At 64.0% G+C, this 53,416-nt stretch carries 68 protein-coding genes and 1 pseudogene (1 of these 69 cut by a window edge); 10 read left to right on the top strand and 59 right to left on the bottom strand.

The genetic code is table 11. The features are described from left to right. From FK527_RS00345 to FK527_RS00205, 29 genes are all read right to left on the bottom strand, one after another. On the bottom strand, positions 1 to 363 hold the 5' portion of the coding sequence (locus FK527_RS00345; RefSeq protein WP_144728568.1) for a DUF6088 family protein. The gene continues 63 nt to the left of window position 1, outside the view; only the first 363 of its 426 coding nucleotides appear in the window; the start codon lies at positions 361 to 363; the stop codon falls past the left edge of the window. Between the two features lie 193 nt (positions 364 to 556). Continuing rightward, complete coding sequence (locus tag FK527_RS00340; RefSeq protein WP_144728566.1) at positions 557 to 985, bottom strand: holin family protein; 429 nt, start codon at positions 983 to 985, stop codon at positions 557 to 559. After that, positions 982 to 1,500, bottom strand: coding sequence for a glycoside hydrolase family 108 protein (locus tag FK527_RS00335; protein WP_144728564.1), 519 nt, complete (start codon positions 1,498 to 1,500; stop codon positions 982 to 984). Before FK527_RS00335 ends, FK527_RS00340 begins: the two co-directional genes overlap by 4 nt. After that, entirely contained in the window at positions 1,497 to 1,826 is a 330-nt protein-coding gene (locus tag FK527_RS00330; RefSeq protein ID WP_020685874.1) for a phage holin family protein, read from the bottom strand. The genes FK527_RS00335 and FK527_RS00330 overlap by 4 nt, the downstream gene beginning before the upstream one ends. 10 nt (positions 1,827 to 1,836) lie before the next feature. Further along, positions 1,837 to 2,910, bottom strand: coding sequence for a phage late control D family protein (locus FK527_RS00325; protein ID WP_144728562.1), 1,074 nt, complete (start codon positions 2,908 to 2,910; stop codon positions 1,837 to 1,839). A gap of 10 nt (positions 2,911 to 2,920) precedes the next feature. Next, the gene (locus tag FK527_RS00320) at positions 2,921 to 3,139 is read right to left on the bottom strand and encodes a tail protein X (protein WP_144728560.1); all 219 of its coding nucleotides are present in this window, start codon (positions 3,137 to 3,139) and stop codon (positions 2,921 to 2,923) included. Further along, a complete protein-coding gene (locus FK527_RS00315) occupies positions 3,136 to 3,534 on the bottom strand; it encodes a phage tail protein (RefSeq protein WP_144728558.1) in 399 nt (132 codons plus the stop codon). Before FK527_RS00315 ends, FK527_RS00320 begins: the two co-directional genes overlap by 4 nt. Before the next feature lie 22 nt (positions 3,535 to 3,556). After that, a complete protein-coding gene (locus FK527_RS00310) occupies positions 3,557 to 6,361 on the bottom strand; it encodes a phage tail tape measure protein (RefSeq protein WP_144728556.1) in 2,805 nt (934 codons plus the stop codon). Positions 6,362 to 6,513: 152 nt separating this feature from the next. Further along, positions 6,514 to 6,762 (bottom strand): phage tail assembly protein, encoded by a 249-nt coding sequence (locus tag FK527_RS00305; RefSeq protein WP_144728554.1) that lies wholly within the window; start codon positions 6,760 to 6,762, stop codon positions 6,514 to 6,516. A gap of 24 nt (positions 6,763 to 6,786) precedes the next feature. Continuing rightward, positions 6,787 to 7,299 carry a phage major tail tube protein gene (locus FK527_RS00300; protein ID WP_144728552.1) on the bottom strand — a complete coding sequence of 171 codons (513 nt, stop codon included), beginning with the start codon at positions 7,297 to 7,299 and terminating at the stop codon, positions 6,787 to 6,789. Further along, a complete protein-coding gene (locus FK527_RS00295; protein ID WP_144728550.1) occupies positions 7,299 to 8,489 on the bottom strand; it encodes a phage tail sheath protein in 1,191 nt (396 codons plus the stop codon). The genes FK527_RS00300 and FK527_RS00295 overlap by 1 nt, the downstream gene beginning before the upstream one ends. A gap of 70 nt (positions 8,490 to 8,559) precedes the next feature. Beyond that, on the bottom strand, positions 8,560 to 8,880 hold the full coding sequence (locus FK527_RS00290; RefSeq protein WP_246072608.1) for a hypothetical protein: 321 nt from the start codon (positions 8,878 to 8,880) through the stop codon (positions 8,560 to 8,562). After that, positions 8,877 to 9,488, bottom strand: a complete 612-nt coding sequence (locus tag FK527_RS00285; RefSeq protein ID WP_144728548.1) for a DUF4376 domain-containing protein — start codon at positions 9,486 to 9,488, stop codon at positions 8,877 to 8,879. The genes FK527_RS00290 and FK527_RS00285 overlap by 4 nt, the downstream gene beginning before the upstream one ends. Positions 9,489 to 9,499: 11 nt before the next feature. After that, entirely contained in the window at positions 9,500 to 11,533 is a 2,034-nt protein-coding gene (locus tag FK527_RS00280) for a beta propeller repeat protein (protein WP_144728546.1), read from the bottom strand. A gap of 11 nt (positions 11,534 to 11,544) precedes the next feature. Then, positions 11,545 to 11,832, bottom strand: coding sequence for a hypothetical protein (locus FK527_RS00275; RefSeq protein WP_144728544.1), 288 nt, complete (start codon positions 11,830 to 11,832; stop codon positions 11,545 to 11,547). A gap of 12 nt (positions 11,833 to 11,844) precedes the next feature. Further along, positions 11,845 to 15,006: a DUF4815 domain-containing protein gene (locus FK527_RS00270; RefSeq protein ID WP_144728542.1), complete on the bottom strand. Its 3,162-nt coding sequence runs from the start codon at positions 15,004 to 15,006 to the stop codon at positions 11,845 to 11,847. A gap of 15 nt (positions 15,007 to 15,021) precedes the next feature. After that, positions 15,022 to 15,714 (bottom strand): hypothetical protein, encoded by a 693-nt coding sequence (locus FK527_RS00265; protein WP_144728540.1) that lies wholly within the window; start codon positions 15,712 to 15,714, stop codon positions 15,022 to 15,024. A gap of 33 nt (positions 15,715 to 15,747) precedes the next feature. Continuing rightward, positions 15,748 to 17,322: a phage tail protein gene (locus FK527_RS00260; RefSeq protein WP_144728539.1), complete on the bottom strand. Its 1,575-nt coding sequence runs from the start codon at positions 17,320 to 17,322 to the stop codon at positions 15,748 to 15,750. A 42-nt stretch (positions 17,323 to 17,364) separates the two neighbouring features. Next, positions 17,365 to 18,207 (bottom strand): baseplate assembly protein, encoded by an 843-nt coding sequence (locus FK527_RS00255; protein WP_144728537.1) that lies wholly within the window; start codon positions 18,205 to 18,207, stop codon positions 17,365 to 17,367. Then, positions 18,208 to 18,543: a GPW/gp25 family protein gene (locus tag FK527_RS00250; RefSeq protein WP_144728535.1), complete on the bottom strand. Its 336-nt coding sequence runs from the start codon at positions 18,541 to 18,543 to the stop codon at positions 18,208 to 18,210. Between the two features lie 55 nt (positions 18,544 to 18,598). Then, entirely contained in the window at positions 18,599 to 19,261 is a 663-nt protein-coding gene (locus tag FK527_RS00245) for a phage baseplate assembly protein V (protein ID WP_144728533.1), read from the bottom strand. Beyond that, positions 19,258 to 19,812: a hypothetical protein gene (locus FK527_RS00240; RefSeq protein ID WP_144728531.1), complete on the bottom strand. Its 555-nt coding sequence runs from the start codon at positions 19,810 to 19,812 to the stop codon at positions 19,258 to 19,260. Before FK527_RS00240 ends, FK527_RS00245 begins: the two co-directional genes overlap by 4 nt. Beyond that, positions 19,784 to 20,137 (bottom strand): head-tail joining protein, encoded by a 354-nt coding sequence (locus tag FK527_RS00235; protein ID WP_144728529.1) that lies wholly within the window; start codon positions 20,135 to 20,137, stop codon positions 19,784 to 19,786. Before FK527_RS00235 ends, FK527_RS00240 begins: the two co-directional genes overlap by 29 nt. Before the next feature lie 16 nt (positions 20,138 to 20,153). Beyond that, positions 20,154 to 21,182, bottom strand: coding sequence for a major capsid protein (locus FK527_RS00230; protein ID WP_144728527.1), 1,029 nt, complete (start codon positions 21,180 to 21,182; stop codon positions 20,154 to 20,156). Positions 21,183 to 21,205: 23 nt separating this feature from the next. Continuing rightward, positions 21,206 to 21,610 (bottom strand): head decoration protein, encoded by a 405-nt coding sequence (locus tag FK527_RS00225; RefSeq protein WP_144728525.1) that lies wholly within the window; start codon positions 21,608 to 21,610, stop codon positions 21,206 to 21,208. Continuing rightward, entirely contained in the window at positions 21,607 to 22,923 is a 1,317-nt protein-coding gene (locus tag FK527_RS00220) for a S49 family peptidase (RefSeq protein WP_144728523.1), read from the bottom strand. Before FK527_RS00220 ends, FK527_RS00225 begins: the two co-directional genes overlap by 4 nt. A gap of 9 nt (positions 22,924 to 22,932) precedes the next feature. After that, a complete protein-coding gene (locus FK527_RS00215; RefSeq protein WP_222116111.1) occupies positions 22,933 to 24,375 on the bottom strand; it encodes a phage portal protein in 1,443 nt (480 codons plus the stop codon). Continuing rightward, positions 24,375 to 24,587 (bottom strand): phage head-tail joining protein, encoded by a 213-nt coding sequence (locus FK527_RS00210; RefSeq protein WP_144728519.1) that lies wholly within the window; start codon positions 24,585 to 24,587, stop codon positions 24,375 to 24,377. Before FK527_RS00210 ends, FK527_RS00215 begins: the two co-directional genes overlap by 1 nt. A 35-nt stretch (positions 24,588 to 24,622) precedes the next feature. Further along, a complete protein-coding gene (locus FK527_RS00205) occupies positions 24,623 to 26,485 on the bottom strand; it encodes a phage terminase large subunit family protein (RefSeq protein ID WP_222116110.1) in 1,863 nt (620 codons plus the stop codon). Positions 26,486 to 26,586: 101 nt separating this feature from the next. On the opposite strand from FK527_RS00205, the gene FK527_RS00200 reads away from it, so the two are divergent. The 7 genes from FK527_RS00200 to FK527_RS00170 all read left to right on the top strand — a co-directional run bounded on the left by FK527_RS00200 (position 26,587) and on the right by FK527_RS00170 (position 29,291). After that, on the top strand, positions 26,587 to 26,826 hold the full coding sequence (locus FK527_RS00200) for a DUF6900 domain-containing protein (protein ID WP_144728517.1): 240 nt from the start codon (positions 26,587 to 26,589) through the stop codon (positions 26,824 to 26,826). Between the two features lie 29 nt (positions 26,827 to 26,855). Beyond that, positions 26,856 to 27,455: a DUF3489 domain-containing protein gene (locus FK527_RS00195; protein WP_144728515.1), complete on the top strand. Its 600-nt coding sequence runs from the start codon at positions 26,856 to 26,858 to the stop codon at positions 27,453 to 27,455. After that, positions 27,452 to 27,649, top strand: coding sequence for a hypothetical protein (locus tag FK527_RS00190; RefSeq protein ID WP_144728513.1), 198 nt, complete (start codon positions 27,452 to 27,454; stop codon positions 27,647 to 27,649). Before FK527_RS00195 ends, FK527_RS00190 begins: the two co-directional genes overlap by 4 nt. A 67-nt stretch (positions 27,650 to 27,716) precedes the next feature. Beyond that, positions 27,717 to 28,202 carry a hypothetical protein gene (locus FK527_RS00185; protein ID WP_144728511.1) on the top strand — a complete coding sequence of 162 codons (486 nt, stop codon included), beginning with the start codon at positions 27,717 to 27,719 and terminating at the stop codon, positions 28,200 to 28,202. Between the two features lie 90 nt (positions 28,203 to 28,292). Continuing rightward, on the top strand, positions 28,293 to 28,562 hold the full coding sequence (locus tag FK527_RS00180) for a hypothetical protein (RefSeq protein WP_144728509.1): 270 nt from the start codon (positions 28,293 to 28,295) through the stop codon (positions 28,560 to 28,562). A 104-nt stretch (positions 28,563 to 28,666) separates the two neighbouring features. Beyond that, the gene (locus FK527_RS00175) at positions 28,667 to 29,035 is read left to right on the top strand and encodes a hypothetical protein (protein ID WP_144728507.1); all 369 of its coding nucleotides are present in this window, start codon (positions 28,667 to 28,669) and stop codon (positions 29,033 to 29,035) included. A gap of 10 nt (positions 29,036 to 29,045) precedes the next feature. Continuing rightward, positions 29,046 to 29,291: a hypothetical protein gene (locus FK527_RS00170; protein ID WP_144728505.1), complete on the top strand. Its 246-nt coding sequence runs from the start codon at positions 29,046 to 29,048 to the stop codon at positions 29,289 to 29,291. Here FK527_RS00170 and FK527_RS00165 read toward each other — a convergent pair. Continuing rightward, positions 29,228 to 29,485: a DUF7220 family protein gene (locus tag FK527_RS00165; protein WP_222116109.1), complete on the bottom strand. Its 258-nt coding sequence runs from the start codon at positions 29,483 to 29,485 to the stop codon at positions 29,228 to 29,230. The genes FK527_RS00170 and FK527_RS00165 overlap by 64 nt on opposite strands. Positions 29,486 to 29,540: 55 nt before the next feature. Here FK527_RS00165 and FK527_RS00160 point away from each other — a divergent pair, with 55 nt between their 5' ends. After that, a complete protein-coding gene (locus FK527_RS00160) occupies positions 29,541 to 30,236 on the top strand; it encodes a nuclease-related domain-containing protein (RefSeq protein ID WP_144728503.1) in 696 nt (231 codons plus the stop codon). Here the strand turns inward: FK527_RS00160 and FK527_RS00155 are convergent. The 25 genes from FK527_RS00155 to FK527_RS00035 form a co-directional block, all read right to left on the bottom strand. Then, on the bottom strand, positions 30,153 to 31,496 hold the full coding sequence (locus tag FK527_RS00155; protein WP_144728501.1) for a site-specific DNA-methyltransferase: 1,344 nt from the start codon (positions 31,494 to 31,496) through the stop codon (positions 30,153 to 30,155). The genes FK527_RS00160 and FK527_RS00155 overlap by 84 nt on opposite strands. Further along, the gene (locus FK527_RS00150; RefSeq protein ID WP_144728499.1) at positions 31,477 to 32,901 is read right to left on the bottom strand and encodes a site-specific DNA-methyltransferase; all 1,425 of its coding nucleotides are present in this window, start codon (positions 32,899 to 32,901) and stop codon (positions 31,477 to 31,479) included. The genes FK527_RS00155 and FK527_RS00150 overlap by 20 nt, the downstream gene beginning before the upstream one ends. Next, positions 32,898 to 33,461, bottom strand: a complete 564-nt coding sequence (locus FK527_RS17400; protein ID WP_144728497.1) for a hypothetical protein — start codon at positions 33,459 to 33,461, stop codon at positions 32,898 to 32,900. The genes FK527_RS00150 and FK527_RS17400 overlap by 4 nt, the downstream gene beginning before the upstream one ends. Before the next feature lie 187 nt (positions 33,462 to 33,648). Then, positions 33,649 to 34,227, bottom strand: coding sequence for a hypothetical protein (locus tag FK527_RS00140; protein WP_144728495.1), 579 nt, complete (start codon positions 34,225 to 34,227; stop codon positions 33,649 to 33,651). Continuing rightward, complete coding sequence (locus FK527_RS00135; protein WP_144728493.1) at positions 34,214 to 34,417, bottom strand: hypothetical protein; 204 nt, start codon at positions 34,415 to 34,417, stop codon at positions 34,214 to 34,216. Before FK527_RS00135 ends, FK527_RS00140 begins: the two co-directional genes overlap by 14 nt. Positions 34,418 to 34,587: 170 nt before the next feature. Continuing rightward, a complete protein-coding gene (locus tag FK527_RS00130) occupies positions 34,588 to 35,160 on the bottom strand; it encodes a PIN domain-containing protein (RefSeq protein WP_144728491.1) in 573 nt (190 codons plus the stop codon). Continuing rightward, the gene (locus FK527_RS00125; RefSeq protein WP_144729360.1) at positions 35,157 to 35,621 is read right to left on the bottom strand and encodes a helix-turn-helix domain-containing protein; all 465 of its coding nucleotides are present in this window, start codon (positions 35,619 to 35,621) and stop codon (positions 35,157 to 35,159) included. The genes FK527_RS00130 and FK527_RS00125 overlap by 4 nt, the downstream gene beginning before the upstream one ends. Positions 35,622 to 35,731: 110 nt before the next feature. Then, positions 35,732 to 36,322: a hypothetical protein gene (locus FK527_RS00120; protein WP_144728489.1), complete on the bottom strand. Its 591-nt coding sequence runs from the start codon at positions 36,320 to 36,322 to the stop codon at positions 35,732 to 35,734. Continuing rightward, positions 36,319 to 36,687, bottom strand: a complete 369-nt coding sequence (locus FK527_RS00115) for a hypothetical protein (RefSeq protein WP_144728487.1) — start codon at positions 36,685 to 36,687, stop codon at positions 36,319 to 36,321. The genes FK527_RS00120 and FK527_RS00115 overlap by 4 nt, the downstream gene beginning before the upstream one ends. Continuing rightward, positions 36,684 to 37,151, bottom strand: a complete 468-nt coding sequence (locus FK527_RS00110) for a crossover junction endodeoxyribonuclease RuvC (protein WP_144728485.1) — start codon at positions 37,149 to 37,151, stop codon at positions 36,684 to 36,686. Before FK527_RS00110 ends, FK527_RS00115 begins: the two co-directional genes overlap by 4 nt. Continuing rightward, on the bottom strand, positions 37,148 to 37,723 hold the full coding sequence (locus tag FK527_RS00105) for a hypothetical protein (protein WP_144728483.1): 576 nt from the start codon (positions 37,721 to 37,723) through the stop codon (positions 37,148 to 37,150). The genes FK527_RS00110 and FK527_RS00105 overlap by 4 nt, the downstream gene beginning before the upstream one ends. Further along, positions 37,720 to 39,882, bottom strand: coding sequence for an AAA family ATPase (locus FK527_RS00100; RefSeq protein WP_144728481.1), 2,163 nt, complete (start codon positions 39,880 to 39,882; stop codon positions 37,720 to 37,722). Before FK527_RS00100 ends, FK527_RS00105 begins: the two co-directional genes overlap by 4 nt. Beyond that, the gene (locus FK527_RS00095; protein ID WP_144728479.1) at positions 39,875 to 40,387 is read right to left on the bottom strand and encodes a hypothetical protein; all 513 of its coding nucleotides are present in this window, start codon (positions 40,385 to 40,387) and stop codon (positions 39,875 to 39,877) included. Before FK527_RS00095 ends, FK527_RS00100 begins: the two co-directional genes overlap by 8 nt. Next, entirely contained in the window at positions 40,384 to 41,121 is a 738-nt protein-coding gene (locus tag FK527_RS00090; protein ID WP_144728477.1) for a hypothetical protein, read from the bottom strand. The genes FK527_RS00095 and FK527_RS00090 overlap by 4 nt, the downstream gene beginning before the upstream one ends. After that, a complete protein-coding gene (locus FK527_RS00085; RefSeq protein WP_144728475.1) occupies positions 41,121 to 41,561 on the bottom strand; it encodes a DUF6511 domain-containing protein in 441 nt (146 codons plus the stop codon). Before FK527_RS00085 ends, FK527_RS00090 begins: the two co-directional genes overlap by 1 nt. After that, positions 41,558 to 43,267, bottom strand: coding sequence for a DEAD/DEAH box helicase (locus FK527_RS00080; protein ID WP_144728473.1), 1,710 nt, complete (start codon positions 43,265 to 43,267; stop codon positions 41,558 to 41,560). The genes FK527_RS00085 and FK527_RS00080 overlap by 4 nt, the downstream gene beginning before the upstream one ends. Before the next feature lie 15 nt (positions 43,268 to 43,282). Further along, a complete protein-coding gene (locus tag FK527_RS00075; RefSeq protein ID WP_144728471.1) occupies positions 43,283 to 43,921 on the bottom strand; it encodes a hypothetical protein in 639 nt (212 codons plus the stop codon). 6 nt (positions 43,922 to 43,927) lie between these two features. Next, complete coding sequence (locus FK527_RS00070) at positions 43,928 to 44,800, bottom strand: ATP-binding protein (protein WP_144728469.1); 873 nt, start codon at positions 44,798 to 44,800, stop codon at positions 43,928 to 43,930. Next, positions 44,800 to 45,333: a hypothetical protein gene (locus FK527_RS00065; RefSeq protein WP_144728467.1), complete on the bottom strand. Its 534-nt coding sequence runs from the start codon at positions 45,331 to 45,333 to the stop codon at positions 44,800 to 44,802. Before FK527_RS00065 ends, FK527_RS00070 begins: the two co-directional genes overlap by 1 nt. Continuing rightward, positions 45,326 to 46,324 carry a ParB/RepB/Spo0J family partition protein gene (locus tag FK527_RS00060; protein WP_144728465.1) on the bottom strand — a complete coding sequence of 333 codons (999 nt, stop codon included), beginning with the start codon at positions 46,322 to 46,324 and terminating at the stop codon, positions 45,326 to 45,328. Before FK527_RS00060 ends, FK527_RS00065 begins: the two co-directional genes overlap by 8 nt. Continuing rightward, positions 46,324 to 46,902, bottom strand: coding sequence for a fumarate hydratase (locus tag FK527_RS00055; RefSeq protein WP_144728463.1), 579 nt, complete (start codon positions 46,900 to 46,902; stop codon positions 46,324 to 46,326). The genes FK527_RS00060 and FK527_RS00055 overlap by 1 nt, the downstream gene beginning before the upstream one ends. After that, positions 46,899 to 47,111 (bottom strand): helix-turn-helix transcriptional regulator, encoded by a 213-nt coding sequence (locus tag FK527_RS00050; RefSeq protein WP_144728461.1) that lies wholly within the window; start codon positions 47,109 to 47,111, stop codon positions 46,899 to 46,901. Before FK527_RS00050 ends, FK527_RS00055 begins: the two co-directional genes overlap by 4 nt. 342 nt (positions 47,112 to 47,453) lie before the next feature. Beyond that, positions 47,454 to 47,747 carry a DUF2188 domain-containing protein gene (locus FK527_RS00045; RefSeq protein ID WP_425460387.1) on the bottom strand — a complete coding sequence of 98 codons (294 nt, stop codon included), beginning with the start codon at positions 47,745 to 47,747 and terminating at the stop codon, positions 47,454 to 47,456. Continuing rightward, positions 47,744 to 48,703: a hypothetical protein gene (locus FK527_RS00040; protein WP_144728459.1), complete on the bottom strand. Its 960-nt coding sequence runs from the start codon at positions 48,701 to 48,703 to the stop codon at positions 47,744 to 47,746. Before FK527_RS00040 ends, FK527_RS00045 begins: the two co-directional genes overlap by 4 nt. After that, positions 48,700 to 49,947 carry a hypothetical protein gene (locus FK527_RS00035; protein ID WP_144728457.1) on the bottom strand — a complete coding sequence of 416 codons (1,248 nt, stop codon included), beginning with the start codon at positions 49,945 to 49,947 and terminating at the stop codon, positions 48,700 to 48,702. The genes FK527_RS00040 and FK527_RS00035 overlap by 4 nt, the downstream gene beginning before the upstream one ends. Positions 49,948 to 50,196: 249 nt before the next feature. Here FK527_RS00035 and FK527_RS00030 point away from each other — a divergent pair, with 249 nt between their 5' ends. Continuing rightward, positions 50,197 to 50,520 carry a helix-turn-helix domain-containing protein gene (locus tag FK527_RS00030; RefSeq protein WP_144728455.1) on the top strand — a complete coding sequence of 108 codons (324 nt, stop codon included), beginning with the start codon at positions 50,197 to 50,199 and terminating at the stop codon, positions 50,518 to 50,520. Next, positions 50,517 to 51,434, top strand: coding sequence for an ImmA/IrrE family metallo-endopeptidase (locus FK527_RS00025; RefSeq protein ID WP_144728453.1), 918 nt, complete (start codon positions 50,517 to 50,519; stop codon positions 51,432 to 51,434). Before FK527_RS00030 ends, FK527_RS00025 begins: the two co-directional genes overlap by 4 nt. A 1-nt stretch (position 51,435) precedes the next feature. Here the strand turns inward: FK527_RS00025 and FK527_RS00020 are convergent, their stop codons facing one another. The 4 genes and pseudogenes from FK527_RS00020 to FK527_RS00005 all read right to left on the bottom strand — a co-directional run. Beyond that, positions 51,436 to 51,930: a hypothetical protein gene (locus tag FK527_RS00020; RefSeq protein ID WP_144728451.1), complete on the bottom strand. Its 495-nt coding sequence runs from the start codon at positions 51,928 to 51,930 to the stop codon at positions 51,436 to 51,438. A gap of 17 nt (positions 51,931 to 51,947) precedes the next feature. Then, complete coding sequence (locus FK527_RS00015) at positions 51,948 to 52,148, bottom strand: hypothetical protein (RefSeq protein WP_144728449.1); 201 nt, start codon at positions 52,146 to 52,148, stop codon at positions 51,948 to 51,950. Positions 52,149 to 52,193: 45 nt separating this feature from the next. Beyond that, positions 52,194 to 53,003, bottom strand: coding sequence for a class I SAM-dependent methyltransferase (locus FK527_RS00010; protein ID WP_144728447.1), 810 nt, complete (start codon positions 53,001 to 53,003; stop codon positions 52,194 to 52,196). Positions 53,004 to 53,022: 19 nt separating this feature from the next. Beyond that, positions 53,023 to 53,416 (bottom strand): annotated as a pseudogene (locus FK527_RS00005) (FkbM family methyltransferase); the annotation flags it as partial.

Below are 53,416 nucleotides of genomic sequence, written 5' to 3'. Positions count from 1 at the left end.
GGAAATACGACGCTGGCCGGTGTTGAACGTCGTGCGCACCGGAATCTGTGTGGTCTTGCCCTCGACGTAGTCGGCTTGGGCGCGGCCCAGTTGCACAGGCACTCCCAGCTTCTCTAGCGCTTCTTGCGCCAGCTCTTCCAGGGACACACGCGGCACCGGTTTGCCGGACAAGGTGCTCGGACGTGCTTTGGCGTAGACGCCATAACCGAGGCGAACGATCTTGCCCGCCTCGATCAGCTCCTTGATCGCCCGGCTGATCTGGCTGGGGCTACCCATGGTCTCGAAATCCGCGCGTAGGACAACCTCGCCCTTGCGCAGGGCGATGGAACGAACCATCCTGTCTTTGACGCTGAGTCGGCTCATGGCGACCTCCGATGTGATGCAAACATTGCTCATACACTGTACTCGATCTTGACTTTTATTTCTAGTCAATCCCTGTGTTTTTTGATGCAATGATTGCTCATTGTAAAAACGAAAAATCCCCCGACCCCACCACCTGTGAAGGCAGTGAGATCGGGGGATCGTCGTTTCAGATTGTCGTGCTCGGCAACACCGGTCAGCGTGCCGGCCCACGCCACTTGTCGAAGCTGCGCGCCCCGGTGTAGCCCAGGTAGCCGGCACCGAAGAGCCACCACAGACTCTCGGGTACCGCGCCCAGCAGCTTGTTCAGGTTCTCCGCTGCCTGGAATACGTGCATCGGCCACCAGATGCCGATGATGGCGCCCATCACGCACAGCAGGATCACCCCGTAGATCACGTACAGGAAGGTCGGACGTGCCCGGCTGGTCCAGGGATCGGCCGAGTTGGCTTCGGCCAGGATCGCCGACAGGCTGGTCTGCATCTCCTGCAGCGCCAGTTGCCCTTCCGCCTGCAGCAGTGCGAGCTTGGCCTTTTCGCGCTCGGCAGGATCGGGCACCAAGCGGTCGATCAGCCGACTGCCGGCTTCGAGCAGTCCCGGCGCCAAGGTGGGCAGTATCGGAATCATACGAGGCCCTCCACAAATTCAGCCATCCGGTTCATCCAGCCAGCGGCGAAGGCCGACTGCCTGGGATCGTTGGTAATCAGCCGTCCAAGATGACGCAGGCGCTGACCCAGCACCTTGCCGTAGAGCGCACCTTGGTCGGCTTTTGCGATGGCTGCCTGGGTCTTGGGACCGATCACACCATCTGCGGTAACGCCCAGCGCTGCCTGCAGCCATTGCACGGCTCGCTTGGGTCCGGAATGCACACCGGCATCGACCAGCAGATGCAGCAGCGCCGGATGATTGATGGTCTCGAATCTGGGGCCGGTGATGTACTGCTGGCGGTAGATGGCACGGGCTTGAGTTTCCGTCAGCGCCTGGACTTCAGCAGCCGTGGCCGGTCGACCGAGCTTGCGCCATGCCCCAAGCGTCTGCGCAGTGATGCCGAAGTTCGTTGGCCCGCCCCGGTCAGCCGGATGATTCACGTAGCCGCCCTCACGGCGGATGATCTCGTCGAGGATGGTGTCGATGGCGTTCATGGCCGCTCCTTGTTGGCGGAATTGCCCAGACGCGTCTGCGCCCAGCGCTCCAGTTGGTAGATAGCCTGGCTGCCCATGTGGCCGGAAATACCGACCAAGGCTGCGGTCACCAGGGGATTGAACTGCGCGGCCTCGCACAGCCAGAAGGTGATGAGACCGGCAAACGCCGAGGTGGCGATCTCACCGATGAGCTCGACCACGTTGAAGGCACGGGTCTCACCGGATTTGACCTTGCGGTAGAAATTGACCAGGCCACCCCAGGCGGCCAGGCCCGTCACCCACAGGTAGGTGATCAGGCCGTAGGTCGAAGGATCTTTTTCGGGCACGGTGTCCTCCTTATGCGTTGTGTTCAGCGGGGTTATCGGTCACTGGCACGGCCGAAGCGGTGAAGCGCTCGCACTCGACCTGCGCCGTGTAGCCCTGGCTGCCCAGGCGGTGCTCGACGCGCTTGATGCGCCAGTCGGTCGGGATGCCGGGGCGCAGAGAAAGCGACAGCCGTCCCTCGGCAGCGAGTCGTGGATCACCCGGCAGGCTGAAACTCAACTCACCTTGCCTCCGTTCACCGGTGTTCTTGCGGGTGGCAGCCGCCGCCTTGGCTTCCGCCTCAGTGGCGTGGACATAGCGGATTTCCTCAAACGGTGGTGAGCCGGTGGTCACTTCCCGGCGCTCGCCTTTCTCGAAATCCCACCAGTAGGCTTTGGTGCCACCGGTTGCTGTCGTCGGTGGCTTTTGCGTATCGTGGTTGCTGGTGGTGCCGCTGCCCCCGGGTTTGCGGGCCGAGTGTCGGTAGCGCCATTCGGCGAGATCACTGGATCTGAGGGTGATCGTCGGCATCACCTGTCCGGTAATGGTCTTGATCGACCCCTGCTTAGCCAGTACCAGGAAGCCAGCGACGGGCTTGGCCACAGCATCGTGCTTGGCCGCGAGACGCGTCAGCAGCGCCATGTCCGATTCGGCGGTCTGATCCAGATGCGGGATCGCAATGGCGCCCAGCTCCGGATCGATCTTGGCCTGATAGCGGTGCTCGGCAGCGATGGTCTCGGCCAGTTGGCCAAGCGTCGTCGCATCCCAGGAGCGGGTCTTGGGACTGCGAAACGGCCCCACCATATCGGCCGCCTTGGCCGAGACCGTCAGCGTAGCCGGTGGCGAGCGGATCTCGACCTCATCGACGATGAAGCGCCCCAAGGACACCAGCCGGGTTTCGGCATAGCCCAGCGACACGGTGAGCACCGTACCGATGCGCGGCAGCTCAGCAATCGCGCCGTCCTCACGGCGACGATCATCGAGGGTCAGCTTCAGCTCATCGGACTGGATGCCGGCTTCGTCGGTCACGACCAGTTCGAGCAGCCGGTCGCGGATCGCGCCGGTAATCTCTACAAGGTCAGCGTAGATGCGGAAGATCGGTTGCATCTTCCCCTCCTCACGACCACAGCCGGATCACCGGCGCTTCAGTCGGCAGCGGCAGATCGGGCAACTCGACCACCAGGCCAGCCACAAGGACCGGGGACAACTGGGCCAACTGCGGATTGGCTTCGAGCACGGCGGTCAATACATCGCTGCGCCCGTAATGCCGCCAGACCAGATCGTCGAGCACATCGCCATCACGGGTGATCACCCGTTTGAAGATCGGCCGGGTCATGGCTGATCCTCCCCATAGGCCTTGAGCTTGATGCGGAACTCGATCCGGCGCGCTTGACCGTCATCGGCAAACACCGTGCGGGTATCGCCAATCTCAGTGATCACCCAGGCACCCCAGATGCGGCCCAGGCCATCGACCAGTTGCAGCGGCTTGCCGGCGTCCGCCAGCGCACGCATCGCATCGACTTGGCCGAGGCCACCCTTGAAGCTCGGGTAGATCACGCCGTCGAGTTCGATCTCGCCGACGTTCCGGCCGACAAACTGCAGAGCCGGATCGCGGTGGATACGCGCCTGCTCCAGCCAGCGCCAGGACTGGTTCAGCGAGAACTTCTGGTAGGCGAGCGTACTGACCTCAAAACGAAACTCGCCCAGGCCCAACATCACTCGTTCGGCCATGGCACACCTCCCAACAGAAAAATCAGTCGTACATCGCCGCAGCCGGACTGCGGGTGGTCTCGCGCACCAGCGCACGCAGGCGCGACTCGATGAGTGCGGCGATCTCGCGCGCATCCATCCCGGGCGGAGCATTGACCGTGATCGGAGCGGACAGCGAGACACTGGTGTTGCCACGCACAGCCAGTGGTTGAGCCGGCATCGTCACCGGTCTGGCACCCGCCACTGACGGACTGCCCGCTGACATCGGCGCGATGCCGACGGGTGCGGTGCCGACGGAGGGGCGTGGCGCGACCAGCGCAGCAGTGCCACCGACCGCTGCCGGACGCGCAGTAGCCGGAGCCGTGGCAGTGGGCGACGCCGGCTTATCGCTACCGAAGAGCGAACCGAACCAGTCGCCGACCTGCTTGCCGGCATTCATCACCCAGCCGATCTTGCCGGCGATCCAGTCGATGGCGGTCGCGACCGTGCCCATGATGTCGGACCATAGCTGCGTGAAATAACCCGCCACGGGTTGCCAGGCGGCGCTGAACGATGCCATGGGTGAGAACGACAATAAGGCGTTGAAGGTGTCGATCACCCAGCCAGCAAGGGCTCCCACGGCTTGAATCGGTGAGGTCAGCACCGTAAATGCTGTGCTCAACCCGCTGCCGATCACCGTCCCGAGCGATTGGCCCGAGGCTGAGAGCGCAGCGAACTCGTCCTGGGTGAGCGTCACCGGCGCGAGCAGCTTCCCAATCCAACCTACAACCTGGCTCACGCCGTCAGCCAAGAAGCCAAACACGAAGGCGACCGCCTGGCCAATCGGCGCGAGCGGTGCCAGTGCCGTGGAAAGATTACTGATCGCTGGCTGCAAGGCCGATTGGATGCCTTCGAACACGCCGCCGACATACGCAGCAATGGGGTCCCAGTATTTGCGGATCACCAGCGCCAGGCCTGCAACCGCAGCACCAATCCCGGCCACGATCCAGGTGATCGGGTTGGCCAAGAGCGCTACTGTGGTCGCACCAATCGCAGGTAGCATTGCCCAGAAGGCCAGCGCCGCCGACTTGATGGGCGCGATCAGCCCGAGGGCTCCGGTCTGAATCCGACCCCAGGCCAGCGACAAAATGCTGGCACTGGTTCCAGTGGCCGCCGCCTGCACTTGCAACAGCGCCAATCCCGCACGGGCTGATTGGAATGCGGTGTTGGCGGCCAGGATCGGCCCCTTCACGAAAGTCCAGGCGTAACCCAGTGCGATGGTGGCCACCTTCAAGCCCAGCACGGCACCGACGGTGCCCACCACCACTTGCGTGACGATAGGAAAGCGTTCGGCCAGGTTGGCCAGACTGTCGATGGGCCCCATCAGCGCGCCCACCAGGCTGTTCAAGGTCGGCAGCAGTGCATTGCCTACCGTGATGCCCAGCCGGCTCATCTGGTTCTTCAGGAGCTGCAGGTTGTTCGCGGTGGTGGCCGAGCGTGCTTCGTACTCCTTCTGCATCGAGCCCGCATAGGCGGTCTGATCGGCCACCAGGCCCACCGCCTTCTCGTAGGTCTCCATCGACCCCACCAGCTTGGCGATGTCGTCGGCGTACTCCATGCCGAACAGATCAGACAGGGTGCCCATCAGATCGGGGGCGTTCTTCACCTGCCGCAGGAAGGTCGTCAGCGCCCCTTGGGCATCGCGCTGGATCATCTTCTTCATGACCTCAGCAGACAGCCCGATGTCCTGCAAGCCTTGCTGGAACTTCTCGTTCTGCTTGTCGGCGGTCGCCAACTTCATCAAGAGCGCATTGATGCCGGTCGCGGCGACTTCGGGTGGTGTCTTAAGCGCCAGGAAGGTCGCCCCCAGGGCGTTCAACTGCGCGCCGGACAGGCCGAAGAGCTTCGCCGTCGAGCCCGCCCGGTTGGCGATGTTCAGGAGATCGGATGCCTTGGCGTCCATATTGTTGGACAGGTGGTTGATCGCGTCGCCGAGTTTGACCACCTCGTCCTGGGTCAATCCGAAGATCGAGCGCAGGCCCGTCATGGCCGCGCCGGCCTGCTGGCCCGACAGGTCAAAGGCCACGCCCATTTTGGCGGCGTCCTCGGCAAAGCGCAGCAACTCCTCGCGGGCGATGCCGGCCTGGCCGGCCGCCGCGACGATGGCGCCGATGCCGTCAGCAGCCATCGGAATGCGGGTCGACATCAAGAGCACATCTTTGGACATCTGCCCGAATTGATCCGGCGTGTCGAAATTGACCACCTTCTTGACGTCGGCCATCACCGACTCAAACTGGACAGCCGGTTGCACCAAACCGTAGAGCGCACCGCCCAGGGCCACCGCATCCATCATCTGGGCACGGTAGGCGCTGCGGTTCTCGAGATTACGGGCCTGTGCCTGTTGGGCGCGGGTCAGGGCTTCGGTGCGGGTACGCAGGGTTTCGAGCTGACTGCCGAGGCGCGCAGACTCACTGCCCATGGCGCGGGTGTTCACCCCAGCCCGGGTCAAAGAGGTGCTCAGTTCATCGACGGCCGAGCGCTGGCGACGGTAGGCCTCTTCAGCACGGGTGGCAGCGGCACGAGCACGTTCCAGTTCACGGGTCTGCTTGGCCGTGGCGCCGCCATCCTGGCCGGCAATGTTCGCTTCCAGCCCGGAAACCTTCTGCTGCGCCGCGCGCATGGCGAGCGCTGCATCCCGAGCTTGGGTGCGCAGGGTTTCCAGCTGACGGATACCGGACTGTTTGTTGCCCAGCTCGGCCATCGTGGAGCCCAGCTGGTTCAACTGCGCCTGGGCACCGCGAACCGCCGAGCCGAGCGAGGCCGCCAGCGTGGCACCGATGCTGATCTGAACAGGATGCGCTGTGGCCATGGGCAAACCTCAGGAAGACGGCGTGGCAGACAAGCGCCGCGCCAATGACAAGGCCTCGACCAACTCACTCACCTCCAGGGCGAGCAACTCGGATCGAGGCCAGTGGGTGTAGAGGGCGAGCTCCACCACGAGGGCGGACAGCTCACCCGGATTCACTGCAAAAAACCGCCCAGCACCTTCTGCAGTTGGGCGTAGTCCTTCATATCCAGCTGGTGAATCGCCGCCGGCGGCAACTCAGCCAGGTTGGCGATCAGCCGGATCTCGCGCTCGGCGTCCGTCCCGGCCGACTTCTGCGCCGCCAGGTGGTCGCCCACCGTGGGACGGCGCAGCGCGATGTCGGCAATCGGCACGCCGTCGTGCTCGATGGGAAAATTCAGTTTGATGCGTTCAGCCATGCTCATGGGGGGCTCCTTATCCTTCATTCATCACAAACCAATCGCCGCACGAATGGCTTCCATCTGATCGGTACCGCCCACCTTTCTGACCAGGTTGATGGCGTCGATCTCGATCAGCTCCTCGTCATCGATGGTGAGCTTGTAGTAGCTGGCGGCCACCGAGACCTTGAGGGTGCTTTTGTCGCCGGGCTTCCAGGTGCCGGCATCGAGCTCCTTCCAGCCACCGCGCAGATTGACGATGACGGGTTTGGCTTCCGACCCCTGTGCCTGAATGGCGCCCCGGATGGTGATCTGGGTGGCGGCGTTGTCCAGCAGGCCGAAGAGCTTGAAGACTTCCGGATCGTGGTCGGCGATGGTCAGCTCGGCTTCGAGCTTTTCCATACCGAGATCGATCTCGACTGGCAGATCCATCCCCCCCGCACGGTGCTCCTCGGTCTTCAAGGTGAGCTTGGGCAGTTGAATCTCGTCGATGCGCCCGGCGTAACCCCGGCCGTCGACGAAGAGGTTCATGTTCTTCAGAACACGCGGCAGTTCGATGGCCATTACAGAATCTCCTCGAGATAGTCATCGACCAGGTGCGAGCGGAAGATGATGTGCTCGGCCGGGTACGGCGGGGTGAAGTCGAAGTTGAAATAAATCTTGCCGTCGGCAATGGACTGCGGTGAGTTCAGATCCGGATCGGCCCAGCACTTGCCGCCGAGGATCGCGCCCTGCGCCTTCAACTGCCGCAGATAGGCGTTCACCCCCTCCGTGACTTCTCCCACGTAGGTCTTGGTGATGTTGCGATCCACCGCCCAGAGGTGGGCTCGGAGCAGCGACTCGTTGATCATGTCGGCGGTGCGCCGCACACTGAGGAAGGCCCACTTCGGGTCTGAAGAACAGGTGCGGTTGCCCCACAGGCGGTAGCCATCCTCCTGAATGATGGTGGCCACCTCGTTCTCGTTGAGCAGGTTGGCCCGAGCATTCGGATCGCCCAGCGCAAAATCCACCGGGCGGTGGCTGCCAAGGATGCCGTTGATGACATTGTTCGAGGGCGACCACCAGAACCCCCGGTCGTTGTCGATCTTGGCAATCAGGCCTGCGACGCGTGCTGAAACGGGCTCGGTCACCACCGTCCCGTTCTTCATCACCTTGACGTGCGGATCGACCACGTAGATGCGCGGCGAACCCCAGTCCTCGCGGTAGTCGATGGCGGCGGCGTCCGTGGTGTTGGGGCCGTCGGCGATGATCACCGCGCGCAGGCGCTCGGCAATGCCGAGCAGTTCGGCCACAACGGGGTTTGCCAACTGACGGGTGTCATCATCAGGGTCTATGGGGCGCTGATGCGTGAAACCCGGGGCGATCAAAATGCGCGGCGTGACCTTGGCGACCGACTGTGCCGCCAGCAGCGCCTGCAGGCCGAGGTACTGACCGGTCTCATCAACGCCACCGAGCACGTGGGTCTGTGTCTCGGCTTCGGTCGCCCCTTCTGCTACCCGGATCACGACCACCAGGGCACCGGCCTGATCGAAGATGCCGTCGATGGCCATGGGCAAGGTGCCGGTGGCACCCAGCTTGGCTGCCTCCAGGCGAGAGCCGGCAATGAGCACTGGCGTGTTCAAGGGAAATCGCTGTTCATCCGCATCCGGTGCGGTGCCGACAAGCCCGATCACGGAGGATCGGACGGTGCGAATGGGACGCGGGCCGTTGTCGATTTCAACGACCTCGACCCCGTGAAGAAAGTGATCTGCCATGGGTGGGCTCCAGAAACAAAAAATCCGCCAGCGGCGGATCGGGTGAATGGGGGATTGCAGTGCGACAGGCTCAAGCGATGGGTTTGCCCTCGTCCGGCTCAATGGCCTTTTCGCAGTGGTTCGGATCGAGTCGGTCGAGCAACCGACACAGCACACAGGCCCAGCGCTTGCCTTCGCGCGCGGCCTTGCCAGCACGGCTACTGAGCGTCTCATCCTCGTGTCCGCCGAAGGCCGCGTTGGCCAGCTGATCGTGGGCGACCGCCAGGGTCCAGGCTCGTCGGCTCCCAGCCAGGGCGGCAATCAGCATCCACAGGGAAGCGATCACAGCGGCGATCTGGCACAACAGCCAGATGGTCAGCAGCGCGAGGCGTTGTCGGATTGAAGTGGTCACGGCGCCCCCTCCGGCCAGCCTTGGCTGAGGTCGTAGTCGGCGATATCCTCGCCCGCCGTTTGCATCGCCTTGATCGCGTCCTTGTGCGCCCAGGCAGCGGCGTAATGCGCCGACACCCACTGCATCACCGCGAGACCAAACTGCACGGCCTCGACGCCGGTGAGCGTGTGGGTCACATCCTCGGCATCCCGAAATGACACAGTGTCGGTGCTGCCCGCCGCCACCAATGCCGTGCCCGCCGTGGCCACAGCATTGATGTTCACTCTGTCGCGCTCGTGGCGCAGTTGCACGGTACCGGTCGTGCCATCGGCAAAGGTGTGCGGCTTGCCTCGAGCGATCCGGGCATCGCGCTCGGCATCGATGGCAGCGAGCCGCTCGCGCAGCTGGTCGGCCTGCTGGAGCGTTTCGCGGGCAGACTGCGCGGCCTTCTCCTCGCTACTTGGCACCAGCGTCCAGCCGCTGCCATGCTCTCCATCCCACTTGGCGGCCTTGCCGCGTGGAATCTTGGGCGGTGCGGTAAAGGTCCAACCCGCCGGTGCCGGCTGACCCGGCGCGATCTCGGCGGTCTCGCCCAAAAAACCCTGGTCGATCTGGTAAATCGTTCGCATCGTTTGTCTCCTTACTGGGCGCGCACGTAGTAGCGGTAGCCGCCCCGGCTGCTGCCGTCGGTGCTGAAGAGCCAGCCGGTCTGGTTGCCGTAGGCGCCGACCGCACCGAACTCGCCGGTACTGGTCGGCAGCCGAAACTCGGTGGCGAGGTTGTAGCTGTAGAGACTCGCGCCACTGGCCACATTGACGTAGTAACTGCTCGACTGCTGGGTGAAGTGCAGCCAGCGGCCGCCCGAGAGCGGCAGCAGCCAGTAGCCGTAGATCGAAGCACCATAGTTCGAGAAGTAGTTGTTGGCGTAAAGGCGCCCACTTACCAGATCGAACAGCGCAAAGTCGAAGTAGTAGCTGTTGTTGCTCGACTCAGCGATCAGCCAGACGAAGCGGTCTCCGGTGTAATTGAAGCGCCGCAGCACGATGCTGGCGCTCCAGCGCGACGGTCGGCTGTTGCGCTTGAAGCTCACGAAGTCCCGGGTCTGCACCAAGGTCAGGGTGTTGAGCCCGGAATAGAAGCCGAAGCAGCCCGTACTCGGATGCACCCACATCCGGGCGAGCGTGCCCGTGGCCCCGAGGATCTGGCTGGCGGTGGCCACCTGTTCCCAACTGTTGAAGTCCACCGTGCGGAACACGGCATTGGCACTGGCGGCGTAGTAAAAGCCCGCCACGAAGTGAATGCTGCCGGCGATCAGGGTGTGACCGCTGGGCTGATTGACCCAGCTCAGGGTGCCGTCCTCAGCGATCAGCAGCAGCTGATTGCCGTAGTGGAGGATGCCGATGCCGTTCTCCACATAGGAGGGCTGGCCGGTGTCCTGGCGATTGAAGCTGCCGTTCGAGCGCAGCAGCAGCGCGTGATCGCCCCAGTTGCTGGTGCCCTCCCACGCCTTGCTCCAGGTCGCGCCGGCATCCGTGGTGCGATAGAGCGCATTCCAACTGCTGCCGTTGTCCACCAGCAGATAGAGGCTGCTGCCGACCCGCAGGGCGCCTCGAGCTTGGGTGATGCGCGTATCGAGGGTGACGGTGAGATTGACCTCACGGGTGATCGCCGTCGCGCCGTCTTGCACATACTTGAACAGGATCTGGGCCGCCGCAGACTTCTTGTCGATGAAGCCCACCCCTTGGGGCAGGCCCACCACGATGCTGGCCCAGGTCACCTCGAACTGATCACCGCCACCGTTGACGAAACCTGTCCAGGCCCCAAAGGTCGCGGCCGTGGTGAACTGGCAGCGCACCACGGCCGGGCTGGGAGTAGAGTCGTAATTGACCCAGCCCACAGTACGGCCTGAATCCGAGATCGCCGGCCAGTAGGGACCGCCGTAGCCCAGCGCGCCGATCTGGGCATTGGCCCAGTTCTGGCCCCCGTTGTTGGAATACTGAATACCGTTCGAGCCGGAACGCACGATCACCGCCCGTTCGCCGTTGACGGCCGTTGCACGGTTGCTGCCATAGCCGGGCGATTCGCCGGAGAGCACCGTATTGCCAATCGACGGCGTTGGCAGATTGTTGGGCGCCTGCCCCAGCACCTCGGCAAGTTCCGGGTAGTCCGCGATCAGGACCGTGCCGCCCTCGGCGGGCAGGTAGCGGCTGGTGTCCATATTGGGATGGATCAGCGCGATGCTGCCAATGGGGATCTCGCCGGGAAAGCGCCAGGCGCCATCCCCGCGCAGGAAGCGCCGGTCTTCGCCCGCCTGCGGGGCCGGCACCATCCCGAGCGAGCCCATCGCAGACGGTGTTGCGCCACCGAAAGCCGCGTAGCGCTGCACCTCCTGACTGAGCTCGCTGAACTTGAGATCGCCTTGCTGGCTGACCCGATCCACTTGGGCATCACCGGTGGCGATGACCTCGGCGGATTTGAGATTGGCGGTGGCGACGAGCTCAGCCTTTTGCAGCTGGCCGGTGTCGATCACATCGAACACCGTAGCTTGGCCGCCGACCGCCTCGACGGCCTTGGCCAGCATCACGATGTCCTCGGGCGTGGCAGTGGGCGCCAGGGTGTCGATGCGGGTCTGAATTGCATCGATCTGGGCCTGAAGTTGCGTTGAAATGGGCATGGAGAGTCCTCTCAAAGATCGAGATTGAGGAGTTGGTTCAACTGCAGGCGCCGGATTCGGCGCAGCACGTCGGTGCTGACTTCATCGAGCGCATCGGCCACGGCCGTGGTGGTGGCCGTCAGTGCCGCATTGACCTCGCTTCGCGTCTGCGCCATAGCCGTCTGCACCTCGCTGCGTTGCTCACCGAAGCCGGCATCAACCGTCACCAAGGCCTCGCGCAAGCGCAGCACATCGTCCGAGAGCAAGTGATCGGGGTGTGGCAGCGGCAGATTCAGTACCGGAGTACGCTCAAGATCCATCGCTCACCTCCATCAGGTCACGATCACACGCAGGCGGCGCACAAAGGGCCGGTGCTGCGCAGTTCCTGCCAGCGCCAGCTTCACGCGGGTGGTCCGATCTGCACCCACGCCGACAAGACTGGTGGCCTTGTAGGTGCGCTCGACCCAGCCGTTGCCCACTTCCACGCCCTTGTCCAGCGCCAGATCCGTAAAACTGCCTGGCGTGCCCGATTCAGCCTGGACCGTAACGCTGGACGTGCCGGGGGTGAGCGCATCGAAGGTGACCGCCACGTTGAAGGTGGCGGCAGCGGGAACGGCGCGTGACAGGTAGTCCCCTGCGGCTTCGAGCGTGCCGAACACCAGCTGGGTGCCCGGGTAGAGGATCGGACTGGCCGTCTCCGAACCCGTGAGCTTGACCGACACCGCCAGGTTGCCGGAGAGCTTCTCGCTCAAGGCCAGCCCCTGGTCTTCCGACAAGGTGTAAGTGCGCCCTTGCGCATCGGTCGCCAGGAACTGCACGTCGGTACCTGCCGCAGGGCGTTCAACGCCGGCAAGTGCCATCACGTCCGACAGATTGGTCACCGTGTACTGACCCAGCGAGACCGTCTTGCTCGTTTGCGAAAACCGGCAGCCCAGCAGCCGAAACGTCAGGTCCTGCGTCTGGTGCGGCGTCCAGGTGATACCGTTGGAGGACGAGAGCAGCACCCCGATCTGGTAGGGCTGCGCCGTGACCCAGCCGGTGCGCGGGTCGTACTTGCCGAGCTCAGCCACCGACACAGCGTGGTTGGCATCGTCGGTGAGCACCACGATGGCGTACTCGCGGTTGGCGTCGAGTGCCACCGGATCTAGGGTTATCCGGGTCGGGTTGCCATCGGTCTTGATGTCCGAGGCATTGAGCCGGCCTTCGGTCAGCACCGTGGTGGTCGGGAGGCCAACTTGGGTTTCACGGATCTGCACGATGACGGGTGCCGATCCCCCCTTGGTGGTGAACCACAGCTCCAAGCCACCGATGACGCGGCGCTCGGGCAGCGTGAAGGTCTGCGCCAGCGGGTCCCAGCGGCGTACCACGGTGGTCAGGATTCGGCGACGGGTCTCCGTCACGATCTGACCTCGCCCGACGTAGGTGGCGGAGCCATAACTGCCACCCGCCCCGAGGAACTCCACCAGCTTGGCGCCAGCCGGGATGGCCTGCGGGATCTGGAAGCTGCCCGTGAGCAGACCGGCGGCATTGGCTGCCGTACCGGCTGGCTGGCTGATCCCGATGCCATCGAAACGCAGTTGTGCCAACGCTTCGCTGGGACCGAACCCTTCCACCCGATAGGCGACGTTGAGGCTGCGCAGGAATTGCGCTTCCTCACTCGAGGAGGCCAGCACCTGCTCCGAACGACGCGTCTCCACCACCTGTTCAAGCACACCGCTGCCGGTGATCAGACGCTCCGTCACGTCCGAGGCCCAGGTGGTGTTGGTCACCGTGAACTGGTCGACGCCCGGGTTCAAGGTGACCCGGGCCGGCACCGGTTCAAAGGCCTGGTAGGGGTTGATCTTCATCGCACCCGTGCGAGCCAACTGCTCGATCACCGGGGTCAGGGTGTAGTCGAGCGTGATGAGGGCGTTGCCGTTGTCCTTGGCGTGCTGCGCCGAAGCCGTGATCGGCAGCGTCAGGACACCCGCCACCACCGCGCCGGTCTGCGCAACACCCTGATCGCGCAGATCGTCATCCAGAAAATTGTCGACGAACAGTCCTTTTTTGGCGGCTGGCTCACGGATATTGGCATCCATGCGCAGTCGTTCGAGGGCCATCAGATCGTAGAGATCGGCAATCTGGCGCTGCATCGCGGTCAGTTCCGAGACCTTGATGGTGCGAATCGCCACGTTACGCACAACCGGCTCCGAACCACTGCGCCAGTCGTAGGCGATCTCGGCCAGGGCCAGGCGCGAGGCGGGCACCGTGGGCGCGACGGGGTTCCTCACCTGGCTGATGCCCTTGATGCGTTCGACCTGACCATCGGCAGTCAAGGCCAGGACATCGACGCGTGGCAGCTTCCACTGGTAGTCGGTGTACATCGTGGAACCCTGCACCACGCCCGTGACCTTGAAGCCGGTGTCGGTCAGGTGGGTTGGGGTGATGCTGGCGATGTACTGGTAGGTGACCTGGTAGCTCGATCCGGGTGCCGGCTCGGCACCCCCCGGGCTCCAGTCGATCTCATCGCCCACCACCTTGTAGTCGGTGCCTTGCGCATAGGTGGTCGTGCCTTGTTTGATGGTGAGCACGGCCACCACCGTGGGCTCGGTCAGCACATCTCGGCTGCCAGTGAAGGCGCCATGGACCACCGTCTCGGTCTTCTGCTGGGTGACCTTGATGTCAATCACCTGGGCGAGCGGCGGACGGTTGATCGTGACGATCATCGAACCATCGCCCGAGTCATTGAAGACCTGTGGCTCGGAGGACACGCGCTGCAGATCCGGATCGATGGGTAACCGCAGGCGTTGCGATTGGCTGCGCTCGACTTTGAAACCGTCGATGTTGGCGCGGCCCTCGGCGACCGAGAAGATGTGCTCTTGGGCATCGGTATCGATACTGAGGAATCGGACGCCCAGCCCTTCGGTCACGTAGTGGCCGTTGGCGTCATAGTCGTAGCGCGCCAGACTCGCAATCACGCCATCGAGCACGGGCGGCTGGCGGCGGTTCTCCAGGATGCCGTTGTCCAGGGCGTAGACAGCGTGGAAGTCACCGGGCTGACCGTCACTGGTGCCTGCACCTTCCCAGCCCCAGGCGAGGGTCTCCTGCAATCGCCCGGCTCCGGGCTCCTGGTAGTTGCGCACGCCGACGGCCGGCTCGCGCAGGTTGGGGTCTTCGAGTTCGGTGACGGTGCGGGTGGTGAAGCGCACGCCGACGGCCACACGCCCATCCGTGGGAATGGTGAATGTGGCGGCAGGCACTTCGCGCACGGCGCCACGCAAATAGACGCGACCAGCTTCCAGGGTCACCAGGCCCGTTTCCGCATCGATCTGCAGATTGGCGCCGCTGACGATGTCGCCGTCCTTCAATAAGGCATCGGCCACGCCCTGCAGGCGCTGGATCAGGGTGGTCTGGATCTCGTTGAGTTCTCGGGACTGCAGGCCATCGCCGGCACGAAACAGCAGCTGGGTGTAGTGCTTGGCCGGGTCAAAAAGGTTGTAGTAACGCTCGATCATGGAAGGCCTCGCGGATTAGAAAGTGACGACGAACTCGAAGGTCTCGCGCGTCGAGGGCTGGCGCACGATGGGCACCGAGTTCTGCAGCACGAGGAGGATTCCGGGGTCCGTGATCTGGGCCGGAATGAAGAACTTCTGTCCGATGGGCAATTCGGGATCGGTCTGGGTGCCGACGAAGAGACCCTGCTCGCGCACCACGCTGGTGGCGGCGTCCTCGAAGTCAAAGCGCACCCGGATGAACAAGTGATTGGTGGGCTCGGTCACCAGCCGGTAGCGACCGGTCGGCACCACGATCTCGCCCTCTGGGTCAGCGGCGACGAAATGCACCTCATCGACCACCCGGCGGCCGACCTCGCGCAACAGCGCCTTCTGGCCAATCGGCTCGGGCGGGTGCTCGATCTTGAAGTGGACGGTGACGTCGCCGCCCTCGGCAATCGCGCTGCCGGGCAGGCGCCGGATCACACCATCGCGGGCATGGGCGCTGTAGTCCACATCCAGCAGGTACTCAGTCTGGTCATCGAGCGAGGTGACGCGGATATCGGCCAGGTGTGTAAAGCCCAGCTCGATCACACCCGCCTCGTCAAAAGGTGTGCTGATCGCCTTAGTGGTGTCCCACAGCGGGTCGCCTTCGCCCAAGGCGAGGTGCAGGGTTTGTTGTTTGATCGCGGCGGCAAGGGCCGCGCGACCGCTGGCAGTCAGGATGGCCATCGGGTGCTCCAGAAATGAATGGGTTCAGAAGAATCAGGACTGCGTGCTGTGGCGGCTTCCGATCAGCTCGCGGGTGTCGATCCAGGTTGAAATCGGCCAGCGCACGCCAGTCCAGGTCTGGCCTTGCCAGGCGGCGCGTGTACTGAGTACGGGCACGCGTGCGGGAGAAACTTGTGAAGCGGTGCTGCCATCTGCGCTGCGGGTCAGCAGGCGCAACAGGCTCGGGCGGGCATCGTCAAAGACATAAGGCGTAGCTTGCGTGAAGCCAGAGATGCAAATTTGCATCTCTGTGAGCGCGCGCCATTCGATCTCAGCGGCCTCGCCCAAGATGAGGTCACCCAGTCGGGCAACAGGCCGGATGCGATAGAGGGCCCGACGTGGGGTACGGCTGTTCACATCGCCCAGCGTCACCTCGCAGAGCACCACTTGCGCCCGTTGGTACAGACGTGGATGCAAACTCGCAGGGTCGGGAAGCGGATCGTGGATCAGGCCATAGGTGCGCGTGAGGGCCAGCACATCCCAAGCACCGCGTGGATCACCCAGATGCAGCACACCCAGCAAGGCATCGGCGCGCGCGCTCACCCGCGCGGCGGTGGTCGGGATACGCCCAGGGATGACGGTGGCAACCGGGACCGCCAGCGCCGTCGGATGCTGGGCATAAAAGCGCTCCAACAGCTCGACGGGTGTCAGCCGATGTGGCGTGGCAGACAAGCGGTCACCGCTGCCCAGTGCTATCGGTGCGCCCGTCTCCTGCCAGACAAACCTCGGCAGGTTGGCGTTGATGTCGCCCAGGGGCGTGCTGTCGGACAGCACCACCATCGCTCGGCAAAACCTGCGCTCAGGCACCACCCCAACCGGATCAGGCACGCCCAGCGCATTGGCCAGCGTGAACAGATGCGAGTGTAGGATCTCCTCATTGGGCGTGTGCCCAGCATCGCCCAGGGCCGAGAAGTCGAGCAAATACCGGTCGATCAACCTCGCCACGGCAAAGCGCACGGCCTCACGGTTCGGCGCGATCTGTTGTCCGGATGCCAGCGCGTGCTGTGCGAAACCTCGCCCAAACGACAGCTTGGTCTGCCCATCCTTCCAAAACACGCCACTGTGATCCGACAGAAGCACCTCGCCCAGCCGACTCTCATCCAACACGACGCGACGCAGGTCATGGCCGTGATAGAGGCGTGACAGGCGAGACCGGACCGGTGCCGACAGGCGAGCAATGGCGATCAGGTTGGAAATCGCCCTGTCGCTGTCGAGCACTTGTCCCGGATCGAGTTGAAACTCGGCGAAGTGAACACCGGGCGGTTCCTGCTCGACCGTGGCACGCATCCCGATCCAGGACAAGGCGGTCGCCAGTGCGGCCGGTGTGCCACGCAGTCGCTGCCAGAGGATGCCCTCGGCAATCGCCTGCCTCGGCTCGGGCAGGTAAGGGAGCAACTCGCCGAGGCCATACTCCCAGATCAGCCAGGGCAGCAGCGGGTCCGACGGATCGGTCTTGAACTGGCGGATGGCATCTGCCGACAGTGCCAGCCTGGACAGCGGATCGGTCGCCAGGGATAGTGCCTGCTCCAGCGGCGTGGCATTGGCGGGCAGCAGATGGTCAGCAGTCATGTGCCCTCCAACGCAGGGGGAGAAATGGGAAGGCGCGAAGCGCTATCGATCCCGCCCCGCAAATTCCAGATTCAGATGGATCAGCCGCACCGCCTGGTTGGCGTTGGCGCGAATGTCGGTGCTCGGCGCGAGCAATTCGACCTTGTGCACGCCGGGACGCTGCAGCTCGCCGATCACCCAGGAGGGCGTTAGATCCCAGCCCAGACCCGACTGCGCAGCCAACGCTTCCTTGAATCGTGCCTCGATGGCGTCGAAGGCGGCCATCGGTGTGTCGGGATAGAGCCAGATCCGGGCGACCACCGTGACGGGAATGAGTTCGGCAGGCACCACCTCGACGGTGTCGGTGAGCACCCGGATGTCGTCGCGCAGCACCACGGCGCGCACGGCATCGAGCACCGCATCCGGAACGGTGTCTGCTTCACCCTTGGCGAGCACGCTGATGCGCACACGCCCGGGTTCCGGGCTATCGACCTCGACATCGGCCACCTCGGGGGATGCCGAGAGCGCCCAGTAGCGGTAGTGCGCGGCCCCGCCGGCGTTGGCAAAGCCGATGATCCGTTGACGGGTGCGCACGCGTAGACCCTCGTCGGACTCATCCATCAAGCGCGTCACACCGTAGAAAGCCGCCAGGTGGTCGAGGTCGCTGCTGGTGGCGAAGGCCAAGAGGGAGGCTTTGGCAGCGGCGTTGATACGGTTTCTGAGGAGCACTTCCCGGTAAGCTGCGACCTCCATGAGCTTGACGGCCGGGTCCGAGGCCAAGAGGGCCGAGTAGTCCGGGTAGCGGGATTGAAACTCGGTCTGCAGTTCCGTGAAGATCGTCTCGAAGGACAGAGGCTCGATCACTGCCGGGGTTGGCAAACTCTCCAGATCGCTGAGCGTGGTCATTCACACCTCCACTGCGGTGAGCACGGTGGCCTTGCCATCGGGCAGATAGATGCCTTCCAGATCGAGCACGACTTGCCCGACTTCTGCCCTGGCGATGCGAACGCGGGTGAGCTTGAATCTCGGTTCCCAGCGCGCCAGCGCCTCGGCAGTTGCTGAATACAGATCCATGGCGAGCCTCGAGGTCATGGGGTTGTCGACCAAGGCGGGCAGGCGAGAGCCATAGTCACGGCGCATCACACGGGTGCCGATGCGGGTGGTCAGGATGTCGCGGATGCTTTGACGCAGATGGTCGATGCCCGAGAGGGCTTGGCCGGTGTGGGCGTTGATTCCATTCATCGCAAAGCCCCATCTCATCCAGATAAATGCGCAAATTTGCGCAATTGCGTCACTCTCAATGCGAGTGGTGATTCGAATTGCCGCCTGCATCCAGGATGGAGCCAGAGGCCGAGACGTTGCCGTTGACCTGAATATCCCCTTCGATACTCGCGCCCGCACCGCCTCCACCTTTGCCGACCAATCCCTTGAGATAGGTGAATAGCTTTTTAACCAGCACGGTGCCGGTGAAGGTGCTCTCAGGGGCATCGACCAGAAACTTGGGCGTGGCGAGCGTCGTGCCGTCATCGCGCAGTTCCAAGATAGTGGAACCGATCTCCATGACGATCTTGCCGCCCGCTGGCACGGCCAAGCGCCAGTGGTGCAGTGCCCGGTCGTACTCCATCAGCGCTCCGTCCAAGAACCGCGTGCGCGAGATATCTGCTGAATCGGCCGGAGCAGGATGGTCAGCCCGGTAGATCGAGCCGACCACCACCGCCTGGTTGAGATCGCCACCAGGGGCAACGAGCAGCACCTGCTCCCCTGGCTCCGGCGGATGCCAGGTCCGATCCTGACCAGCACGCACCGTCGCAAAGGGCATCCAACCCGTGGTGATGGGACCGGCCTGCACCCGCACGCGGGCACGGGCGGTGTCGAGCGCCACCACCTGGCCCATCAGGGCCACATTGCTGATGCGCCGCTCGGCCTCGGTCATGTCCTGGTGCAGGTTGCGCTCGCTCATGAACTCGGCTCCCGGTAGTGGGTGCCGACCGGCTGATAGCTGTGCTCATGGCTCACGCCAATCTCCGGCACCCAACTCACCAGCACTTGCAGGGGCAGCACCCCGTCATCGATCACGGGCTTGGTCCAGTAGCTGACCTCGAACGACAGGCGAACGGCCAGCACCGGCGTATCGCCTTCTCCACCCTGGTCCACCTCGGTGCGGGTGAGGCGCGTACCTTCCACCAGCAGGCCCAGGGTCTCGTCGACATCGAGGATGGCTTCCACCGCTTGCGCCAGGACATCGGCCTCTTCGGCGGCGGCGTCGCCACTGGCGATGATCTCGACCGACAGCTCCAGCTTGCGATAACGCAGGCCCGGATCGGCATTGGGCTGATCCTCAATGCGTTCGTCCCGCGTGTAGATCAGGACGGCCGGCAACTTGCCGGCAAACAGCGGGGTGCTGCGATGGATGCTGATGCGCGCGGCGGTGATGCGCGGGTCAATGGCCGGCAACTGCGCGACGAGCCGTTCCTTGACCACCTCACGAATCAGGGTGCGTGGATGCTTCATGGCCGCCCCCTTTGTGCAGCATCAATTTGAGGAAGCCGTGCCCATCGGGTCGCACCTCGACGATCAGGTAGAGCGCACCTTGGACCGTCACCGCATCGCCCTCAGTGGGCGTGGCGGGCAGATCTGACTGCCGCACCTCCAGCACGGGCTGCACGCTGGACACCGACACGCCCGTGCTGGCATCCACCTCCTGGTGCATCGCGGTAAACACGCCCCGGCCCGCCAAGGCCTGGGGTTGTCCTTCGATGTGAAACACCACCGGCTCACCAAAGGTGGTGAGCACGATGGCGGACATAGCTTGGGTCAAGTCACCGAATACGGTCATCGCCTCCCCCTCCCGCTTACCAGCCATTGCTCGAATGCAGCCGCACCGTCAGGGCCGGTCGCTTCACAATCGGCAGCGGGTTGGACTGGGTGTAGATGTCGACGCCCGTGCCATTCGGACGAGCCAACTGATGGGCGTAGAGCTCCTGGCCATAGGTGCCGACGGCTTCCATCAGGTTCGCCGGGGCGAAGTAGGTGCGGAAGGTATCCAGCGTGCCCAGCGGGAACGCCACACCTTCGCGCGGCGGAATCAGGCGCACGGATGTACCGTTGGCCAGCGTCACCGTACCGAAATACTCCTCGAACAGGATGGAGCCGAAACGAAAGCCCCGGCGCACATCGTCGCGCAACGGATTGGTACCGGCCGTGCCCTGGTAGAAGGTGTAGGCCTCCTTGACGGTCTTGTGCTTGACCAGGGCATCGAAGAACTCGGGGCTGACCAGGGCGTGAATGGTGGTCATCATCTCGCCCTTCAAGTTCTCCTCGATGTGGCGGGCGACCTGGGTGCAGTGGATGACCATGTCTTCGGTGCCACCGAACACAAAATCCACCTCGGGTTTCTGGATGTCGAACTCGTCGTGCCAGTCGTAGAGGGTGTTGCCGCCCCCGTCCTTGGTAATGCCCAGCAGCGCATTGACGCGCATGTACTCGAGCGTCTGCGCGTGTTTCGCACGCATCCGGGCGAGCTTGCGGGTCATTACGGTCACCAGCGGGTCTTCACCGGCCGCCAGACCCAGGCCACGGATGCCCTGGATTTCCTCGGGCAGCACCACGTCGTTGTGCGGGATGTGCGGCACGGCAAAGGAGCGTACCGAGCGCTTGTCGGTGGTGCCCACCGTCGCAGGCGCCCCGGGCGCAACAGCCGGCAACAGACGCAGCTCACCCTCGATGGACTCGATGGTGACGTTGCGCTGCGAGATGGGCTCAGGAGCGAACAGCCCCAGCTGGCCGACCCGGCCATAGGGGTTGGGCAGCATCTGGATGGCGGCCGACATCTCGGCCAGCGTGAAGCCGCCGGCGTCGAACGGATTGACGATCACGGTCATATCAAGACTCCTGGGAAGTGAGATCAAGCGACCGGACGCACGACGATGCCGTGGGCAGCCAGTTGCTGGTGTTTGAGGGATTGGGCAGCGGCGTCGGTGACCGAGGCATCGAAGGCCAGCGCACGGTCGGCAACGATGACTTGGCCGCGTGCGAGTACGACGGCTTGGATGTCGGTGTCAGAAGCAGGCACAGCGTGCAGCAGCACGGCGCAGGCAATCTCGGCACCCTCGATGCCCGTGGTCGATGCCGCTGGTGAAAACGCATACACGCCCGTGGCGGTAATGCGGCCGAGTACGGCGCCCAGGGGATAGGCGGTTCCGGCTTTCAGAGTAACGGTCTCGCGGGTGTAGTCCGGGTCGGACTCGCGCTTGATCAGGTCACCCAGCGTCGACGGGGCAATCAAAGGTGTGCTCACGGGTTGGCTCATTTCTGACCTCCATAGGCTTGAGCCGCTTTGACCAAGGGGCTGTCTGCGACGGATTGGGGTTTGGTGTGGGGTGGCTGCGGGGCCTCAGCGACGATGTCTTGCGCGACATCGCGCTCGGCCGCCTGCTTCAGCACCGACTGGCGCAGCGCATCCGGGGTGACGCCACGGGCCAGGGCCTGGGCCGGATCGACCGTCACGCCGAGGCGTTTGGCCTGGGCGGCGATCTCAGTGAGCTCTGCGAGCTGGCGGCGTAGACGCTGCTCAACTTGGGCGGTGATGGCCGCTTCGTCGAGCGGCGGCGGGGTTTGCGGTGACTGCGCCGGGGTCGGGGCGGTGTTCTCTTGGGCGTCGTCCATCGGCGTGACGGGGTTGTGATCATTCATGGAGATCTCCTTCGGGGATGGTTGGGATCGAGGGGGTGTGCGCGCCGCTGAAAGAACGGCGGCTTTGTTGCGCAGGCTGCGGCTGGCACTCATGGCCAGCTGGCGTTGCAGAGCCGTGATTGCTTCGGCGCGGGTGCCGATCTGATCGGCCAGGCCCTTCTGGATGGCAGCCTCACCGCGATAGACGCGGGCCTCGGTGTCACGGATGGCCTCGGGTGGCAGGCGGCGGAATCCGGCAACCAAGCTGATGAACTGCGTGTGCAGCTGCTCGATGTCGGCCTGGATGTCGGCAGCGACCGGTGCTGGCAGCGGCGCGTGCGGATGGCCATCGACCTTGTGGGCACCAGCATGCAGGAAGGTGTAGGTCATCCCGGCTTTGGCATCGGCCACTGACTCATCGACGTGCACCGCCACCACCCCGATGGAACCCACCTCGGCGGTGCGGGTGAGCCAGAGGCGGTCAGCGGCACAGGCAATGGCATAGGCTGCCGACAACGCCGCTTCATCGGCCATGGCCCAGAGGGGTTTGGCGGAGGCCTGTGCCAGTTGCCGCAATCGCTGCGCCAGATCGAACACGCCACCCGCCTCGCCACCGCTGGAGTCGACCTCCAGCAGCACAGCCTTCACCGTCGGGTCGGCAAAAGCCGCTTCGGCCATGGCCTCGATGTCGTGGTAGCTGGTGAGGCCACTGGCGGCACCAATATAGGAAGAGCGACGCACCAGGGTGCCCAGGACCGGGAGTATGGCGATGCCTTCCACAATCTGGAGGCCACCGTTTATGCCCGCATCGGCCGTGGCTGGCGGTGGCGTGTCAAAGGTGTCGCCCGCGAGCTTTCTGGCCACCACCCCGAGGATCACTTCGAGCTTGGGGCGCGCAATGAGCAGTGGCGTCCCGTACAGGCGGGACGCCAGGTAAGGCAAATCGGTCATGGAAAGTCCTCAGTTCGAGGGGGCTGGCGGTGGCGTCTGCAAAGGAGTCGCTGCAGGCTCACGCCCAAAAGAGAGCCCCAGGCTGTCCTCCCGTCGGTGGTCCCCGGCGATCTCGGCGTCAACCATCGCCGCGTCAAACCCGCGTTCGGCAATCGCCTGGGTGCGTGACTTGAGCCCAGCCTCGATGGCGTTGATCTCGGCGCGGATGTCCTTCAGGGGATCGACCCAGTCCCAGCGGGGCGGCAGCCAGCTGCAGTCCAGGTAGTCAGCTCGGCGTTGTTCGTAGTCCGGGAGATCCAGGGCACCCGAGAGCACCGCTGTGTCTATCCAGCACCCCCACACAGCCCGGCACAGCTGAAACACCAGCACCGAATGCTGGAAGGCTTCGATGCGTCGGCGGAACTCCAGCAGCGCTGCCCGGGTGTTGGAGTAGTTGGCCTTCAACATATCAGCCGACAGATTCGCGTAGGGCAAGCCCAAGGCAGCGGCGACCTGCAAGAGCGTGCGGTACTGGAAGCTCTCGTAGTTGCCACCGACATCGGCTGGCGTCGAGAAGGTGATGTCCTCGCCGTCGTCCAGGATCTGGAGTTGGCCGGGCTCGAGTGGCAGCAGCGGCTCGCCCCGGTCATCGGTTTCGCCACCGTTGTCGAAGTCGCGCTCGGGCCGGCGCACGAAGCCGACGAACATCGCCGCGACCTTCTTGCGGTCGAGCTCGGCGTCGTCGTACTGGTCGAGCAGAAACAGCTTCACCAATGCTGGCGAGAAGCGCGAGACGCCGCGCAACTGCCCGGCGTCGACCGGATCAACGATGTGCAGCACCGACTCGGCAGGCACGCGCACGGTTTCCCCGGCCAGCCCCGGATCGGTGATATCGCCCGGATGGCGGCGCAGAAAGTGGTAAGCGACACGCCGACCGATGCGGTCGAACTCGATGCCCTGCCGGATGCGGTGGCCGTTGTCGAGTGCCTGGTTGTGATTCAAGGGCAGCATCTCGGCCGGCAGCATCTGCAACTGAAGCGGTACGGACAAACCATCCTCGGGCCTGCGTGGTCGGATGCGGAAGAACACTTCGCCGGCGATGAAGAGTTCACGCGCGGCGCGGCGCTGCTGACCATAAAAGTCGGTCAGCCCTTCGGCATCCGACTCGTCGGTCCAGCGCAGCCACAGGCGCTGCACCCGATCCTTGAGCACCGCATCGGCAATGCCCGAGGACGGTTTGATGCCAGTGCCTACCGCATTGCCGGCCCAGGACTCAACCGCATTGGCGGCGTAGCCGTTGTTGCGGATCAGATACCGGGCACGCGCGGTCATGTCGGCGCCGGCGGCCTGGATCAGGGTGTTGACGTGGGCACGGCTGGCGGCAAAGGTCTTGAGGCGTCGCGCAGACAGTCCGCCCTCGAAGCCGCCGATCATCGCGCCGACCTTGCGGCGCAGGTTCTGGAGTGCCTTCATCACAATCCCTTCCCTGCGTAAGTGCGGATGCGCCGGGCGCGCGGGCGGCCTTCCTGCTGGGCAATCTCACGGTCAAGGTCATGCAAGGCCGACTGCAGTTCGGCATCGGACTTGTAGGTCACCCACTTGTCGCCAGCCTTCACGGTGAGCACACCATTGAAGCGGGCGGCCTGCAGGGCTTCGCGCTGGGCCTTGAGTTGGTCGAGGGTCATGGACAGCACTCCCGGCCAGCGGGAGGCTGGCGGTATCAGAGGTAGTTGGAGGAAATGGCCATGCGCCGACGACGCGGACTGGCGGTCATCGGCGCAGTCACGGGTGTGGCGTTGCTGGCAGGTTTGCGATTGACGGGCACCGGCGGTAACGCCTCGACCCGCTTGTTCAGGTTCAGCCCCATCGACAGCAGGCCATGCAGCGCGGCGTAGGCGTACACACGACAGTCCAGCGCTTCATTGCGTCGGCCATCCGGTTTCCACCAGAAGCGTTGCGGGAAGCCCTTCACATAGCGGGTGCGAATCCGCTCGGCAGTCAGCTGCTCGAAATACTGCGCATCCCGATCCAGCGGGAAATGCATCGTCCCGGCCCCGGCATCTGACTTCTTCAGCCGGGCATAGATCGCCTCCTTGGCCGCATCCACACCGACGGTGAACAGATTGACCTTGCCCTTGTTGGCCTTGCTAGGGCGCTTGGGCCAGATGGGGCGTTTGCCGGAGCCTCCCTTGATCGCCCAGATGCGTTTCCTCTCCCGGCCCTTGCAGAAGGCATAGGCGGCGAGCGTGTGGTGGCCACCGGTGTCGAGACACGCGGCTTCGATGGTCAGGCCGTTGGCCAGGGTCTCGTGCTCGAAGCGGTTACCGAGGTAGGCATCGAGCTGCGCCCAGGTGTCCGGCGCGGACGGATCACCCCACAGCACCTTGTAGTCGATGGACCAGGACTCCTCGTCCCGGCCCCAACCGACCACTTCCAGTTCCAGCCGGTCGTCCTGGACGTCGATGCCGCAGGTCAGCAGTGCCACCTCCGCAGGGATGGCTGGCCCGTAGGCTTCTCGACGTTCCATCAGGCCTTCGGCATCCAAGGTCTCCCCCTCCCGGTCTTCCCAGGTCTCAGCCAGTTTGGTGTTCACCCAGACCTTGAGCCGCACCGGATCGTCCTTGGCAGCGTGGTGCTCCTGGGCGATCTCACCCCACGTCAGCCACGGGCTGTAGAGGCTCGACAGATGAAACCCCACCGTCTTGCCATCGCCTTCTGCTTTTGCCGTCCAGCGGCCATTGGCCAGCAGTGCCGGTTTGCGGTACTCGGGGTGAATCCCTTCGCACTGCGGGCAGTGCCAGGCAGCTTCGGCCATCTTGTCCTTGGGCCAACGGATGTCACGCCATTGGATCTGGCTGTGCGCCCCGCAGTGATCGCAAGGCACTTCGAACACCCGCTGATCTGACTCCAGATAGGCCGCCTCGATGCGCGAGAAGCCTTTGAGCGTCGGGGTCGAGCAGAGATAGACCTTGCGATTGACGAAGGTGGCGGCGCGCTGCACGGCGAGCGCCACCGGATCGCCCTCGCCATCGGCATCGCCTGGGTAACCATCCACCTCATCGAGAAACAGGTAGCGCACCGGCATCGAGCGCAGGCCCACGGCCGAGTTGGCGCCGGTCATGATCAGTACGCCACCGGGAAACTCCTTCATCAGCTGGGTATTGCCGGAATCCCGGCTTCTTGGGTCTTTGACCCGACTGGCCAGTTCGGGGCTGGCCTCGATCAGGGCATCCACGCGTTGCTTGGAGACGCGCTTGGCGCCTTCCACCGTGGGCTGCACCAGCAGCATCGGCCCGGGCGCGTGGTGGATGACGTAGCCGACCCAGTTGAGGCCGCACTCGGTCTTGCCCACCTGTCCGCCGGCCATGAATACGACCCGTTCGAATCGTGAGGTGGCCGACAAGCTCGCCATGACCTCGGCCAGGTACGGCGTGCGGCTGGTCGACCAGCGCCCCGGCTCGGCAGAGGCCACCGACGAGAGCATCCGGTGGCGGTTGGCCCAGTCATCGACGGTGAGGACAGGGTCGGGGGCCAGGCCCCGTTTCCAGGCGGATTCGACCGCCGATTCAGCAGTGTCGAACACAAGCCACTCCGATGCGAAATAGATAGGCCGAACGCTTGGCTTTCTGCTTGAACAGCGCGTTCATACAGACACAGCAGCAACACACGCCAAGGAGAACCACAATGCGAAAAACTGCCAACAAGACCGCCCAGCAACTGGACCAGCTGCTCGCCCGGATCGCCCTGGACCATCTCTTCATCGAGACCCTGGAAACCCGCAACAGCGACCGCCTGGACTTCCACGACGTCAGCGTCTGGGCCGTCCAAAGCGCCCTGATGGCGGCCTACCAAGCAGGCCTGGCCGCAGGCCAAAGCACCTCTGCAAAAACCGCTGATCAAGTGAACCAGCAGCAAGCCGCCTGACCCCCACATCACTCACAAGGAGCACGACCATGTCCGCACAAACCACACCGATCACCGAACGCCAACTGGACCTCATCACCCGCGCCCATTGCGATGCCGGTGGCTTGATCGAGCCGCTGCTGACCCTCAAGGGCGGCGCCAAACTCAAGATGATCGCCAGCCTCGCGCAGCGCGGGCTGATCGAGCAGATGGATGGCCAGTGGCGCATCACGGGCGCCGCCATCGCCATCATCAAGGGCGAAGCCCAACCGGAGGATGTGCTGCCTGCGGTAAAGGGCGCCGCCACGTCACCCACACCGCTCCCGGCCGACGACCCGGAACTGGAAGCAGCAGTCGCCGCCGCCGAGGCCAGCTGGCAACAGGATCAGCCCGATGCCACCCCAAAGCGCGGCCGCGAGCACAGCAAGCAGGCCCTGGTGATCGAGATGTTGCAACGCCCCGAGGGCGCCACCATCGCGCAGATCTGCGAGGCCACATCGTGGCAACCGCATACGGTGCGAGGCACCTTTGCCGGCGCACTCAAGAAGAAATTGGGCCTGAATATCGTCTCCGAGAAGATCGAAGGCCCCGCCGGCACGCCGGGCGCAGGACAGCGCCTCTACCGCATCGCTGAGGAAGCCACCGCGTGAGCACGCAGCCCAACGCCCCGATCCCGGCAGACCTGTTGCCAGCGTTGCTTGAGGCCTGCCGGGAGATCGCCCGGATGAAGCATCCGAGCATCGAGCACCTCCTGCGCCACCGGGGGTTTGGTTTTGAGGCCGACCGCCTCGCCGATCTGGTGCTGGCGATTGAGGCCATCGATGCCGAGCACGATGCAGATTGAGCTTGGCTTCAGTGGAGACAAGCGCATGAATGCTGCTGTCACCCACCGCCAACGAAAGGACCCCACCATGACCACCACCAACCACACACCGATCCGTGCCCGCTTTGCCCGCAAGCCCTACAGCTTGGAGGAAGTGCTGCACAACACCGACCCCAGCGCCCCCTTCGAGCCCATCGAGATCGCGTGGCGCAAGGAACTGACCGAGGCTGAGTACGACGCCTTCGCCAGCACGCTGCTGGAGGATCGGGACTGGCTGGCTGGACTCGGCGGTCACGCGGATGGGCGTCGGCGCGTGGTGGCCGTCAGCGCGCCAGGGCGCACAACCGTGCTTGTCGATCCCTCGGGCAGCAGCTATGGGCGCTACGTTGGCATTGCCGAAACAACATCCACGCCTGCACCTGCCACTGATGACGACCAGGCTGGCGCGATTGGCTGGCTGATCGACAACCGGCGTCCGGAGATATCGCGGGAGCAGGCCATCCGCACCCTGCGCCGAGCGCTGGCGGGTGATCCCGCCGCCTCGCGCATCCTCGACAGACTGGACGAGCAGTGATCGAAAAATGATCGATGAATCGCTTGGCTTCTGTGGCGACCAGCGCGTTCATACAGGTGTCGCAACGATCTACCGAAAGGAGAGCACGCCATGAACACCCCCCGCGAATTTCAGACCCAGCACGCCGAACACCGCGCCCGCGAGGCCCTGGCTCAAGCCCGGTCCACCCTGGAGCGCGCCCTGCGCGAACTGGATCGCTACACCAGCCGCTTCGAGGAAGCCGAGTCGCTGCGCGACAAGGCCGATGTGATGAACTGGACCCTGAACGAACTGGCCTGCAACATCACCCCGAACCTGCGCCTGGACCTGATCGCCAGCGCCCAGGCGGAACTGGTGCGCGCCGACACGATGGCCGAATAAGGGGCTTCGGAGCCAAGCGCAAAAAGATCGAACAGGCGCTTGGCTTCCATCTCGAACAGCGCGTTACTACGGGTGTCGCAACGATCAACCACCAGGAGCCAGAGATGAACACCACCACCCAGATTCCCGCCACCCAGAACGAGTCGTGGGGCTTTTACGGCACGATGAATGAACAGGCCAAAGCCGCCTGGCCACTGGCCATGGCTGCGATCTCGGATGCCACCTGCCAGCCTCTCGAGTCGGTCCGCACCTTCCTCGACAGCCGCCACGGTCGCCACTTTGCCGACGATGTGCAAAACGGTCTCTACTCCGGCGCCACCTTGGCCGACGCGATCAACGCCGCCACGCGGCGTTGGATGAGCTGGACGATTGGCCGCAGCACCAGCAAACAGTACGGCATCCCCAAGGGCCTTCCCTACCTGACGGGCTTCGTGATCCACTGCGAGATCGTCGAAGAGTCCCTGGCGGCGTGAGGAGCACAACGTGGCCGCCATCTCCACCACCCCACAACTCGAAGCCCACTACGACCAGTTCATCGCCGAACTGACGGCACTCACCCGCAAGTACGGCGTTGCTATCCAGTCGGTCGGTGGCGTGATCTTGGCCGACGCGCCCGGAGATTTTCGCGACGTCACGTACCGCGCTGACATCAGCAGCGGCGACCTTTACCCCGAGTTTGCGGACAACTGTTGCACGCGCAGCGCCTCAAAGACCCGGCGCAGCACATAGCTCCTGACCAGCGACACGGCTGTGAAAATCAGCCCAATCAGCAAATTCTCCTGCAGCGTGGCGTACAGACCGAAGATCGGAAACACCAGCCATTGGGTGGCCACCGCCACCCCGTAGCCGACGAGCACATTGGTCACGGCCTCCACCAGCGACATCCAGCGAGACTGCTTCATCCCTGCATCCTGGTTGTTCATTCAGTCCCTATCGGTGGCATCATCGACCCGTCATAAGAAGCAAACGGGAGAGAAGATGTCATTGCTGTCGGTATTCAAAGGCTGGCTGGGGGAAGCGCAGGGAGCGGTGGCGCACACCCTGTTCCTGGACGACAAGATCTATCACTCGATCAACAACGTGACGATTCCGACGGCCAACGGCACCACGCAAATCGATCACGTCATCGTCTCGCGCTTCGGGCTTTTTGTCGTCGAGACCAAGAACATGAAGGGCTGGATCTTCGGCGACGAGCACAGCAAGCAGTGGACCCAGAGCCTCTTCGGCAAAAAGCATCGCTTCCAAAATCCGCTGCACCAGAATTACCGGCACACCAAGGCGCTGGCTGACTTCCTGGGGATCGATCACGACAAACTGCATTCGGTGGTGATGTTCTGGGGTGAGGCTGAACTGAAAACCCCGATGCCGCCAAACGTGATGACCAAGGGCTACGCGACCTACATCAAGAGCAAGCAGACCGTGCTGTTCTCGGATGAGGAAGTCGCCCAGCTGATCGAGGCGCTGCGCACCGGGATGTTGCCCAAGACCTGGGCCACCCGGAACGCGCACATCGCGTCATTGCAGCAGCGCCATAGCAGCACGACAACCTGCCCGAAATGCGGTGGGTCACTGATTCAGCGCACAGCCAAATCAGGCTCCAATGCAGGACGCCCCTTCCTCGGTTGCGCCAACTTCCCCAAGTGCCGCCACACCGCTGCCGTCACTGAGGCGTGACGATTCTCCGGGGTCAGCGCCAACGAGGTCATCGAATCGAACGCCATCGGCCTCACGCACTGCCTGCGCTCCAGCGTAGTCCTGCCACCTGCGAACAATGGTGTCCACGTACTTGGGATCGAGCTCAATCAACCTCGCCTGACGACCAGACTTCTCAGCGGCGATCAGCGTGGTGCCAGAGCCGCCGAAGGGATCGAGTACCACATCACCGGGCCGGCTGGAGTTGCGGATGGCGCGCTCGACCAGTTCCACCGGTTTCATCGTCGGATGCAGGTCGTTCACGCGCGGCTTGTTGAAGTGCCAGACGTCCCCCTGGTCGCGGTCGCCACACCAGTGGCGGGTAGTCCCCTCGGGCCAGCCGTAGAGGATCGGCTCGTACTGGCGCTGGTAGTCCGAGCGGCCCAGCGTGAAGGTGTTCTTGGCCCAGATGATGAAGGTCGACCATTTGCCGCCGGCGGCGCGGAAGGCTGCTTGCAGCGTATCGAGCTCACTGGAGGACATCGCCACATAGACCGCGCCATTGCATCGGGCCAGCGCGGGCTTAAACGCCGCCAGCAGGAAGTCCTGGAATCCGTCCCCAAGGTTGTCGTTCAGGATCGGACGGTTGGTGCCGCGCAGCTTGTCCTTGGCCGTATTGGCATAGTCCACGTTATAGGGTGGATCTTGGAAGATCATCGCCACCCTCTCGCTGCCGAGCAGCGTGTCGTAGCTCGCGTCATCAGTGCTGTCGCCACAGAGCAGCCGGTGCTTGCCCATGATCCAGACATCACCCGGCTTGGACACTGGGGTGACCGGGACCTCGGGAGCAGCATCCTCGTCGGTGTGGCCCTCGGCAGTGGTTTCCTCGCCCGCCATGATCTCCAGCAACTCGGCGGCATCGAAGCCAGTGAGCGCCAGGTCGAAGTCGGCCTCCTGCAGCTCAGCCAGCTCCAGACGCAACAGTTCCTCGTCCCACCCGGCGTTCTCGGCGATCTTGTTGTCGGCGATCACCAGAGCCCGACGCTGGGTCGGGGTGAGATGCTCCAGCACCACCACCGGCACGCTCGCCAACCCCAGCTTGCGCGCCGCCGCCAAACGCCCGTGACCGGCCACGATCACGCCGTCCGACCCGGCCAGTATTGGCGCAGTGAAGCCGAACTCGGCGATGCTCGCCGCGATCTGGGCGATCTGGGCCTCGGAGTGGGTGCGGGCATTTCGGATATAGGGCAACAGGCGCTCGATAGGCCAGTGCTCCAGTTTGTCAGCGAGCCAGGCTTGCATCGGTGTTCTCCAGTCGTTCTGATTCGACCTCGGCAAAGGTCTGTCCGGTGGCCAGCAAGGTCACCGGGATGTCGGGGTGGTTTTGTTGGAAGCGCTTGACCGCCACGTCGGTGTAGGACGGGGCCAGTTCGATGGCGCGGGCCACGCGATTCGTCTTCTGGGCGGCCAAGATCGTGGTACCGGAGCCGCCGAAGGGCTCGAAGACGATGTCACCCGGGTCCGAGTACGCCAGCAAGATGTGCTCGGGCAGGGCCACCGGAAACACCGCCGGATGGTCGATGTCCCGACCGATCTTGCCCTTGTGGCGCATGAGACGGATCACGCTGTCCGGGATGCGGTAGTCCTGAGTGGGCTGCCCGGCATGGGTCCAGCCACCGACTTCACCATCCTTGCCGCGCATCGCCGTGGAACTGCCGTCGGCGCGCAGGTGCGAGTCCTGGCCGGCGTGCTTGCACGGCACGATCTTGTTGGGTTTGCGGCTCTGCCGGTTGAAGTGGAAGACGAACTCGAAGCTGGGTGCGAGGCGCCCGGCCCAGTCACCGGGCATCCCTGGCCCCTGATCCCAGACGTACCAGCCAAAGCGTCGCCAGCCTTGGGTTCGCATCCAGGCGAGCCAGCCGTCCCAATACGGGATCACTTCGTTGTCGCGGTGGATCAGGCCCAGGTTCACCAGCACCTGGCCGTCGTCCGCCATCGGCAGGTTGGCGAAGACGCCGCGCATCAGCGCATCCCAGTCGGCGATGCCCTGGGTGTAGTTGCGCTGCTGACCGTAGGGTGGGCTGGTGAAGCACAGGCCCGCCCGGTCGCCGGCCATCAGGGCAGCGACCACGGACGGATCGGTCGAGTCGCCGCAGATCAGGCGGTGGGCGCCCAGTTGCCAGATGTCACCCGGCTGGCTGACCGGGGTGGCCGGCGCATCCGGGATATCCTCATCTTCGGGTTCGGCAATGGGCGCAGCCTCATCGGCACGTTCGGCATCTTCGATATCGCCGAGCAGGTCGGCCAGTTCCTCATCGCTGAATCCGGTCAATGCCAGATCGAAGCCCGCTGCTGACAGGTCAGCCAACTCGACGGCGAGCAGTTCCTGATCCCACCCGGCCTGCAGCGCCAGTTGGTTGTCGGCCAGGATGTAGGCGCGGCGCTGGGTGGGCGTCAGGTGGTCGAGCACCACCACGGGCACGGCGTCCAGATGGAGCTTTCTGGCGGCGGCTAATCGACCGTGTCCGGCAAGAATTCCGCCGTCTTCCGACACCAAGAGTGGTGCGGTAAAACCAAACTCGACGATGCTGGCGGCGATCTGCGCCACCTGGGCATCGGAGTGGGTGCGGGCATTTCTCTGGTAGGGCTTGAGCCGATCCAGTGGCCACATCTCGATACGGCTGGCCATGGCGGGTGTGACAGTCATCGGGAGAGTTCCTCCAGGGCTTCGCGGATCGCCTCCATCAGCAGGTCTTCCACCACGCGTTGGTCGGGCTGCGCGACCACGGCCGCCACGATCTGCGGGGCGAGCTTGCGAGGGATTTGCTGGATGCGGTCACGCAGCAACCGCGCGAGGTTGAAGTGCTTGACCTTCACCTCGTCGGCGTTGAGCAGCTTGCCCGTGCGTTCTTCGAATTCGAGTTTGGCCAGGCGCGCGGCATAGGCCTCGCGGATGGCGCGGCTGGTCTGGTAATCGGGGGCGGAAATCCGGTTGGTTTCCAGAGGCGGCTGCAACTCGCGGTTGGCAACCGGTGCCGTGGAAACCGGGGTGGAAACAGGTGGGGTTGCCACCTTAGGCGCAGGCTTCTCGGCGCCGGTGTTCAGGTTCTGCGACGGCAGCGTGTTGCGCGCCCACTGGGCGTCGGCCTTGGCAGGGTCAATGGTGCCATCGGGTTCTTTGCTGATGCGCCCGGCCTTGATGGCCTTGGCCACAGCGGTGTGGCTCACGCCACGGTGTTGGGCATAGGCCCGGATGGACAGTCCCATCGCATTCCTCCGGGCCGGGCGGGTCAATCAATCGTCAGGGGTGGATCACCTCGGCGTGGAAACGGGTGGAAACCTGGGTGGCAACTGGCAACCTCTTTTTGTCGCTGGCGCTAGGCAAGCCGGGTGGTTGGCGCGTCCCCCGCTTTTTAGATGGCCCGGGAGGACCCGTCAGATGTGTCAGCCACGATCACTGGGCCTTCGCCAGTTCTTCCCGCAGCGCCCGCTCCATCTGCCGCTGGTACTCACGCAGTGCTACGCTCCTGACCGTCTCGGCCATGCCAAAGCGCGGCTGCACCTTGATCTGGGCCTTGGGCCGCAGCAGGTACAGCGCCAGGATGCGTCGCTCGTCCCGGCGCTCGAACACCATGCCCGCCCGGTAAAACACGGTGGGCTTGTTCTTCACCTGGTCGAGCCACTGGCTCTTGGGGATCACACGGGTCTGCGCCATCTCACGCAACCGCCCGGCCGGGATGGGTCGCGCATCGGGGTGAGAGCCGCCGGTCTCCTGCGCCGCCATGAATCGATCCCGCGACCACACCTCGGCCATCAGCGTGCGGGGCTTGGCAGGTGTGACGCCAATGCCCCGGCTGATCCACGGACGGCGCAGGTTGAAGCGCTCGGGCAGACCGTCACGCACCGCATCACGGGCGTCGAACGCCGTGCGAGTCAGGGCCTTGGCGGCAGCGTTGGGCACGTGCTGCTGGGCGAGATCCGAGAGGTACTCGGTCGCCTTGGCCACATCAGCGGTGAGGTCAAGTTTCAGCATCGGCGGACTTCCGGCGGCGAGGAGTGGCTGGCGCTTCGGTGTTTGAAACAGGCTCGGCAACGATGCCTGCCTGCTGCGCCAGGATCTGTTCGGCGGTGGCTGCATCGACCTCGACCGTCAGACCAGGGACGAACGAACGCGTGCCGCCGTCGCCGGTGATAACCACCGGGCGAGTGATGAGGATTTTCATGGGGGAGTCTCCAGGGTAGGAGAAGATGGGCTGCATGGCGTTAGCCAGGCCCAGAAAGCACAACGCCCACCGGAACGAATCGGGTGGGCGCAGTTATTAGCAGTACGGGATTAATGTACCTTGTGTCCGGACGGGATTCAATGGGGTTTTGGAATCCGTGCAGAAAATTTTCAGAAGGCTGTCTTCCAGTCTTTGAGGATGGACACGGTTTGCGTCAGCCCCTGCTTGAGCAAGATGTCGAGAAACTCGTCAGCGGTCTTGGGTGGTCTTTTCAGGGAGGCCCGCTGCTCAGCCAATGCCTGTAGAACCGATGCGGGGTGCAAGTCGAACAGATCAACGATGAAGTCGTCCGGGTGCTGGGCGTCCAGGTTGTAGCGGTCCAGCGCACCAGACGGGAAATCCTTCAGGTTGAACGTGACGATGGTTTCAGCGCCGCTGTGAATGGCCGCCGCCACCACGTGCCGATCATCAAGGTCGGGCAACTCGATGGCCGCAATCAGGTGCTCGAAGCCTTCGACCAGGCTGTCGCGCACACTCGAATTCATCAGAGTGCGCGTTTTTTCCAGAGCGGCAGGATCGAGCTCGGGGCGCTGCTTGCGGAGATTGCGAATCCACTCGTCGTGGATGGCATCCGACCAGCGCGCACGGAACCGGTCCGTAAGCGCCAGCCGCATCAGCAGATCCCGCAGCGGCGCGGGGTAAAGCACGCAGGCGTCGTAGACGACCGTGAAGTGCGAACTCATTCGTACCCCAGTCCCAATTCTTGCGCCTGCTCGGCCAGTGCATCCAGGGCTTTACGGCGCTCGGCATCGATGCGCTCCTTGTAGGCGATCACATCCTGGTAGCGCACACGGCGGTGAGTGCCCGTCTTGTGGAACGGGATCTCCTTGCTTTCCAGCAGCTTCACCAGGTGCGGGCGCGATACGTTGAGAACATCAGCCGCCTCCTGGGTGGTCAGTTCGGCATGCACCGGGATGATGCTGACCGCGTTGCCCTCACCAATTTCGGTCAGCACATCCACCAGCAGACGCAGTGCCGACATCGGAACGCGCACGGGATGCGCCGTCCCTTTGTCATCGAATATCTCGATCTGCTGGGTTTCAGAGCGCATCTGCAGGTAGGCCGACAGCGCCCGCCCGCTCTCGCGAGCCAGCGCCACCTCTTCGGCCGTAGGCATCGTCTGCGGTAGTTGGGTCGTGGTCATCGTGCTCTCCTTGGTGGCTGTTTCGTGCGCCGGTCTGCGATGATAAACGAAATAAACGACAAACGCAATAAACGAAAGACCCTGACCGTCTTTGGCCAGGGTCTTTGCACTCAAGGCGATAGTCTGGTGGTCAGAGCGCCACGTCCGTGCGGACGTGATCCTGAATGCTCATACCCGTAGTACCGAGCCAGCACGCCGAGTGCCGCGACCAGGATGCCTTTGGCCTCGTTTTTCTCGACTCGCTTGCCGTTCCAGCCATCGCGCAATGCCCAATCGCGGATCGACATCTGCAGCCCGGCCACATACCAGAGCGCCGATCCCGCCGGGCTGCCACTGCCGCCCACGGCATCCAGTGCCTCCCGCACCGAGCGGGCAGCGCCGGCGTTCTTCTCGACCATCATCTGCCCAGGCGCTGTACCACCCGGCAGACCATCGAGCTTGGGACTGGCGACACCGCTGCCAAACGCCCGCGCGAAGTCCTGCGAGAACTGCTGCCCGGCATCGTGCATCGCGCCGGTGATGCTGCCGTTCCTGAGCATCAGCGCCAGCGTGTCCACGGTGCGGTAGTGGTCAACCGGCTTCTGGTCATCGTCCTCCTCGCGCACGTAGCGGATCACACTGCCGTCCGGGCGGATGTGCTCCTCGCCGATGCGTGGCTTCTTCTCGGCACGTGCCTTGGCGCGTTGCGTCTTCTTGGTCATGGCCGTGCCTCCCCGAGTTGCCCGAGGGTCGCCAGCGCGCCGTCGCGGCTGCGTTGCACGGTGACACACCTCGGTGTCGTGGCGATCACCGTCCAGGTCTCACCATCGCCTCGGTCGATCACCTCGCCTTCGGCCCAAGGTGTGCTCTTGCGGGAAGCCGCAGTACGCGCACCGTAGAGCTTGGTGGCGATACCGGACAGAAACGCCCGATCCCACTCATCAAAGATCTCGTCCAGCGGCACAACGACGATGCCTTGTTTGTGCCAGGCCGCCGCACGCATCGCGCGCAGTTCGTCGCTGCTGGCGGGTGACGCTGGCGCCAGGCGCCCGAGGGCGCAGGGGATGGAAGCGGTGCTGGTTCTCATGCCACACCCCCTTGGGCCATCGCCCAGTCCAGCAGCGCCAGCGCATCAGCGTGGTTGTCGTCGACCGGATCAAAGCCGCGCGCCTTGGACGCCGCGATCATCTCCGCCTTGCCGGCGTTGCCCTTGCCGGTGGCGTGCTTCTTGATCGTGCCCACCGGCACACCTTGATACGGGATCTGGTGGTGTTCGCACCAGGCCGTCAGGTGCGCCATGAAGCCGCCGTAGGCATGGGCCGCATCGACACCCGCGTGTTTCCTGACTTCCTCAAACACCACCCAGTTGAGCCCATCGGCACACTGCTTGATGTCGGTGAGCCAGCGCTTGAAGCGCAGGTATCTCATTCCGCCACCTTCGAAGCGCTGCGGCTTGAAGGATTCGCTGCCGCCGCTGATGAGTCCGTCGCGGCTGACCAAGGCCCAGCCGGTGGTCGTGCCCAGGTCCAGGGCCAGAATGCTCGTGTTCATTTCCGACCTCCTCGCCACGCTTTACTGCCTTTGGCCACCGGCACACCCATCCGGTGATGCTGTTCGCAGCGGCGATTGATCGCACTGGCTTTCAGGCCGGTCTTGACGAGGAAGGTGGCACCGCAGTCTGGGCAGTGGCTTTCCCAATGCAACAAGATCGTCGGCTGCCCGTTGGCCTTGGTATGGGGTGTGCAGTCGACCAACACATAGCGCTGGCCTTCAAGCATCAAGACAGTGCCAATTTCAGGGCAGCGGGCAAAGGCAATCCGATGCACAGCCTGGAGCTTTGCAGGACCACGGTTTAACACCAGGGGGGATTTACTCCCCCCCTGGTGTAAACCAGGGGGGTGTTTGCAGTGGTGGTCCTCAAATGCCGTAAGTCCTTGTCGTTGTTGGGTTTTCATGGTCTTGCACATCCTCTGCAGGTCATGAGGACGGTTACTGCACATCCTCTGCAAGCTGTTGATTTCCTTGATAGTTGCGTTTTGGAGGTTTGAAGGCTTGCAAAAAACCTCCGAGCTTTTGCAGCGTTCGGGGCCGTTTTTCAGAGGCGGATGGACGAGGTTTTTCATGGCTGGACGTCCTCCTGATAGACCCACACGTTCGGGTTCTCGACCGGCAGATGCACCCCGGTCTGCGGGCAGACGTAGTGGGTCGGCAGCACCAGAAGATTCGTCTCGGTGACCTCACCGCTGACCGGATCGGGCTCGCCCAGGGGCCGCTTGATGCGCATGTCCTCGACGCACAGGTAGCCGTGTTTGCTGCCTTTGCAGGACGGCAGACCATAGTCCTGGGCGTTGCGGAAGAACTTGATGTAGCCCTGGGCGGCGAGCACCGCGATGCGCTCACTAATGCTGCGCATGCCACCGAGCCCGCCCTTGTTCTCGAAGGTCTTGGCAAAGAGGCTGGAGAGGTAGCAACGCCCGGCGGCTGCCTCATCGAAGATCATCTGCAGGATCACATCGCGCTTGCGCCGGCGCTCCGCATCGAGCTTGGCGCCGTAGTCCTGCATCGCCAGGCGCACGCTGGGGTTGATCTCGCGCCACTCGCCCTCGATCTTGTCGATGTGCTTTTGCGGGATGGCCGCGCCGTTGCGAAGCTCGAAGATCAGGTCGCGCGGCGTGCGGGTCTCGTCGGGACGGAACAGCAGCATCCCGGTCGAGTAGTAGCCGCGCAGACTGCCGGCCCCGGCCAAGGCCTGGAAGGGGTCTTCCTCGAACTGCTTCTTGCCGAGTTTGCGGGTGTGGTGCACCAGGATGATGCCGGCACTGGGATTGACCGCATCGCGCAGACGCTCGACCCGCTGCGACAGGAAGTAGAGCATCGCCGCGTTGTCGTTCTCGCTGGCCTGACCCTCGCCGCCGTCGAAGACGTTGCGGATCGGATCGATGGCGATCACATCCGGCGGTGATCCGTTGAAGGCGCGCTCCATTGCCGGAATCACCTGCGCCAACCCCTCGTCGTTGAGGATCAGGCGCAGCTGCGGTGTGGCCACGAAGTGCGTGCGCGCATCCAGGACGCGGCTGGGCGGCAGCGCAATGCCCTTCACCCGTTCGCGCAGGTAGTGGTACTGCACCTCGGCCTGCAGGTAAAAGACGCGCAGCGGACGGCTCGGGCGCATGCCCAGGAACGCCGCACCACCGGCCATGTGGGTGAGCCAAGACAAGAGGAAATCGCTCTTGCCCACCTTGGGCGCACCGCCAAAGACCAGCATCCCGCCCGGGGTAAGCACGCGCGGCTCGATCAGATCCGGCGGCAGGGGCGAATCGTCATCAAGCAGATGGCCCAGGCTGTAAGTCGGCAAGAGGCTCGGCGCCGCCTTGACGATGCGCCGCTCGCCGGTGTCGAGGAAGGCCTGCACGTCGAACCCTTCCTCCACGGCATCGGCCACATCCCAGCCAGTCGGCCGATCCGTGGGCGGCACCAGGATAGCGACTGACACCGCACCGGCACTGACGCAGGCCCGCGCGGCGGCCTCGGCATAGTCCCAGCCGGGCGCATCGCGATCTGGCCAGATCAGCACGGCCTTGCCCGCCAGCGGACGCCAGTCGGTTTTGTCGATGGGCGCCTTGGCGCCGTTCATCGCCGTGGTGGCGGTGATGCCCATGCGGATCAGGGCGTCGGCGCACTTCTCGCCTTCGACCAGGATCACGCTGTCGGCGCGCGAGACATCGGGCAGGTTGTAGAGCGGCCGGGGATCAGGGGCGCGGCACATGCGGGCGCGTACATCCCAGGGGCGGAACTCCTTCTTGCCGGGCTCCGGGTCGTAGCGATAGACGCAGGCGATCAGCTCGCCCGATGCGCTGAGGTAGTCCCACTTGGCGGTGTGCGGCCCGAGTGCATCAATTGGCACCTCCGAGCGAGTGGGCATCGGCGTGGCCAGCGAGCGGCCCACCAGCCGGGCGGCGGTTTCCATCACGGCAGCGAAGTCGCGCTTGGTGTCGAGTCCGTGGTGGATGGCAATCGCGTCGAAGACGTCACCGCCCTCACCGGTGGCGTGGTCGTGCCACAGACCGGCCTTGTCGCCATCGAGCGCAATCTCCAGGCTATCGCCCGCCTCGCCCTGGATGTTGCCGATCAGGAACTTGTTGCCACGGATCTTGCCGGCCGGAAACAGTGCCATCAGCACCGCTGGAAGCCGCGCCAGCAGTTCACGTTTGAGCTCATCGCGCTGAGCGTTGAGGTCCACAGGACCGCCTGCGGCGGGTGGAATGTCGTTGAAATCAAGCATGGGAAGTTTCTCCAGAAGTGTTCAAAGGGGTGGCCGCGCAGGGGATCGCCGCGCAAGGACCAATGGCGCTGCTGCGCACGGTCTCGTGGCTGGCGGCAATGCCGGGATCAGGGTCTGGGGCCAGGACGTGAGCCTTGATCGGCACCCTCATGGGTACTTTTTGCCAATGCGCCTTCTCGTCGGCGAGGTAGCCGGCCTTGCGTGCCACGAAGCGCACGAAGTCCGGATGCAAGCCGACGAGGTCGCACCACAGGCCAAGGTCATCGCCGAGCACAAAGCGCCGGGCTTCGCGGCGCACGCTTCTGCCCAAGGACAGACAGTCACCGATGGCCCGCGCAATGACAGCAACCACCAGGCGTGACTCGGGTGTCACCAGGAAGGTGTGGCGGTTGAGCATCTTCTCGATGGGATGCACACCGACCAGCGGTTTGGGTGGCGACCAGCGCTCAACCCACACCGTCTGGGTGGCCCGGGCCGGTTTGCGGTGCTGGAAAGCGGTGCTCATGCCACACCTCCCCAGCAGCGCTGCGCGTAGGCACAGAACCGGCACTCGAAGTGATCCGCTTGGGCAAAGCTGCGTGGCAGCAACTCCCCGGCCTCGGTCGCCTGGATGACCCGTACCGCCCGGTCGGACATCTTTTGCGCCAAGGCGGCGTCGAACGGCACCAGCTCGGTGTAGATCTCCATCGAGTCGGCATTCACCGCCGTGAAGATCGCCGGGTTGTCATGCAGACCCAGATAGGTCTGGTAGATGGCAACCTGCGCGGCATAGACCGGTTTCGAGGCAGCCAGACCCTTCTTGGCGAGGTCGTTCCAGGACTTGCTGCCCAGCGCTTTGCACTCCCACAGCGCCGGGTAAGCAAAGCCCTCGGGGCCACCGACGAACACGCCGTCGCAGTGACCTTGCAACTTGCCGTCGGCCACCGAGAAGCCGAACTGCTGCCCGTCCTTGCCTTCGGTCTTCAGGATGAAGCCCGCTGCACGCAGCCAGCCGACCATGGCGTCTTCCAAGCGATGGCCCCGCTCGAAGATGCGCAGGATGCGACCCGAGAAGCCCTTATCCGGATCGACCGGCGCCTGGGCGTACTCGTACTGCAGCTGGCGCTCGCAAGCGACCCCGAGGCGCGAGGCCCCGAGGTACTGCCGGCGTGCCTGCTGTTGCTCGCGCGCCTGCAGCCCGGCATCGATCAAGGCCTCGAAGCGCTCGGAGAAGGTGGTGGTGGAATTGAAGTCCAGCATCACACCCTCCCTGCGGCTGGCAGTGCCGCCGTCGTTTCGTAAGGCTCAAGGCCCCGCACGGCTGGGTATTTGCTCGCCTCGTGGTGCGCGACCATCGTTTCGGTCCAGGCCGTCACGATGGCCTCGATCACCGCCAAGGCTTCCGTCTCGCTGTAGTGACCCAAGGGCTTGTCGAAGCCGATCTCACCAGCCGCCTCGCCGAAGAAGCGCAGGCACTGGCGCATCGCCGCTTGCTCGAATTCAGTCGGATCAACCATGAGCACGTCCTCCAGCTTCGGATCGGTCTTGAGCCAGGCGGTGTAGCGCGCATGGAATGCGTCCTGGCACCGCCGGCTGCAGAACGTCCAGTCCATCGGGTACCGACGTGGTTCGCCCAGCTTGAAGCGGTTGTCGCTGTGGCCCAGGCCACGCGCGTGTCGTGTGCAGATGAGGCATTTCACGCCACCTCCTCGGCAAACATCTCGTGCTGGGCACGGGCAGCACCGGCCCCCATCACCAGACGCTGGATGGCGCGTTTGTTGAACTGGAAGGACATCAGCACCGAGGCCTGGTAGCGCGACAGACCAAAGTCCGTGCGCATCTCAGGCGGCAGGTACTGCAGCTGCTTGTCGGTGGCCGGCTGCTTGAGCCAGTGCCGGCTCTTGTGCGCGGAATCCTCAGACTCATGTTCGTTGAGCCAGTCATCAGCCTTGGCCAGACATACCGTGCGGTCACCTACGGCCAGCAGGTGGGGCCGATAGCCCTTGGCCCCGCCCACGGCGTACCACTGCCCCTCCAGGTAGAAGACGCCACCCCAGGCGTTGAAGCCCGTGGCCATCAGGGTGTCGTCCATGCCGAAGAGATCGCACCACAGGAAGTTCGAGCGACTGAGCAGATCGATCTCGCTCATCACGAAGTCTTCCAGCGGCGTGCGCGTCTTCGCCAGCGGCGTGCGGGGAACATCCTCGGGCCACTCGTAGCCGCACAGCGCACAGGTATCGGCCGAGGCCGGCACCTCGGCACCGCAGTCAGGGCAATCCTTGAAGCGGGGTTCTAGTACTGGCTTACCTTCGAGCTTGGCGGTCTGCTCCAGGCTGCCGTGCATCAAGGTGGCGGTGCCGAAATCCAGCACCACGCAGTCGGTCTTGACCACGCCGGGGAATTCCTCCGGATCGACCGTGCGCAGCCCCCGGCCCACCATCTGGATCAGCGTGGACTTGTAGGAACTGGGGCGCAGCAGCACCACGCAGCTGGTGGGGGTGTAGTCGTAGCCCTCAGTGAGCACCGCGACGTTGACCAATACCTGCACATCGCCAGTTTCATAGGCCGCCAGGCAGGCTTTGCGCTCGGCATCGGGCAGCTCGCCATGGATCAACCCGGCTGGCACACCGGCGGCATTGAAGGCCACGCAGACATCCAGGGCGTGGGCCACCGTCGAGCAGAACACAATGGTCTTGCGACCGGCGGCTTTCTCCTTCCACTGCGCAACCACGGCCTCGTTGATCACCGCCTTGTTGAGGATGCTCGCGACCTCGTTCATGTCGAAGTCGTCGGCGGTGCGGCGCACCTTGCCCAGGGCTTCCTGGGCACCGACGTCCAGAACGAAGGTGCGCGGTGGCACCAGGTGCCCGGCGGCGATCATCTCCCCCAGGGTGATCTGGTCGGCGACGTTGCTGAAGACTTCGCGCAGGCCCGTGCCATCGCCCCGGTTGGGGGTGGCGGTCAGGCCCGCGAGCAGCAGTTTCGGGTTCTTCTGCTGGGCACGCTCGATCACGGCCCGGTAGCTCGGGGAGGTCGCGTGGTGCGCCTCATCGATCACCAAGAGATCCAGGGTCGGGATCTGCTCGAGATTGGCCTTGCGCGACAGGGTCTGCACCATGGCGAAGGTGGCGTGGCCCTGCCACGATTTCTCATTGGCATCGACCACCGAGGTGGTGAGCGTCGGGTTCACCCGCGAGAACTTGGCGCGGTTTTGCCCGGTGAGCTCGGTACGGTGCGCAAGAATGCAGGCCTTGGCATCGGGCTCGGTCAGCACCCGGCCGGTGACGGCCGAGAGCATGATGGTCTTGCCCGACCCGGTCGGGGCGACAGCCAGCGTGTTGCCGTGCTGACCGAGCGCCGCCAGCGTGCGCTCGACCAGTTGGGTTTGTCGGGGACGCAGCATCATGGTGATGGCCTCCCCTTACTGTGCCCAGGCGGGTTTGCCGCCAGGGACGCTGGAGGATGCCGGACGCGCTGCAGGCGCAGGCGGGGTGTAGCCCGGTGCAGCAACGGCCGCCGGTGCACCGGACTGGCCACCGCCCGGATTGCCCCTGGGTGCCACGCCCATGATCGCGGCGTAGTCCTTGTGATCGGGCTCGATCACCGACTTGATGGTGTTCTTATCCTCGCCCCGGCCGTCTTTCTCGATGTCGAAGCGGGCGACGAACTCCAGGCCTTCGAGGTCACCGAAGCCGCTGATGCGACGCGCGGCCTGGGCCTGCGGACTGTTGTCGCCGGGGTGGATGTTGCGGGCGCTATTCAAGGCCGCGCGCACGAAGGTGCGGCCCATGTTTCCCCAGGTCGGGCCCTTGGCCGAATACAGGCCAATGTTCCACCACACCTTGCGGCGGGCGAACGGGCCTTCCATCACCACGCCCTCGCAGGCGAGATAGACGGCCCCCGTGTCATGGGACTGGGTCGCCCAGCCACCGGTCCAGCCCTGACTCGGGTCGTCGAAGCCGCCCGGCTTGATGCTCATGCGTACCCGGGCCAGCGTGCCCTTGGGGATCAGATCGAACGATTGCTGTTGGTCGGCGGTGTTGAAGTCAAAGAAACTCATGGCGGATTACTCCTGGGATGCGTGGGATTCGTTGAGAGAAGGCAATGCGGTGGTCAGGGGCGCAGACGCCGTTCGCGCCGCGCTCTGCGCCTGGGCGCACTTGGCAATCAGCTGACCGAGATGCGGGGGCTCGACGAGATCGAGGCGGCCGGAGCGGTCCTTGGCGGGCAGGCCCCAGGGATTGACCGTGTGGCAGACAAAGGCCCGGTAAGCCTCGCCCTCGTCGGTCTTGAGCTCAGCCAAGGTGATGACCTCATCGACGATGCCGGGCAGCTGCAGACTGGTCTTGGCGCCGTCGATCTGCGGCGCGAACACCTTGCGGTTGAAGTCGTCGGTGACCTCGTCGAGGATCGCCACGAAGACGACGTGCTTGCCCCGGGCGTGCTGCAGATGGGTCAAGGCTCCGATCATTTCGCTACCAAGCAAGCCGTAGGCACCACGCAGGTCCGCCTTGCCGGTGCGATCCGAGAAGGCCGCCGGCTGGCTCTTGGCCCAGGTCAGGCACAGGCGTGAAAGCACCGTGATCGAGTCGACAAAGTAGGTGTCGTACTTGCCCAGTTGCTCCGGGCTGCCGTACTGCTGGCAGACATGGTCGAAGTGCGCCTGCGAGAACGGCGCCTCGGCCGGCAGTGCCGGGTTGGGGCCGGCGAGGAACACCGCCAGATCCCGGAACTCGGGCCAGGTCTTGGGGCGCACACAGTCGCCGCGCCAATCCTTGACCGACAGATCGCCGGCTTCCAGATCGACGAACAGGGTGCTCGCTTCGGGCAGCGTCTTGAGCTGGGTGGTCTTGCCCAGACCACTCTTGCCCAGCAGGACGAGCTTGACGCCGTGGCGTTCGGCCAGGCGCTGATCGGCGGAGATGATCGGGAATGCCATCACGCCACCTCCGTCATCAACAGATCGGCCGACGAGAGCGTGGCCAAGAGCGGGCTGTCATCCGTGGCACCGGCAGCAAGCGCCAGGTCACGCAGCTCCTTGAGCGCCCGGTGGCGACGAGTGTCCGCACTGATCTGGGCACCCAGAAGTGCCAGATGCGCATCGACGTCGGCCAAGGTGGCTTGGGCGAGCGGCTTGTAGATGACGCCCTCGTCATCCACCGACTCCAGTTCCACACCCGGTGGCGGCACGCTGATGGCTGGCGGCAGATGCGCCTGCAGGGCATCGGGTATGCCCGGTAGCGTGATCTGGGTGCGCTCGTTTTTGCTGGGGCGGCGCTTCAATTCACGTCGGGCGATGTCGGTCAGGGCGTCCTCGGCCAGACGGGCGCCAATGCTCTGCACATCGCTCGGGTGCAGGGCGCAGACGACACGGGCAACCTCACGCGGGCGGGCATGGCCGATGACTTCGAAGGCGTTGCTGATTTCTGCGCGCACGGCTTCGCGCAGCAGGCTCATGACGGGATCACGCATGGCGAGCTCCTTTCCAGGCTTGGTCGAAACGGGTGATGAGGGGGACGGCCTGCGCGAGCCAGGCCGAGAGGTTCTGGTGCTGGTAATGCGGCACGCAGTCGATGAGCGACTCCGGGTCGGTGTCGATACGGCACAGCGACTCCAGCCCTTCGCGCAGCGCCAGCCACCGTTCGGTGGCAAGGGCGGACTCGGGGGAGACTTCCGGGCCGTGGTAGCGACCATCGGAGCCGAGCACCAGCGTGCGGTTTTGCTGGGCGATGCGTTTGGCTTCAGACGGGGTGGGCAGCGGCGGTTCTTCGGCCTTGATGACCTCGACCACGGCGCACTGCTCGATGCCGGAGAGGTGCTGGTCGGCGGCGACCTGATCGAAGATCTTCACGGCCGAGGGACCGCAAACGCCAGCCTCCTTGATGCGCGCTTTCACCTCGCGGGCGATGGCGCGGATCTCCTCGGGCGTTTTGGTGAGGGCTGCGCGCTGGGTGTCGGCGGGCAAACGAGAGAGCTCGGCCGCTGCTGAGACTGAAATTTCGCCACCCTTGACTGCGGCCTGTAGCTCGTCAATGCCATGATCGAGCACTGCCCGTGCGTGCTGCACAGTACGTCGAGAGACCTTGAGGTGCTGAGCCGCCTCGTCCTGGGTAAATGCGCAAATTTGCGCATTTGCATCAGGCCTGCCATGAGGCAGTGTGGCCAAACGCGCTGCAATGATGGCGCGCTGCCCTTCACTCAGATGCCGACGATGCAGATTGAGCGAAACGACCAGACCGAAGGGGTCGCCGTCGTCGGCGCTGACCTGACGCACCAGGGGGTCCAGTCCCAGTTGCTCGCAAGCGCGCAGGCGGTGGCGACCGTCGATGACCTGGCCATCCAGAACGAGGATCGGTTCGCGCTGGCCGTGTGCGGCGATGTCCGCCACCAGGGCTGCGAAGGCCGCCTCATCCATGACCGGGAAGAGCTCGGCGGCTGGATGCAGGGGAAAGGCAGTGGTCATCACTTACCCTCCCCAGTCGTGTCCAGGCGGCGCAGCACGAACTTCGGTGCCTTCGGCGTGACTGTGCGCAGGGCCTCGAACGGTGCCCGCAAGGTCTGCGGCCAGGCCTTGAACTTGGCCTCGCTGACGCTGTACTTGATCTCGACGTATTCGCGCGGATCGCCGCCGGTGGCTTCGATCTTGGCGACCAGTTCGGTCAGGCCCTTGGGCTCCCACTTCACGTCCTTGCCGATCTCGACGGTGATGTCGAAGTCGCCGTCGAAGATGTGGGTGGTGCCGGTGTCCTGGTCTTTGGCCAGCAGTTGGGCTTTGGCTGCATCGGCGTAGCGCAGCTCCAGGCCGGCCTGCACCAGGTTGGACAGGGTGGCCAGTTCGGACTTGGCCTCGCTGATGAAGCGCTGCAGGGCAGCGACGTTCTCCAGCGGCAGGTCGCGGATGACCTGGGCGGAGAGGTCGAGGTAAGGGATCGGCAGATGGACGCCGGAGGTCTCCAGCGCGGCTGCCAGGGGGGTGGGCAAAGGGGTAGGCAAACCGGTGGGCAGATTCGTGCCTACCCCGGCATTCAGGCGTGCGCTCATGCCACACCTCCTGCGCTGACGCGCTCGGTCGTGCTCTTGTGCAGGTTCTGCGCTTCGAAGGCCTCGACGTCCTCCAGGCGGTAGGCGATGCGGCCTTGCAGTTTCAGGAAGATCGGGCCAATGCCCTCGGTGCGCCAGCGCTCCAGGCTGGCTTCGCTCACGCCCCAGCGCTCGGCCAGCTGGCGTTGATTCAGGTGCTTGATGCTCACGTTTTGGCTCCTGTTGTCATGTGCAAAATTGCAGGGCCATGGTCCCAACCAGGGGGTGGGCAAACCGGTGGGCAAAGTGGACGGAAAGGGTGGGCAGATTTGGTAAATAGGGGGTTCGCCACCGCCCAGACGCAAAAAAGCCCGTCAGGCCGATGCCGGACGGGCGGGTCAATGAGAAGCCGATGGATTCAGGGGATTGGTAGCGGTTGAGCCGGGAGTAAGGGTGACAAGCGGCGCCTCAGGGATGCCACGAGGGGGTGGGCAAAGGGGTGGGCAAGTTGCCCACAGACGTAAAAAAGCCCGGAGGGTCAGTCCGGGCTCGTGGGGTGGTGCTGTTAGCGATCAGCCTTTGGGTGGGTGGGGGTCGTTGCCGTAGCTGTTGCGCTCACGGATACGCCCATCCTCGCCATGGATCAGGACTTCGCTTTTCTGATTGATGGCGATCTCGCGTGCGGCGCGCTCGGCCTCGGCTTGCGTGCGGTGATGTGAGGTGTCTCGGCTGTTGCCTGCGCCGCGCACAGCCCAGGCATCATCTCGGGGTACAACGTGTTGGTTCTTTCCGGCCATGGCATGGTCCTTTTCAAAGTTCGGGGTTAAAAACAACAGATTCAATCGGCTCTCTTGGCGTTGGCTCACCCCCTTTCCAGAATCAGAAACTCCGGGCGCAGCCAGAAGTGGCCCTTGTCGTCGGATTGCACGAAGGTGTCGAACACCGCCTTGTGGCGTTTCTTGATGTCGGCATAGCGGAAGGTTTCCGAGATGCCCAGGGCCTGCGCGATCCCCCGCTTGTGCACCTCGTCGCCATCGGCGTCTTCGAGGACCTTGAGGAAGCCATACACCTGCGGCGAGAGCTTGTGCTCTGCGCCGCCGATCAGCACGACGCGCCGGGTGTGCAGCAGTCGCAGTGAGGTTTCATCGTTGGTCACGGGCGGCGCCAGGCCATCGAAATACCCGTCAAGCGGCTCCAGCGTGAGATGCCCCTTGCGCAGCTGGGCCACCGCGCGCAGGGGAATCACGCGGCAGTCGGCCAGGGGCGAGGCCCTGAGCAGCGCCGCCTCGGTGGTGGTGATCACCGCCTCGGCGCCAGGTGCAGCCAACTCGGCCAGTTTGGCGCGTGCCTGCACAGGGGCGCTGTCCAGCCGGCAGCCGAAGAAGAAACTGCGCCGGTGGCGGCGAATCTCCAGCTCCCCCAGGTGCCAGAGCACGCCCGGGATGAGTTCGGCAAGGGGGTGACGACCTCGCAATCCCAAGGCCTGGTGCAACCAATCCGCCACCTTGCCCGGATGGGCCTGCCACAGCCGTACCTGCGCCTTGGGCAGTTCCACCTCCCCGCACTCAAAGCACAGCGCCCGGTAGCGTCCAGAGGCACCGGCCAGCGGTTGCGGTTGCACCCGGTGCTCGCGGCAATCCGGGCACAGCACCTCGGGCACCACCTCTACAGCCAGGCTCAACGCCTCGCAGTCGCGCAGACGCTGGTACAGCACAGCGCGTCCGCCCAGCCCCACCCCATCCGGCAACAGCTGCTGGCCGGGCGTCTCCAGCAAGGCGCAGAGTTCAGCCAGTGCGGGTGCGTTGATCGGGCCTTCGCTCACAGCATCTCGCTGTCGGTCACGGCCTCATCGGCTGCCACCGGCGTGGGTGGGTCTTGCATCACGCCCAGGGCACGCAGCAGGGCTTCTGCCAGGTGGACGTCGGCCTCTTCCATCTCGCGCAAATTGGCCATGCCAGTCGGCTTGACGCGGATGTGCAGCACCCGGTGCTGCTTGGCGCCGTCGGCAGGCTCGAAGTAGAGGCTGACCACCGCATCGAGGATGTCGAAGCCCTGGCTCATGAGCACATCGGTCTTTTTGGCGCGCACGCACGCCAGTGCGTCGGGGCTGTCCTTGTCGCCGGGCGGTTTGATGATGAAGTCGCAGGCTGGCGGCTGGATTGCACTTACCCGGCATTCAGACAGCCGCGCCATGACCACCCCATAGTCGCGCAGGTCCAGACCGCTGTGCTCATCGGGCCACACGCCCTGGCGCAGGCGGTTGAGCAGGAACATCGGCTGTGGCACGGCGATGGGCACAATGGGCTTGCGGAATACGTACTGACCCAGTGGCGCCAGCAGTTTCTTGCGCGCCGAGTTACCGCCAGGCACCAATAGGTCGATGACACCGTTGGCCGGATACAGGATCGCCGTCATCGACAGGGGTGGGCGCACATCGCGCCAGATGGTGCAATCATCCGGGCCGAACTCCAGGCTGCGCTGCAGGTTGTCCTCGATGCGGATGTCCAGCTGCACACCGCCATCGAGGTGGCGCGTCAGCACATCGATCTCGCAGGCACGCGGACGGCCCTTCTTCGGCGTGAAGGCCAGGGCGAGCGTTTTGCGCAGGCCATCGATGTCCTCGGGCTGACAATGCAGCACCTGCGCCGGTGGCAGGTAGAGCCGGCGCCAGCTTCGGCCACCCACTTGTGCATTAGCACGCAGGAAGGCCTCGGCGATATCGAAGCGCTGGGGCCAGTTGGCCAGTGCCCACAAGGCACGCTCGGCGTCACTGGCGTGGTGCTCGAAGTCCTCGAGCATCGCATCGCCCAACGGCACGGCGTTGCTCAGTGCCTGGATGCCACGCTGATTCGCCAGCGCCTTGACCCGGCGCAGCTCGGCATAGAGGGGGCTCTGCTGGGATTCTGGGAGCGCCTCCAGCGCTTGCAGAATCGGCTTGTGCAGGGACTCGGCCTCTTGCGCCCAGTCAGCCCCCTCGGGCAGTGCCATGCCCCGGGCCTGGAAGTAGAACTGCCAGCTGCGCGGCGGCACCTGGCGGATGAGGTCTCGGTAATTGAATGCGGCCATGGTGTGTGCTGTCTCCTCAAAAAACATGGCCTCGTGTGTCCGATTGTTCCCTGGCGCACCCTGGCCGAATCCCGTGGCCGGTAGAGTCACCACACTCTGCCGACCCACTTCGTTCGATATATTCGTTCGATACACCGAACTTGATCAGGATTGTTTCTGATGCCTGATGGGTTTGTCAAGCAGGTGCGTATTCGTTCGGTGCAGTGGTATATTCTTAGGCTTTGTGCAAACCGACAACAGGAGACTGCGGTGCCTTCCCCCCTGGGTGACAAGCTGCGCGCATTGCGCCAGCAAAAGAAACTGAGCCTTGAGCAACTGGCCGAGCTCACCGATTCCAGCAAGAGCTATATCTGGGAACTGGAGAACCGCGACGATCCCAACCCGTCGGCCGACAAGATCAGCAAGCTCGCAGCGGCGCTGGATGTGACCACCGAGTTCCTGCTCAGCCACACCACCGCCTCCCCGGATGCCGAGGTCGTCGATGAGGCGTTCTTCCGCAAGTACAAGGCGATGCCCGAGAGCACCAAAAAGCAGATCCGCAAGATACTGGACGCCTGGGACGACGACGAATGACCGACCAGAAGCGCCCCAAGGCCGAGGCCAACGACATCTCGAAGCTGCTCAACCAGGTCTTCGGCACGGATCGCTTCCCAGTGCCGGTCGAGGACGTTGCGCTGGAGTACAGCCAGCAGCGATTCCGCGATGCGCCGATTGCCAAGGTCCAAGGCGAAGATCTGGACAGTTTCGACGGGATGCTGGCCGCCAACAAAAAGCGCGACAAGTGGATGATCCTCTACAACAGCGCCGTGAGCTCCGAGGGCCGCAAGCGCTTCACGGTCGCCCACGAGTTCGGTCACTACCTGCTGCATCGGCACCAGCAGGAGGAGTTCGCCTGCGGCGCTGGTGACATCGAGACCAGTGGCGAGGGCAAAGGCAGCCGGGACATCGAGAAGGAAGCTGACGACTTCGCCACCACCTTGCTGATGCCGCTGGATGATTTCCGGCGACAGGTGGATGGCGAGACCGTGAGCTTTGACCTGCTGGGGCATTGTGCCGACCGGTATGGGGTGTCGCTCACGGCTGCCGCGATCCGCTGGCTGGAGATTGCGCCCAAGCGTGCCGTGCTGGTGGCCAGCCGCGATGACCATATGCTGTGGGCGTCATCGAACGAGGCGGCATTCAAGTCCGGTGCCTTCTTTGCGACGCGCAAGAACACCATCGAACTGCCCCGGTCAGCGCTGGCGCACAGCCGAAATTGCACTGGCAGACCGCAGTCGCACAATACCCGGGCAAAGGTCTGGTTTCCGCGAGAGCCGGCCGAGATGCCGATCACCGAGATGACCAAGGTGGCCGGCAACTACGGCTACACGCTGACCTTGCTGGTGATGCCGGAGGCGGAGAAGCGCTGGCGGCGGCGGGATGAGGACGAGGAGCCGGTGGAGGATAGCTACGACCGGTTTATCTCGCGGGGGCAGAAGCCTTATTGAATTAGGAGGTAGCGGCCGGTTGTAGGTTCTTGAGCCATTGCGCCATCAGCCACTTCACATAGCGAACACTTTTCTCGCCTTGGGGCTGGCCGCTACGCCAACGTGCCCGAAGAATTCGGCTACGCAAGTAGATACGCTCAACCCATTCAGCCTCCGACTTCAACTGCGACGACCACTCGCGGTAGGAGCCGTCAGCTTTATCTCTCACATCAGGACAGGTGCCATCAAAAAAGAGCCTGATCGGTACGAAGGAGTCCTCAAGCTTTGAAAAGGCGGAAAAATCCATTTCTTCAGCGATGCACTTGGCCAAAGCTGCCGAATCTTCCGCCTTGCCGTCCAGCACTTCTGCAATCAACGCTTGGTTGAAACGGATCTCGCGAAAAACGGCTTCCCGTATAGCTTGGCGCGAATGCTGAAACTCTGCCGAACTCTGGATTTTTTCCGCGCCCTTCTTAACCAGCCATTCTGTAACCGGGCCAATCACCAAATCGATCATTCCTGTTTCCTTTCGCCTCACCCCACCAACAGCACATTCACCCCCGCCATGCCGGCATCCGGCACGCCCACCACGGTGATCACGATCTCTTCTTCGTCCGGCTTGCCCACATGCAGGTAGGCGTCGTCGCCCAGCGGCAACCAGCCGATGGACTCGGCTTCGATGGCGGCGAGTTCGGTCAGTTCGATCTGCAGGTCAAGCAACAGCGCCTCGCTCATACAGGCAACATCCTCTCAGCGAAGTTGCTCAATGCACCCGGCCCATCAAACTCGTACCGCATAAATCTCCATCTGCGCCTTGTAGCGATGAGGGACCGAGAAGTCCGCAATGTCGAACCCACATTCCTTGAGCAAAGCTACGAGACGCTGTCTGCTGAAGTTGTGGTGGTGCTCGATTTCTATCCAGTAAGGATTGGCCTTGGCCGCGTCCATGACTTTCCAGCTTGAACAAGTCAGGTCCGGCAAGCTGATCACGATAACGCCACCCGGGCGCAGCAACTGTGCCGCCTTGCGCAGGGCATCGCGCGGATAGGGAATGTGTTCGAGCACATCCATCATCGACAGCACATCCAGCTGGCCTTCGAACTTCATCTTCATGAAGTCACCCTGTTCAGCACGGAAACCCAGCTGCCGTATCCGGCTGACGGTCTCCTGTCTTGCATCCAGCCCAACCGCTGCAAAACCATAGTCTGCCGCGGTCATGGTCAGCGTCCCATCGCCACAGCCGACATCCACCCACACGGGCGACGATCCCGCAAAGCACACTTGGTAGCCGCCCAACGCGCGTATCACCTTTTCGACCACCGGAACCCAGGTGGCTCGTTTCGCATCGGGGCTGGCTGTGCCACCCGCAAGCTGGTTGGCGTGCGCGTTGCGAAACACTTCTGCTAAGCCTGCTTCGCTCCAGTAGTGCCGGGTATGCACATGGTTGCAGGCGCTGCAGCGCATCCATTCGAGCGTATCCGGCAGTGCTGAATGCCAGAGTCCGTGCTTGGTGCAATTGGCCGCACCCAGCAAAGTCGATTCGGAACCACAGAGCGGGCAGCCTTCGTAGGCAATCTGGAGGGCGTTCATGCCTGCCCTCCAGGGTTCGTTACTTCTGCGCCAAGCTCGTCAAATACGCTTGCTGCGAACCCAGCGCCAACGCCCCGCGCTGCTCCAGCAACATCACGCATCGCAAGGTGAGGTCGATGGACCGGTAGCAGTGGTGGGCAATCAGCGCGAGATGCTTCAACTGTTCGTCGCTCATGGCGTCGGGTCGCGAGAAATCCCGCACGTACACGAGGTCGGCTTCCAGCAGCTGATTCAGCGCCTGGCGCGGATTGTTGTTGATCACGCAGGGAGCAATCGGCCACTTTTTGATGGCCGCGAAGCAGTGCGGCACGAAGCCCTGACTGCGCAGCTCGACATCGATGTCGCCCAAGGTGGGTTGCCCTTTGTACAAGGGCATGAACGACACCTCGGTCTGGATCACCACGGTCTGGGCA

The sequence above is a fragment of the Extensimonas perlucida genome (assembly GCF_007655255.1).
GTDB lineage: Bacteria > Pseudomonadota > Gammaproteobacteria > Burkholderiales > Burkholderiaceae_C > Extensimonas > Extensimonas perlucida.
Note: the sequence above shows the minus strand (reverse complement) of the source record. Positions and strands in the feature narration are given on the sequence as shown.

Excerpts from the sequence above, each read along its gene's own strand:
- FK527_RS00340 (WP_144728566.1), bottom strand. The coding sequence starts at position 985 with ATGATTCCGATACTGCCCACCTTGGCGCCGGGACTGCTCGAAGCCGGC.
- FK527_RS00335 (WP_144728564.1), bottom strand. The coding sequence starts at position 1,500 with ATGAACGCCATCGACACCATCCTCGACGAGATCATCCGCCGTGAGGGC.
- FK527_RS00325 (WP_144728562.1), bottom strand. The coding sequence starts at position 2,910 with ATGCAACCGATCTTCCGCATCTACGCTGACCTTGTAGAGATTACCGGC.
- FK527_RS00320 (WP_144728560.1), bottom strand. The coding sequence starts at position 3,139 with ATGACCCGGCCGATCTTCAAACGGGTGATCACCCGTGATGGCGATGTG.
- FK527_RS00315 (WP_144728558.1), bottom strand. The coding sequence starts at position 3,534 with ATGGCCGAACGAGTGATGTTGGGCCTGGGCGAGTTTCGTTTTGAGGTC.
- FK527_RS00310 (WP_144728556.1), bottom strand. The coding sequence starts at position 6,361 with ATGGCCACAGCGCATCCTGTTCAGATCAGCATCGGTGCCACGCTGGCG.
- FK527_RS00305 (WP_144728554.1), bottom strand. The coding sequence starts at position 6,762 with ATGAGCATGGCTGAACGCATCAAACTGAATTTTCCCATCGAGCACGAC.
- FK527_RS00300 (WP_144728552.1), bottom strand. The coding sequence starts at position 7,299 with ATGGCCATCGAACTGCCGCGTGTTCTGAAGAACATGAACCTCTTCGTC.
- FK527_RS00295 (WP_144728550.1), bottom strand. The coding sequence starts at position 8,489 with ATGGCAGATCACTTTCTTCACGGGGTCGAGGTCGTTGAAATCGACAAC.
- FK527_RS00285 (WP_144728548.1), bottom strand. The coding sequence starts at position 9,488 with ATGCGAACGATTTACCAGATCGACCAGGGTTTTTTGGGCGAGACCGCC.
- FK527_RS00280 (WP_144728546.1), bottom strand. The coding sequence starts at position 11,533 with ATGCCCATTTCAACGCAACTTCAGGCCCAGATCGATGCAATTCAGACC.
- FK527_RS00275 (WP_144728544.1), bottom strand. The coding sequence starts at position 11,832 with ATGGATCTTGAGCGTACTCCGGTACTGAATCTGCCGCTGCCACACCCC.
- FK527_RS00270 (WP_144728542.1), bottom strand. The coding sequence starts at position 15,006 with ATGATCGAGCGTTACTACAACCTTTTTGACCCGGCCAAGCACTACACC.
- FK527_RS00265 (WP_144728540.1), bottom strand. The coding sequence starts at position 15,714 with ATGGCCATCCTGACTGCCAGCGGTCGCGCGGCCCTTGCCGCCGCGATC.
- FK527_RS00260 (WP_144728539.1), bottom strand. The coding sequence starts at position 17,322 with ATGACTGCTGACCATCTGCTGCCCGCCAATGCCACGCCGCTGGAGCAG.
- FK527_RS00255 (WP_144728537.1), bottom strand. The coding sequence starts at position 18,207 with ATGACCACGCTCAGCGATCTGGAGAGTTTGCCAACCCCGGCAGTGATC.
- FK527_RS00250 (WP_144728535.1), bottom strand. The coding sequence starts at position 18,543 with ATGAATGGAATCAACGCCCACACCGGCCAAGCCCTCTCGGGCATCGAC.
- FK527_RS00245 (WP_144728533.1), bottom strand. The coding sequence starts at position 19,261 with ATGAGCGAGCGCAACCTGCACCAGGACATGACCGAGGCCGAGCGGCGC.
- FK527_RS00240 (WP_144728531.1), bottom strand. The coding sequence starts at position 19,812 with ATGAAGCATCCACGCACCCTGATTCGTGAGGTGGTCAAGGAACGGCTC.
- FK527_RS00235 (WP_144728529.1), bottom strand. The coding sequence starts at position 20,137 with ATGACCGTATTCGGTGACTTGACCCAAGCTATGTCCGCCATCGTGCTC.
- FK527_RS00230 (WP_144728527.1), bottom strand. The coding sequence starts at position 21,182 with ATGACCGTGATCGTCAATCCGTTCGACGCCGGCGGCTTCACGCTGGCC.
- FK527_RS00225 (WP_144728525.1), bottom strand. The coding sequence starts at position 21,610 with ATGAGCCAACCCGTGAGCACACCTTTGATTGCCCCGTCGACGCTGGGT.
- FK527_RS00220 (WP_144728523.1), bottom strand. The coding sequence starts at position 22,923 with ATGACCGATTTGCCTTACCTGGCGTCCCGCCTGTACGGGACGCCACTG.
- FK527_RS00215 (WP_222116111.1), bottom strand. The coding sequence starts at position 24,375 with ATGAAGGCACTCCAGAACCTGCGCCGCAAGGTCGGCGCGATGATCGGC.
- FK527_RS00210 (WP_144728519.1), bottom strand. The coding sequence starts at position 24,587 with ATGACCCTCGACCAACTCAAGGCCCAGCGCGAAGCCCTGCAGGCCGCC.
- FK527_RS00200 (WP_144728517.1), top strand. The coding sequence starts at position 26,587 with ATGCGAAAAACTGCCAACAAGACCGCCCAGCAACTGGACCAGCTGCTC.
- FK527_RS00195 (WP_144728515.1), top strand. The coding sequence starts at position 26,856 with ATGTCCGCACAAACCACACCGATCACCGAACGCCAACTGGACCTCATC.
- FK527_RS00185 (WP_144728511.1), top strand. The coding sequence starts at position 27,717 with ATGACCACCACCAACCACACACCGATCCGTGCCCGCTTTGCCCGCAAG.
- FK527_RS00180 (WP_144728509.1), top strand. The coding sequence starts at position 28,293 with ATGAACACCCCCCGCGAATTTCAGACCCAGCACGCCGAACACCGCGCC.
- FK527_RS00175 (WP_144728507.1), top strand. The coding sequence starts at position 28,667 with ATGAACACCACCACCCAGATTCCCGCCACCCAGAACGAGTCGTGGGGC.
- FK527_RS00165 (WP_222116109.1), bottom strand. The coding sequence starts at position 29,485 with ATGAACAACCAGGATGCAGGGATGAAGCAGTCTCGCTGGATGTCGCTG.
- FK527_RS00160 (WP_144728503.1), top strand. The coding sequence starts at position 29,541 with ATGTCATTGCTGTCGGTATTCAAAGGCTGGCTGGGGGAAGCGCAGGGA.
- FK527_RS00155 (WP_144728501.1), bottom strand. The coding sequence starts at position 31,496 with ATGCAAGCCTGGCTCGCTGACAAACTGGAGCACTGGCCTATCGAGCGC.
- FK527_RS00150 (WP_144728499.1), bottom strand. The coding sequence starts at position 32,901 with ATGACTGTCACACCCGCCATGGCCAGCCGTATCGAGATGTGGCCACTG.
- FK527_RS17400 (WP_144728497.1), bottom strand. The coding sequence starts at position 33,461 with ATGGGACTGTCCATCCGGGCCTATGCCCAACACCGTGGCGTGAGCCAC.
- FK527_RS00140 (WP_144728495.1), bottom strand. The coding sequence starts at position 34,227 with ATGCTGAAACTTGACCTCACCGCTGATGTGGCCAAGGCGACCGAGTAC.
- FK527_RS00135 (WP_144728493.1), bottom strand. The coding sequence starts at position 34,417 with ATGAAAATCCTCATCACTCGCCCGGTGGTTATCACCGGCGACGGCGGC.
- FK527_RS00130 (WP_144728491.1), bottom strand. The coding sequence starts at position 35,160 with ATGAGTTCGCACTTCACGGTCGTCTACGACGCCTGCGTGCTTTACCCC.
- FK527_RS00125 (WP_144729360.1), bottom strand. The coding sequence starts at position 35,621 with ATGACCACGACCCAACTACCGCAGACGATGCCTACGGCCGAAGAGGTG.
- FK527_RS00120 (WP_144728489.1), bottom strand. The coding sequence starts at position 36,322 with ATGACCAAGAAGACGCAACGCGCCAAGGCACGTGCCGAGAAGAAGCCA.
- FK527_RS00115 (WP_144728487.1), bottom strand. The coding sequence starts at position 36,687 with ATGAGAACCAGCACCGCTTCCATCCCCTGCGCCCTCGGGCGCCTGGCG.
- FK527_RS00110 (WP_144728485.1), bottom strand. The coding sequence starts at position 37,151 with ATGAACACGAGCATTCTGGCCCTGGACCTGGGCACGACCACCGGCTGG.
- FK527_RS00105 (WP_144728483.1), bottom strand. The coding sequence starts at position 37,723 with ATGAAAAACCTCGTCCATCCGCCTCTGAAAAACGGCCCCGAACGCTGC.
- FK527_RS00100 (WP_144728481.1), bottom strand. The coding sequence starts at position 39,882 with ATGCTTGATTTCAACGACATTCCACCCGCCGCAGGCGGTCCTGTGGAC.
- FK527_RS00095 (WP_144728479.1), bottom strand. The coding sequence starts at position 40,387 with ATGAGCACCGCTTTCCAGCACCGCAAACCGGCCCGGGCCACCCAGACG.
- FK527_RS00090 (WP_144728477.1), bottom strand. The coding sequence starts at position 41,121 with ATGCTGGACTTCAATTCCACCACCACCTTCTCCGAGCGCTTCGAGGCC.
- FK527_RS00080 (WP_144728473.1), bottom strand. The coding sequence starts at position 43,267 with ATGATGCTGCGTCCCCGACAAACCCAACTGGTCGAGCGCACGCTGGCG.
- FK527_RS00075 (WP_144728471.1), bottom strand. The coding sequence starts at position 43,921 with ATGAGTTTCTTTGACTTCAACACCGCCGACCAACAGCAATCGTTCGAT.
- FK527_RS00070 (WP_144728469.1), bottom strand. The coding sequence starts at position 44,800 with ATGGCATTCCCGATCATCTCCGCCGATCAGCGCCTGGCCGAACGCCAC.
- FK527_RS00065 (WP_144728467.1), bottom strand. The coding sequence starts at position 45,333 with ATGCGTGATCCCGTCATGAGCCTGCTGCGCGAAGCCGTGCGCGCAGAA.
- FK527_RS00060 (WP_144728465.1), bottom strand. The coding sequence starts at position 46,324 with ATGACCACTGCCTTTCCCCTGCATCCAGCCGCCGAGCTCTTCCCGGTC.
- FK527_RS00055 (WP_144728463.1), bottom strand. The coding sequence starts at position 46,902 with ATGAGCGCACGCCTGAATGCCGGGGTAGGCACGAATCTGCCCACCGGT.
- FK527_RS00035 (WP_144728457.1), bottom strand. The coding sequence starts at position 49,947 with ATGGCCGCATTCAATTACCGAGACCTCATCCGCCAGGTGCCGCCGCGC.
- FK527_RS00025 (WP_144728453.1), top strand. The coding sequence starts at position 50,517 with ATGACCGACCAGAAGCGCCCCAAGGCCGAGGCCAACGACATCTCGAAG.
- FK527_RS00020 (WP_144728451.1), bottom strand. The coding sequence starts at position 51,930 with ATGATCGATTTGGTGATTGGCCCGGTTACAGAATGGCTGGTTAAGAAG.
- FK527_RS00015 (WP_144728449.1), bottom strand. The coding sequence starts at position 52,148 with ATGAGCGAGGCGCTGTTGCTTGACCTGCAGATCGAACTGACCGAACTC.
- FK527_RS00010 (WP_144728447.1), bottom strand. The coding sequence starts at position 53,003 with ATGAACGCCCTCCAGATTGCCTACGAAGGCTGCCCGCTCTGTGGTTCC.